Source organism: Synechocystis sp. PCC 6714, from assembly GCF_000478825.2.
Classification (GTDB): Bacteria; Cyanobacteriota; Cyanobacteriia; order Cyanobacteriales; family Microcystaceae; genus Synechocystis.
On record NZ_CP007542.1, the window covers coordinates 1,153,433 to 1,211,103 of the forward strand.

52 protein-coding genes, 1 tRNA gene and 3 rRNA genes (1 of these 56 cut by a window edge) are annotated in these 57,671 nt (G+C 48.1%); 21 read left to right on the plus strand and 35 right to left on the minus strand.

Annotation, left to right across the window (positions count from 1 at the left end):
• The first annotated feature begins 11 nt into the window (after positions 1–11).
• The 6 genes from rpoD (at position 12) to rpsU (ending at position 7,265) form a co-directional block, all read left to right on the plus strand.
• Positions 12–1,289 carry an RNA polymerase sigma factor RpoD gene (rpoD, locus tag D082_RS05160; RefSeq protein WP_028949146.1) on the plus strand — a complete coding sequence of 426 codons (1,278 nt, stop codon included), beginning with the start codon at positions 12–14 and terminating at the stop codon, positions 1,287–1,289.
• A 510-nt stretch (positions 1,290–1,799) separates the two neighbouring features.
• Positions 1,800–3,290, plus strand: a 16S ribosomal RNA gene (locus tag D082_RS05165).
• A 142-nt stretch (positions 3,291–3,432) separates the two neighbouring features.
• Positions 3,433–3,506: transfer RNA gene (locus tag D082_RS05170), tRNA-Ile, on the plus strand.
• Between the two features lie 249 nt (positions 3,507–3,755).
• Positions 3,756–6,637 (plus strand): 23S ribosomal RNA (locus tag D082_RS05175).
• Between the two features lie 72 nt (positions 6,638–6,709).
• Positions 6,710–6,827, plus strand: a 5S ribosomal RNA gene (gene rrf, locus D082_RS05180).
• The 16S, 23S and 5S rRNA genes sit together here with 1 tRNA gene alongside, the layout of an rRNA operon.
• A gap of 255 nt (positions 6,828–7,082) precedes the next feature.
• On the plus strand, positions 7,083–7,265 hold the full coding sequence (gene rpsU, locus D082_RS05185) for a 30S ribosomal protein S21 (RefSeq protein WP_010873397.1): 183 nt from the start codon (positions 7,083–7,085) through the stop codon (positions 7,263–7,265).
• A gap of 83 nt (positions 7,266–7,348) precedes the next feature.
• Here the strand turns inward: rpsU and D082_RS05190 are convergent, their stop codons facing one another.
• Positions 7,349–7,990, minus strand: coding sequence for an ABC transporter ATP-binding protein (locus D082_RS05190; RefSeq protein ID WP_028946463.1), 642 nt, complete (start codon positions 7,988–7,990; stop codon positions 7,349–7,351).
• 174 nt (positions 7,991–8,164) lie between these two features.
• On the opposite strand from D082_RS05190, the gene D082_RS05195 reads away from it, so the two are divergent.
• Complete coding sequence (locus D082_RS05195) at positions 8,165–9,109, plus strand: Sll0314/Alr1548 family TPR repeat-containing protein (RefSeq protein ID WP_028946462.1); 945 nt, start codon at positions 8,165–8,167, stop codon at positions 9,107–9,109.
• A gap of 129 nt (positions 9,110–9,238) precedes the next feature.
• Here D082_RS05195 and D082_RS05200 read toward each other — a convergent pair whose 3' ends face one another.
• The 8 genes from D082_RS05200 to D082_RS05235 form a co-directional block, all read right to left on the minus strand.
• A complete protein-coding gene (locus D082_RS05200; protein ID WP_028946461.1) occupies positions 9,239–10,459 on the minus strand; it encodes a histidinol dehydrogenase in 1,221 nt (406 codons plus the stop codon).
• A gap of 164 nt (positions 10,460–10,623) precedes the next feature.
• A complete protein-coding gene (locus D082_RS05205; protein WP_311134282.1) occupies positions 10,624–11,739 on the minus strand; it encodes a calcium/sodium antiporter in 1,116 nt (371 codons plus the stop codon).
• Positions 11,740–11,771: 32 nt separating this feature from the next.
• Entirely contained in the window at positions 11,772–12,194 is a 423-nt protein-coding gene (locus tag D082_RS05210; RefSeq protein ID WP_028946459.1) for a TerB family tellurite resistance protein, read from the minus strand.
• Positions 12,195–12,353: 159 nt separating this feature from the next.
• Entirely contained in the window at positions 12,354–13,697 is a 1,344-nt protein-coding gene (locus D082_RS05215) for a 16S rRNA (cytosine(967)-C(5))-methyltransferase (protein WP_028946458.1), read from the minus strand.
• Positions 13,698–13,715: 18 nt separating this feature from the next.
• On the minus strand, positions 13,716–14,531 hold the full coding sequence (locus tag D082_RS05220; RefSeq protein ID WP_028946457.1) for a biopolymer transporter ExbD: 816 nt from the start codon (positions 14,529–14,531) through the stop codon (positions 13,716–13,718).
• Between the two features lie 107 nt (positions 14,532–14,638).
• Positions 14,639–15,322, minus strand: a complete 684-nt coding sequence (locus D082_RS05225) for a MotA/TolQ/ExbB proton channel family protein (RefSeq protein WP_028946456.1) — start codon at positions 15,320–15,322, stop codon at positions 14,639–14,641.
• A 187-nt stretch (positions 15,323–15,509) separates the two neighbouring features.
• Complete coding sequence (cysC, locus tag D082_RS05230) at positions 15,510–16,043, minus strand: adenylyl-sulfate kinase (RefSeq protein ID WP_028946455.1); 534 nt, start codon at positions 16,041–16,043, stop codon at positions 15,510–15,512.
• On the minus strand, positions 16,025–16,378 hold the full coding sequence (locus D082_RS05235) for a hypothetical protein (protein ID WP_028946454.1): 354 nt from the start codon (positions 16,376–16,378) through the stop codon (positions 16,025–16,027). The genes cysC and D082_RS05235 overlap by 19 nt, the downstream gene beginning before the upstream one ends.
• Between D082_RS05235 and D082_RS05240 the strand changes: the two genes are divergently transcribed.
• On the plus strand, positions 16,371–20,582 hold the full coding sequence (locus tag D082_RS05240; RefSeq protein ID WP_028946453.1) for a choice-of-anchor I family protein: 4,212 nt from the start codon (positions 16,371–16,373) through the stop codon (positions 20,580–20,582). The two genes, D082_RS05235 and D082_RS05240, sit on opposite strands and share 8 nt — an antisense overlap.
• 116 nt (positions 20,583–20,698) lie before the next feature.
• Here the strand turns inward: D082_RS05240 and D082_RS05245 are convergent, their stop codons facing one another.
• Together D082_RS05245 and D082_RS05250 are read right to left on the minus strand one after the other, a co-directional pair.
• Positions 20,699–21,574 (minus strand): universal stress protein, encoded by an 876-nt coding sequence (locus tag D082_RS05245; RefSeq protein ID WP_028946452.1) that lies wholly within the window; start codon positions 21,572–21,574, stop codon positions 20,699–20,701.
• A gap of 72 nt (positions 21,575–21,646) precedes the next feature.
• On the minus strand, positions 21,647–22,840 hold the full coding sequence (locus D082_RS05250) for a hybrid sensor histidine kinase/response regulator (RefSeq protein ID WP_081857689.1): 1,194 nt from the start codon (positions 22,838–22,840) through the stop codon (positions 21,647–21,649).
• Positions 22,841–23,081: 241 nt separating this feature from the next.
• On the opposite strand from D082_RS05250, the gene D082_RS05255 reads away from it, so the two are divergent.
• The 3 genes from D082_RS05255 (at position 23,082) to gloB (ending at position 26,697) form a co-directional block, all read left to right on the plus strand.
• Positions 23,082–24,410, plus strand: a complete 1,329-nt coding sequence (locus tag D082_RS05255; protein ID WP_028946451.1) for an ammonium transporter — start codon at positions 23,082–23,084, stop codon at positions 24,408–24,410.
• Positions 24,411–24,556: 146 nt separating this feature from the next.
• Positions 24,557–25,864, plus strand: coding sequence for a dihydroorotase (locus D082_RS05260; RefSeq protein ID WP_028946450.1), 1,308 nt, complete (start codon positions 24,557–24,559; stop codon positions 25,862–25,864).
• 59 nt (positions 25,865–25,923) lie between these two features.
• Positions 25,924–26,697, plus strand: a complete 774-nt coding sequence (gene gloB, locus D082_RS05265; protein ID WP_028946449.1) for a hydroxyacylglutathione hydrolase — start codon at positions 25,924–25,926, stop codon at positions 26,695–26,697.
• A gap of 80 nt (positions 26,698–26,777) precedes the next feature.
• Here gloB and D082_RS18265 read toward each other — a convergent pair whose 3' ends face one another.
• From D082_RS18265 to D082_RS05285, 4 genes are all read right to left on the minus strand, one after another.
• A complete protein-coding gene (locus tag D082_RS18265; RefSeq protein WP_010871578.1) occupies positions 26,778–26,951 on the minus strand; it encodes a chlorophyll a/b-binding protein in 174 nt (57 codons plus the stop codon).
• 52 nt (positions 26,952–27,003) lie between these two features.
• On the minus strand, positions 27,004–28,101 hold the full coding sequence (gene obgE / locus D082_RS05275; protein ID WP_028946448.1) for a GTPase ObgE: 1,098 nt from the start codon (positions 28,099–28,101) through the stop codon (positions 27,004–27,006).
• 121 nt (positions 28,102–28,222) lie between these two features.
• A complete protein-coding gene (locus D082_RS05280) occupies positions 28,223–28,945 on the minus strand; it encodes an OB-fold-containig protein (RefSeq protein WP_028946447.1) in 723 nt (240 codons plus the stop codon).
• Between the two features lie 21 nt (positions 28,946–28,966).
• A complete protein-coding gene (locus D082_RS05285; RefSeq protein ID WP_081857616.1) occupies positions 28,967–30,064 on the minus strand; it encodes a TrkA family potassium uptake protein in 1,098 nt (365 codons plus the stop codon).
• Positions 30,065–30,191: 127 nt separating this feature from the next.
• Here D082_RS05285 and D082_RS05290 point away from each other — a divergent pair, with 127 nt between their 5' ends.
• From D082_RS05290 to D082_RS05300, 3 genes are read left to right on the plus strand one after another with little or no spacing between them, the layout of a single operon-like run.
• The gene (locus D082_RS05290; RefSeq protein WP_028946445.1) at positions 30,192–31,475 is read left to right on the plus strand and encodes an aspartate aminotransferase family protein; all 1,284 of its coding nucleotides are present in this window, start codon (positions 30,192–30,194) and stop codon (positions 31,473–31,475) included.
• Between the two features lie 18 nt (positions 31,476–31,493).
• Positions 31,494–31,808, plus strand: coding sequence for a cupin domain-containing protein (locus D082_RS05295; protein WP_028946444.1), 315 nt, complete (start codon positions 31,494–31,496; stop codon positions 31,806–31,808).
• A 6-nt stretch (positions 31,809–31,814) separates the two neighbouring features.
• Positions 31,815–32,453: a PAP/fibrillin family protein gene (locus D082_RS05300; RefSeq protein ID WP_028946443.1), complete on the plus strand. Its 639-nt coding sequence runs from the start codon at positions 31,815–31,817 to the stop codon at positions 32,451–32,453.
• A gap of 400 nt (positions 32,454–32,853) precedes the next feature.
• Here the strand turns inward: D082_RS05300 and D082_RS05305 are convergent, their stop codons facing one another.
• The 3 genes from D082_RS05305 to D082_RS05315 all read right to left on the minus strand — a co-directional run bounded on the left by D082_RS05305 (position 32,854) and on the right by D082_RS05315 (position 36,799).
• Positions 32,854–33,855: a CHAD domain-containing protein gene (locus D082_RS05305; protein ID WP_038530281.1), complete on the minus strand. Its 1,002-nt coding sequence runs from the start codon at positions 33,853–33,855 to the stop codon at positions 32,854–32,856.
• Positions 33,856–34,049: 194 nt separating this feature from the next.
• Entirely contained in the window at positions 34,050–35,897 is a 1,848-nt protein-coding gene (locus D082_RS05310) for a protein kinase family protein (RefSeq protein WP_038530285.1), read from the minus strand.
• A gap of 44 nt (positions 35,898–35,941) precedes the next feature.
• On the minus strand, positions 35,942–36,799 hold the full coding sequence (locus D082_RS05315; RefSeq protein ID WP_038530288.1) for a Na+-translocating NADH-quinone reductase subunit B: 858 nt from the start codon (positions 36,797–36,799) through the stop codon (positions 35,942–35,944).
• A 98-nt stretch (positions 36,800–36,897) separates the two neighbouring features.
• On the opposite strand from D082_RS05315, the gene D082_RS05320 reads away from it, so the two are divergent.
• From D082_RS05320 to D082_RS05330, 3 genes are all read left to right on the plus strand, one after another.
• A complete protein-coding gene (locus D082_RS05320) occupies positions 36,898–37,164 on the plus strand; it encodes a DUF4160 domain-containing protein (protein ID WP_202963100.1) in 267 nt (88 codons plus the stop codon).
• A complete protein-coding gene (locus D082_RS05325) occupies positions 37,148–37,393 on the plus strand; it encodes a DUF2442 domain-containing protein (RefSeq protein ID WP_038530295.1) in 246 nt (81 codons plus the stop codon). The genes D082_RS05320 and D082_RS05325 overlap by 17 nt, the downstream gene beginning before the upstream one ends.
• A gap of 147 nt (positions 37,394–37,540) precedes the next feature.
• The gene (locus D082_RS05330) at positions 37,541–38,086 is read left to right on the plus strand and encodes a Uma2 family endonuclease (RefSeq protein WP_081857617.1); all 546 of its coding nucleotides are present in this window, start codon (positions 37,541–37,543) and stop codon (positions 38,084–38,086) included.
• A gap of 19 nt (positions 38,087–38,105) precedes the next feature.
• Here D082_RS05330 and D082_RS05335 read toward each other — a convergent pair whose 3' ends face one another.
• The 10 genes from D082_RS05335 to D082_RS18990 all read right to left on the minus strand — a co-directional run bounded on the left by D082_RS05335 (position 38,106) and on the right by D082_RS18990 (position 46,960).
• On the minus strand, positions 38,106–38,372 hold the full coding sequence (locus D082_RS05335) for a hypothetical protein (protein ID WP_238546854.1): 267 nt from the start codon (positions 38,370–38,372) through the stop codon (positions 38,106–38,108).
• Positions 38,373–38,442: 70 nt separating this feature from the next.
• Complete coding sequence (locus D082_RS18980; RefSeq protein ID WP_238546855.1) at positions 38,443–38,853, minus strand: transposase; 411 nt, start codon at positions 38,851–38,853, stop codon at positions 38,443–38,445.
• A 77-nt stretch (positions 38,854–38,930) separates the two neighbouring features.
• Complete coding sequence (locus D082_RS18985; RefSeq protein WP_038530303.1) at positions 38,931–39,290, minus strand: IS630 transposase-related protein; 360 nt, start codon at positions 39,288–39,290, stop codon at positions 38,931–38,933.
• Positions 39,291–39,572: 282 nt separating this feature from the next.
• Complete coding sequence (gene acsF / locus D082_RS05350) at positions 39,573–40,649, minus strand: magnesium-protoporphyrin IX monomethyl ester (oxidative) cyclase (protein WP_028948690.1); 1,077 nt, start codon at positions 40,647–40,649, stop codon at positions 39,573–39,575.
• Between the two features lie 187 nt (positions 40,650–40,836).
• Positions 40,837–41,775, minus strand: coding sequence for a GDP-L-fucose synthase (locus D082_RS05355; RefSeq protein WP_028948691.1), 939 nt, complete (start codon positions 41,773–41,775; stop codon positions 40,837–40,839).
• A gap of 43 nt (positions 41,776–41,818) precedes the next feature.
• Entirely contained in the window at positions 41,819–42,907 is a 1,089-nt protein-coding gene (gmd, locus tag D082_RS05360) for a GDP-mannose 4,6-dehydratase (protein WP_028948692.1), read from the minus strand.
• A gap of 177 nt (positions 42,908–43,084) precedes the next feature.
• Positions 43,085–43,681 (minus strand): cytochrome c oxidase subunit 3, encoded by a 597-nt coding sequence (locus D082_RS05365; protein ID WP_028948693.1) that lies wholly within the window; start codon positions 43,679–43,681, stop codon positions 43,085–43,087.
• A 66-nt stretch (positions 43,682–43,747) separates the two neighbouring features.
• Positions 43,748–45,382 (minus strand): cbb3-type cytochrome c oxidase subunit I, encoded by a 1,635-nt coding sequence (locus D082_RS05370; RefSeq protein WP_028948694.1) that lies wholly within the window; start codon positions 45,380–45,382, stop codon positions 43,748–43,750.
• 303 nt (positions 45,383–45,685) lie between these two features.
• Positions 45,686–46,525, minus strand: a complete 840-nt coding sequence (locus D082_RS05375) for a prephenate/arogenate dehydrogenase (RefSeq protein ID WP_028948695.1) — start codon at positions 46,523–46,525, stop codon at positions 45,686–45,688.
• A gap of 117 nt (positions 46,526–46,642) precedes the next feature.
• On the minus strand, positions 46,643–46,960 hold the full coding sequence (locus D082_RS18990) for a mechanosensitive ion channel domain-containing protein (protein WP_028948696.1): 318 nt from the start codon (positions 46,958–46,960) through the stop codon (positions 46,643–46,645).
• 364 nt (positions 46,961–47,324) lie between these two features.
• Here D082_RS18990 and folK point away from each other — a divergent pair, with 364 nt between their 5' ends.
• The gene (gene folK / locus D082_RS05385) at positions 47,325–47,906 is read left to right on the plus strand and encodes a 2-amino-4-hydroxy-6-hydroxymethyldihydropteridine diphosphokinase (protein ID WP_028948697.1); all 582 of its coding nucleotides are present in this window, start codon (positions 47,325–47,327) and stop codon (positions 47,904–47,906) included.
• Positions 47,907–47,908: 2 nt separating this feature from the next.
• Here the strand turns inward: folK and D082_RS05390 are convergent, their stop codons facing one another.
• From D082_RS05390 to D082_RS05400, 3 genes are all read right to left on the minus strand, one after another.
• Positions 47,909–48,184, minus strand: coding sequence for a hypothetical protein (locus D082_RS05390; RefSeq protein WP_071880778.1), 276 nt, complete (start codon positions 48,182–48,184; stop codon positions 47,909–47,911).
• Between the two features lie 66 nt (positions 48,185–48,250).
• Positions 48,251–49,033: a molecular chaperone gene (locus D082_RS05395; RefSeq protein ID WP_144428714.1), complete on the minus strand. Its 783-nt coding sequence runs from the start codon at positions 49,031–49,033 to the stop codon at positions 48,251–48,253.
• A gap of 115 nt (positions 49,034–49,148) precedes the next feature.
• A complete protein-coding gene (locus tag D082_RS05400; RefSeq protein WP_028948698.1) occupies positions 49,149–49,706 on the minus strand; it encodes a hypothetical protein in 558 nt (185 codons plus the stop codon).
• Positions 49,707–50,534: 828 nt separating this feature from the next.
• Here D082_RS05400 and D082_RS05405 point away from each other — a divergent pair.
• Complete coding sequence (locus D082_RS05405; RefSeq protein ID WP_238546856.1) at positions 50,535–53,012, plus strand: hypothetical protein; 2,478 nt, start codon at positions 50,535–50,537, stop codon at positions 53,010–53,012.
• 26 nt (positions 53,013–53,038) lie between these two features.
• Here D082_RS05405 and D082_RS05410 read toward each other — a convergent pair whose 3' ends face one another.
• Positions 53,039–53,464 carry an EVE domain-containing protein gene (locus D082_RS05410; RefSeq protein ID WP_028948700.1) on the minus strand — a complete coding sequence of 142 codons (426 nt, stop codon included), beginning with the start codon at positions 53,462–53,464 and terminating at the stop codon, positions 53,039–53,041.
• A gap of 95 nt (positions 53,465–53,559) precedes the next feature.
• On the opposite strand from D082_RS05410, the gene hisF reads away from it, so the two are divergent.
• The gene (gene hisF / locus D082_RS05415; RefSeq protein ID WP_028948701.1) at positions 53,560–54,357 is read left to right on the plus strand and encodes an imidazole glycerol phosphate synthase subunit HisF; all 798 of its coding nucleotides are present in this window, start codon (positions 53,560–53,562) and stop codon (positions 54,355–54,357) included.
• A 20-nt stretch (positions 54,358–54,377) separates the two neighbouring features.
• Here hisF and D082_RS05420 read toward each other — a convergent pair whose 3' ends face one another.
• Positions 54,378–55,112 carry a glycoside hydrolase family protein gene (locus D082_RS05420; protein ID WP_028948702.1) on the minus strand — a complete coding sequence of 245 codons (735 nt, stop codon included), beginning with the start codon at positions 55,110–55,112 and terminating at the stop codon, positions 54,378–54,380.
• 270 nt (positions 55,113–55,382) lie between these two features.
• Here D082_RS05420 and ribBA point away from each other — a divergent pair, with 270 nt between their 5' ends.
• Positions 55,383–57,038, plus strand: coding sequence for a bifunctional 3,4-dihydroxy-2-butanone-4-phosphate synthase/GTP cyclohydrolase II (gene ribBA / locus D082_RS05425; protein ID WP_028948703.1), 1,656 nt, complete (start codon positions 55,383–55,385; stop codon positions 57,036–57,038).
• A 36-nt stretch (positions 57,039–57,074) separates the two neighbouring features.
• On the opposite strand, the gene D082_RS05430 is transcribed toward ribBA, so the two are convergent.
• Complete coding sequence (locus D082_RS05430; RefSeq protein ID WP_038530309.1) at positions 57,075–57,404, minus strand: fluorescence recovery protein; 330 nt, start codon at positions 57,402–57,404, stop codon at positions 57,075–57,077.
• Positions 57,405–57,571: 167 nt separating this feature from the next.
• Positions 57,572–57,671, minus strand: the end of a protein-coding gene (locus D082_RS05435) for an orange carotenoid-binding protein (protein WP_028948705.1). The gene runs 854 nt beyond the window's last position; only the last 100 of its 954 coding nucleotides appear in the window; its start codon lies beyond the right edge, outside the window; it ends in the stop codon at positions 57,572–57,574.

Sequence of the window (57,671 nt, forward strand, 5' to 3'; positions counted from 1 at the left end):
AGGAAAACGGCATGACCCAGACGAAAGAGCCACTCACCAAAGCTGAATCCCCCGAACTAGACCAAGAAATAGAACTAAGCCAATATATCAACACCGATGATATTGACGACGATGATATTGACGTAGAGGATTTGGAACAGGAAGTTGCCGCCACGGAAGGGAAAGAAAAAAAAGTCCGCAAAATCCGTAAAGATGCGGTCAAAAAGAAACCCTACACCGAAGACTCGATTCGCATCTACCTCCAGGAAATTGGCCGGATTCGTCTGCTCAGAGCCGAAGAAGAAATTGAACTAGCCCGCCAAATTGCCGACCTCCTTGAGCTCGAATTAATTCGAGACAACCTCACTCTACAACTGGAGCGCCAGCCCTCAGAGTTGGAATGGGGCAAACAGGTCTGGAAACTGGAAACCGCCAAGCAACGGTTAGCCGCTGACAAAAAAAAGGAACCGAAAAAGAAGGATATCGAAAGTTATCTCGCCAATCCAGACAATGAACTGAGTTTGGAAAACGAGTGGAGTCAACAACCCAACAAAAATTTTGCCGCTTTCCGTCGCCGTCTTTTTCTCGATCGCCGAGCTAAAGACAAAATGGTTCAATCCAACCTGCGCCTAGTGGTGTCCATTGCCAAAAAATATATGAACCGGGGTCTCTCTTTCCAAGACCTGATCCAAGAAGGTTCCCTTGGCCTAATTCGGGCCGCCGAAAAGTTTGACCACGAAAAAGGCTACAAATTCTCCACCTATGCCACCTGGTGGATCCGGCAAGCCATTACCCGGGCGATCGCCGATCAGTCCCGCACCATCCGTCTTCCCGTCCATCTTTACGAAACCATTTCTCGCATCAAAAAGACTACGAAACTTCTTTCCCAGGAAATGCGGCGCAAACCCACCGAGGAAGAAATCGCCGAAAAAATGGAGATGACCATCGAAAAACTGCGTTTCATCGCCAAATCAGCCCAACTTCCCATCTCCCTCGAAACCCCCATTGGTAAAGAAGAAGACTCTCGCCTAGGGGACTTCATTGAAGCCGACGGCGAAACCCCCGAAGACGAAGTCTCCAAAAATCTCCTACGGGAAGACTTAGAGAACGTCCTGGATACCCTCAGTCCCCGGGAACGAGATGTACTACGCTTACGCTACGGCCTAGATGACGGTCGTATGAAAACCCTAGAAGAAATCGGACAAATTTTTAACGTCACCCGGGAGCGTATCCGCCAGATCGAAGCCAAAGCTCTACGAAAACTGCGTCATCCCAACCGCAACAGCATCCTCAAGGAATATATCCGTTAATACTCATCTATCTGATATGAGCCCCCAGCGTTGTCTTGACCCCATCAGGACAACGCTTTTTACTTTATCTAATGAGAATCTCAACCTCTACCGGACACATTGCATTGACTCATAATTCACGCACCCCGCAGAAGCCACCACAAACTCCAAGCACAAGCAAACGAAAAATCCCAAAGCTTAAAATCTGCCCTTCTTAGTATCTGCCGAAAATGAGTTTGTTGAGGGAAAGGTGTGTGTGGTATGGGTTTGAGTGGACTGTGAGAATTTTTTTCGAGAAAGGTGTTGACTTTTCTTGTGGAGGTGAGTATATTGATAAATGCGCGGTTGAGAGCGAAAGCGACTCGAAGCGCTCCGAACCTAGACAAAGAAATAGTTTGAGAGACAGAAACCAGACCCTTGTTAATTCAATTAACAAACTAAAGTCTGTTTCTACTTGACAAAGAGTGTAACTCAAGTCGGAAGAAATAGCAATAGAAAAGAGCCGAAACTTATAAATTGGTTATTTTTAACACAATGGAGAGTTTGATCCTGGCTCAGGATGAACGCTGGCGGTATGCCTAACACATGCAAGTCGAACGGAGTTCCTTCGGGGACTTAGTGGCGGACGGGTGAGTAACACGTGAGAACCTACCTTCAGAATGGGGACAACAGTTGGAAACGACTGCTAATACCCAATGTGCCGAGAGGTGAAAGATTTATCGTCTGAAGATGGGCTCGCGTCTGATTAGCTAGATGGTGGGGTAAGAGCCTACCATGGCAACGATCAGTAGCTGGTCTGAGAGGATGAGCAGCCACACTGGGACTGAGACACGGCCCAGACTCCTACGGGAGGCAGCAGTGGGGAATTTTCCGCAATGGGCGAAAGCCTGACGGAGCAATACCGCGTGAGGGAGGAAGGTCCTTGGATTGTAAACCTCTTTTATCAGGGAAGAAGTTCTGACGGTACCTGATGAATAAGCATCGGCTAACTCCGTGCCAGCAGCCGCGGTAATACGGAGGATGCAAGCGTTATCCGGAATTATTGGGCGTAAAGCGTCCGTAGGTGGTTATGCAAGTCTGCCGTTAAAGAATGGAGCTTAACTCCATAGGAGCGGTGGAAACTGCAAGACTAGAGTACAGTAGGGGTAGCAGGAATTCCCAGTGTAGCGGTGAAATGCGTAGATATTGGGAAGAACATCGGTGGCGAAAGCGTGCTACTGGGCTGAAACTGACACTGAGGGACGAAAGCTAGGGTAGCGAAAGGGATTAGATACCCCTGTAGTCCTAGCCGTAAACGATGGATACTAGGCGTGGCTTGTATCGACCCGAGCCGTGCCGAAGCTAACGCGTTAAGTATCCCGCCTGGGGAGTACGCACGCAAGTGTGAAACTCAAAGGAATTGACGGGGGCCCGCACAAGCGGTGGAGTATGTGGTTTAATTCGATGCAACGCGAAGAACCTTACCAAGGCTTGACATCCCTGGAATCCTGCGGAAACGTGGGAGTGCCTTAGGGAGCCAGGAGACAGGTGGTGCATGGCTGTCGTCAGCTCGTGTCGTGAGATGTTGGGTTAAGTCCCGCAACGAGCGCAACCCTCGTTTTTAGTTGCCATCATTAAGTTGGGCACTCTAGAGAGACTGCCGGTGACAAACCGGAGGAAGGTGGGGATGACGTCAAGTCATCATGCCCCTTACGCCTTGGGCTACACACGTACTACAATGGTCGGGACAACGGGCAGCGAGCTCGCGAGAGTAAGCGAATCCCATCAAACCCGGCCTCAGTTCAGATTGCAGGCTGCAACTCGCCTGCATGAAGGAGGAATCGCTAGTAATCGCAGGTCAGAATACTGCGGTGAATTCGTTCCCGGGCCTTGTACACACCGCCCGTCACACCATGGGAGCTGGTCACGCCCGAAGTCGTTACTCTAACCGCAAGGGGGAGGGCGCCGAAGGCAGGGCTAGTGACTGGGGTGAAGTCGTAACAAGGTAGCCGTACCGGAAGGTGTGGCTGGATCACCTCCTTTAAGGGAGACCTTTACCCCTTCATCTTGAAAGCAAAGTGCAAATAGAGAGAAGTTGGTCAACCAAAAGGTCGAGCAAGGGATTAGCCGAGAGGTTAAAGAGTGGAAGTCTTTCAAACTATTGCCTAGGCGAGGTAAAAGGCAAGGGCTATTAGCTCAGCTGGTTAGAGCGCACCCCTGATAAGGGTGAGGTCTCTGGTTCAAGTCCAGAATGGCCCACCTAACCAAAAAAAGCCGAAAAGAAGGATAAACCCTTCAGCATCCTGTCTGATGAGAGTCAGAGGGAATGCTGGATGTAAGTCCAGTAAGAACCTTGAAAACTGCATAAAGAAAAGAGAAAGCAGGGAAAATCTTAATCCCCCTAGCCGTTTTCAGATTAACCGTAAGGCGTTTAGCTGAGTGGATAGCCGAGAAATGGTAAAGGGAAGATGAAAGATAATCCTAGTTAGCAAAAAGAAGATCTTAAAAGGTCAAGCTACAAAGGGCTAACGGTGGATACCTTGGCACACAGAGGCGAAGAAGGACGTGGTTACCGACGAAACGCTTCGGGGAGCTGGAAACAAGCATTGATCCGGAGGTGTCCGAATGGGGCAACCCAAGTGAACTACCCGCTGAATAAAATAGGCGGGAGAGAGCAAACCTAGTGAACTGAAACATCTTAGTAGCTAGAGGAAAAGAAAACAAAAGTGATTCTCCAAGTAGCGGCGAGCGAACGGGGAACAGCCTAAACCAATCTTTTCGGAGATTGGGGTCGTGGGACAGCAACGTGGACTGAGTAAATTAGACGAAGCAGCTGAAAACTGCACCAGAGGAGGTGAAAGTCCTGTAGTCGAAAATTGAATCAGCCTAGCTGTATCCCGAGTAGGTCGGAGCTCGTGGAATTCCGATTGAATCCGCCAGGACCACCTGGTAAGGCTAAATACTACTGTGTGACCGATAGCGTAAAGTACCGCGAGGGAAAGGTGAAAAGAACCCCGTTGAGGGGAGTGAAATAGAACATGAAACCGTTAGCCTACAAGCAATGGGAGCTCGATTAAACGAGTGACCGTGTGCCTGTTGAAGAATGAGCCGGCGACTTACAGGTTGTGGCAGGTTAAGGTGTGTTGCACCGAAGCCAAAGTGAAAGCGAGCCTGAATAGGGCGTTAGTCACAATTTGTAGACCCGAACCCGGGTGATCTAACCATGGCCAGGATGAAGCTTAGGTAACACTAAGTGGAGGTCCGAACCGACTAATGTTGAAAAATTAGCGGATGAGCTGTGGTTAGGGGTGAAATGCCAATCGAACCCGGAGCTAGCTGGTTCTCCCCGAAATGTGTTTAGGCGCAGCGGTTGTAAAGTCAACTTGGGGGGTAAAGCACTGTTTCGCTGCGGGCGGCGAGAGCTGTACCAAAGTGAGGCAAACTCAGAATACCCAAGAAGAAACGACCAGTAAGACGGTGGGGGATAAGCTTCATCGTCGAAAGGGAAACAGCCCAGACCACCAGCTAAGGTCCCCAAATCATCACTAAGTGATAAAGGAGGTGGGAGTGCATTGACAACCAGGAGGTTTGCCTAGAAGCAGCAATCCTTAAAAGAGTGCGTAATAGCTCACTGGTCAAGCGCTCCTGCGCCGAAAATGAACGGGGCTAAGTGATGTACCGAAGCTGTGGACTCAGATATGAGTGGTAGGGGAGCGTTCTGTATAGGGTGAAGCACTAGCGGCAAGCAGGTGTGGACAGTACAGAAGTGAGAATGTCGGCTTGAGTAGCGAAAATATGGGTGAGAATCCCATACCCCGAAATCCTAAGGGTTCCTCCGGAAGGCTCGTCCGCGGAGGGTTAGTCAGGACCTAAGGCGAGGCTGAGAAGCGTAGTCGATGGACAACCGGTCAATATTCCGGTACTGATTATAAATTGTGGCGGGGGACGGAGAAGGCTAGTGCAGCTGGAAGTTGGTTACCAGTCCAAGCATTCGAGGCAATGAGAGACGGCGAAAACGTCTTGAGCGGAGGTGTGATGGGGAGTCTCTACGGAGACGAAGTGTATGATGTCAAGCTTCCAAGAAAAGCCCGAACCACGTTAATTTGTAATCACCTGTACCCGAAACCGACACAGGTAGGAAGGTAGAGAATACTAAGGGGCGCGAGGTAACTCTCTCTAAGGAACTCGGCAAAATTACCCCGTAACTTCGGGAGAAGGGGTGCCTCCAGCAATGGAGGTCGCAGTGAATAGGCCCAGGCGACTGTTTACCAAAAACACAGGTCTCCGCAAAGTCGTAAGACGCAGTATGGGGGCTGACGCCTGCCCAGTGCCGGAAGGTTAAGGAAGTTGGTTAGGAGTAATCCGAAGCTAGCGACTGAAGCCCCGGTGAACGGCGGCCGTAACTATAACGGTCCTAAGGTAGCGAAATTCCTTGTCGGGTAAGTTCCGACCCGCACGAAAGGCGTAACGATCTGGGCACTGTCTCGGAGAGAGGCTCGGCGAAATAGGATTGTCTGTGAAGATACGGACTCCCTGCACCTGGACAGAAAGACCCTATGAAGCTTTACTGTAGCTTGGAATTGGGTTCGGGCTTTGCTTGCGCAGGATAGGTGGGAGACTATGAAGTTGCTCTTGTGGGAGTAATGGAGTCAACGGTGAGATACCACTCTGGTGAGGCTAGAATTCTAACTTGTTCCCGTTATCCGGGAGAAGGACAATTTCAGGTGGGCAGTTTGACTGGGGCGGTCGCCTCCTAAAAGGTAACGGAGGCGCGCAAAGGTTTCCTCAGGCTGGTTGGAAATCAGCCGAAGAGTGTAAAAGCAGAAGGAAGCTTGACTGTGAGACTGACAAGTCAAACAGGGACGAAAGTCGGCTTTAGTGATCCGACGGCACTGAGTGGAAGGGCCGTCGCTCAACGGATAAAAGTTACTCTAGGGATAACAGGCTGATCTCCGCCAAGAGTTCACATCGACGCGGAGGTTTGGCACCTCGATGTCGGCTCATCGCAACCTGGGGCGGTAGTACGTCCCAAGGGTTGGGCTGTTCGCCCATTAAAGCGGTACGTGAGCTGGGTTCAGAACGTCGTGAGACAGTTCGGTCCATATCCGGTGTAGGCGTAAGAGTATTGAGAGGAGACTTCCTTAGTACGAGAGGACCGGGAAGTACGCACCTCTGGTGTACCTGTTATCGTGCCAACGGTAAACGCAGGGTAGCCAAGTGCGGAGTGGATAACCGCTGAAAGCATCTAAGTGGGAAGCCCACCTCAAGATGAGTACTCTCATGGTGTTAAGCCAGTAAGGTCACGGGAAGACTACCCGTTGATAGGCTCTAGATGGAAGTTCAGTAATGGATGAAGTCGAGGAGTACTAATAGACCGAGGGCTTGACCTTTATTCTTCTTTTTCTTTCTCTTTTCCTGTGCAGTCTTCTGGGTCTCTTCTCATATCAGACCCGACAGTTTTTCTTGGTGTCTTTAGCGTCATGGAACCACTCCGATCCCATCCCGCACTCGGTTGTGAAATGTGACAGCGGCGACGATACTTTGGGGGTTGCCCCTCGGCACAATAGTCCGATGCCAAGTTCCTCTTTCTTTGAACCCTCCACCCTCTGGTTGGAGGGTTTCTTCGTCGTCACCATTTTCTCAAAAGTCAATTCGAGAGTTCCTTTTTTAGAATGGAGATAATCTATCTTTCGATTTTGCTCAGGTCGGCTGTCAACAAGTAGAATGATAGAATTATTGAAAGTCTAGTTTTGGCTTTTGAGAAATTTTTAGTTGGTTATTTCCATATTCCTTAGTTCCCTTTTGTTGTTAACCCAGGAGGTTTTAAACTCTCAGATGACTCAAGTTGTTGTAGGTCAGAACGAACCGATTGAATCCGCGCTACGCCGCTTTAAGCGTCAGGTTGCTAAGGCTGGCATTTATACAGACTTTAAAAAGCACCAATTCTTTGAGACACCACAGGAAAAGCATAAGCGCAAGGAAGCTACCCGCAGAAGACAGCGTTCGCGTCGTCGTTAATTTTCAGTGTTGAGATTAGAAACACAATTTCACATCCCAAGAACTTCCTCGGTTTTAATACAGCTGGGGGAGTTTTTGTTTTTTTATTTGTTTGAGAAGGTTTGGGGGCTTAAAATTCCATGATCTAAACGCCAACATTGATCGGCGATCGCCATTAATTCTCCTGGATCATGGGTGACAACCAAGAGTCCCCAATGGGATTTTAACTTAGTGAGTAGACCAGTTAATTGCCGGCGCATGGACCAATCTAGGCCGGCGGTAGGTTCATCTAAAAGCAGAATATTGGGTTGGCGAATTAACTGTACAGCGAGGGACAATCGTCTTTGCTGACCTCCACTGAGGGCTTGGGGGGATAAATTCCAGGGACAATGCCCTAGACCAACTTCTTCGAGGGTTTCTGAAATACGGCTACGGGGAACCTCCGGATGGCCCAAACGTAATTCTTCTAGCAACGTGCTGCCACAGAAATGACGCTCCGGGAATTGGAACACCAAACCACATAGTTGCTGTAGATGAAGAGGGGTTAATTCCTGGGTTTGCCAACGGATATGGCCACTACTAGGTTCCGCCAAACCAGAAAGGATTTCCAACAGAGTAGTCTTACCTGAGCCGCTGGGGCCAATTATTAAACCGAGTTGCTGGGGAGCTAATTCGAAATTGATATCTTTTAGAATGGGATGCAAGGCGGCGGGCGGATGGTAGCAAACGTCGTTTAAACACAGCATATTGATAAAGTTGAAACGCTATCTTCCCGACAAGTCATACTTATTTGTCATGCCAGTTCCGTTAAAAGCTAGATATTATGGCAATCACAATTTCCTAAGATTTTAGCCTGATTTCCCTAACTTTCTAGGTTTTAACATTGTCCTTCAGTGTTCCCTCCGTAGATAAATTCAACTATGTTGGCTTCCCTCACCCGTGTTACTCCGATGACTGTAATCCGTAATCGTTGGACAAGAATCCTTGCCCAATCCATTTTAGGCGTCTTGACTGTTACTAGTAGTGCTTGGGCCGGAGACCCTTTTCGCCCCAACAATCCCCATAATATCGGCGACCAGACGGAGGCGGCCTTTGAGGCCATTTTCCGTGATGGTGATTATCGAGGGGCAGAGGAAATTTTAGCTGTGGCAATTCAAACGGAGCCCAATGAGCCCCTAGTTTATGCAATGAAGGCTTCCTTTGCTTACGATGCCAATGATATGGAGGGAATGAGAAATTATGCTAGACAAACCCTGGAGTCGGCCCAACGCTTGGCCCCTAGCGATCCCCTGCGGGGTAATTTATATATTGCTGTGGGACATTTTTTGGAAGGTAGTTATCTGCTCAAGAAAGGTAGTTATCTCCAGGCGGTGGGAAAAACGGGCACAGTTTTTGAGCACTTAGATAAAGCTTCTGCCATTAACCCGAATGATCCAGAGGTTAATCTTTTACGGGGTTATCTGGACTTGTTTCTGTCCCGCTATACTCCTTTTAGCCAGTCGGAAAAGGTGATTGGTCGCTTTGAAGAGTATGCGGCTCCGGACTATCTCCGTTACCGTGCTCTAGCTACCACCTATCGTGATTTGGAGAAGTATGACTTAGCAATGGCTAACATTGATCGGGCCTTGGCGATCACCCCTAATAACCCAGAACTGCAGTATTTAAAGGGACAATTTTTACGTAATCAAGGTCGGCGGACTATGGATTTGAGTAAGCTTCAGCAGGCACAACAATATTACGCATTGGCTCTGCAGAAACAGGATCAGTTATCCCGGGCTTTGATTGTCCAACTTAACCATGAAAATAATGCCGTGGTGGACGAAATTCAGAAGTTAGCCCAAAACCCATCTCTGAAGGGTTTTTAAAAAGTCCTACTCGAAAAAATATCAAGGAGACTCAATTTTGTGGCTGGGTTGATACGGTATTAAAAACAGTTTTATGGAGGGAAAGCTCGTTCCTTTGTTTAACGTGTTTAACAGTCCGGCTTGGGTGGCTTAATCCTCATTGAGTTGCCTCAGCCGTTCCTCGATCGCCGTTAGGCCCTGCCAATTGACCAAATCCTTTAACCACGGGGGTGGTGGGGTGGTGCCATAGTCCAGCAGGTAACTGGAACGAAGAAAACAATGGAGAGCTAATTCACTAACGGTTGCTGCGGCGCCATCCTGGGTTTGCAGACGGGTGGCTCCACTGAGGTAATGGCCTAAAATACTCGGACTGTTTTTGCCAATGTAAATTTCCCTTGCTCGTCGAACCTTTTCCACCATGGCCCAGGGGTCAGCCATGGCCAACAGTAGAGTGTGGGGCTCAAACTCGTTGACCCAATTGCCGCAGGCTTCTAAGTTGTCAACGATCCCCACCAAACCGTAATGGGCTAGGGCCTTTTCCGTATGCACTGAATGTTCCTGCTCCCGGCAATAGCGATTGACCCATTGAATTACTTCTTCTCCCAACTCCAGGCGATCGGTCAATAACACAGCGCTGGCATTGGGATGTTGTTCTGCGTGGGCTAGTAAATCCAGAGCTAACCATTGCCCGTTGGCATTCCTATCAGCTAATACCATTAAATCTGTCCTCGGCAGGGCTTGATCAATGGTAACTATAGTACCAAGTAATTGTTTGGCTACCATGACTTGGGGGGACCCCACCCCTGTAATCGACTCCACCGGGGCGATGTTTTTTGTCCCCCAGGCCAACATGGCGATCGCCATCAGTCCTTCGGCCAGATAAATTTCCTCAATGCCCATTTCCTGGGCTGCCACTAAAATGGTCGGGCTAATGGTTTCCGTCACTAAAACCCGCTCTGCCACCCCGACTGTCTTGGCCAGCATACCTTGGCGGAGTAAATTCCCCAGGGCGTCACCTTTTTTGGAGTCTAGATAAAAACCAGCCCTTCTGATTGGGTAAAATCTTTGGCCCTGTACCATGCCATCCTCGGGAAAGCTTACTTGGGTTGTTGGCAACTGGGGACGATAAACTCGTTCGAGGGCAGCACAGGTTTGGTGGATCACAGATAGCTTTTCCTGGTCAATGCGCTGATAAGCCGCATCCAACTCAGCTCCGCTAACCCGAGGGGGGGAATCCTGCCCAGGGCTGCCCCAATGCTCCATTGCTTTCATCACTTCCGCCATCATCGGCCATGGGAAAGGTAAGGGGCGATGATGTAAACGTCGCAACTCCTGAATAATGTCACCGGACTGGGTGATGAGACGTAACATGGCAACTAACTCGCTCCCAAACAGCCAACCCCAGGCAGATCGCCTAGTTCTGTTTTAGCTTAACGTTTTTGCCAATGAAGTTCTCCATCCCCCATCCTTGGGATGGTTGGTTGAGCTATGGCAGTGCCGGTGAATTTTTTCCATCATCCCAGGGACAAATAGGATCAACCCGAATCAGATTCCGAGGTCGTTTTTTTGCCCTTCAGTAAATTGGGAGCAATGGACAGTACCAGGGCGATCACCGTGGCCGGGATCACAACAAATGAAATGATGTCAGTAAACAGAGATAAATTTTGATTGCTGGTGGCATTCAAAATTAAGTAGATAGCATAGGAAAAGTAATAGCCCAGAAAGAGAAGGCCTTCCCAGCGAGAAATTAGTTGCCCAGTGATAAATACTGGTAAACAAATTATCGCCACTGCCAACATCACAGGCAAATCAAATCTAATCAGGGCTGGGGCGATCGCCACCCCGGTGGGGGAAAGACTGGCCGCAAAGCCCAGCACCGCTAAAATGTTGAAAATATTACTGCCGACCACATTACCCACAGCAATATCCCGTTCTCCCCGATAGCTCGCCACCACCGAAGTGGCCAGTTCTGGCAGGGATGTGCCCATGGAAACCAGTGTTAGGCCGATAACTAACTCACTGATGCCTAGAGTCCGGGCAATGTCCACAGAGCTTTGCACTAACCAGCGGGAGCCCAGCACTAATAGTCCAATGCCCACCACAATATAGGCAACTTGTTTGATAATTTGTTGCCCTGTTTTCGACACCGGCTCGCCAAATTCCTGGGCATATTCTTCGGCAATTTCCGGGTTCTTTTCCCGCCGACTTTGGAAGATAAGAAAAGTGGTGTATAGAATTGCCCCCAGAACAAAAATTGAGCCATCCGTACGATTAATCCGACCATCTTGGGCAAAAAACATCAGTAGCGCCGAAACACCGATTAAGATGGGCACATCCAAGCGGATTAGTTGTTGGGCCACCACCAGGGGGGTAATGGTGGCGCAGATACCGAGGATGAGCAGAATATTGAAAATGTTACTACCCACTACATTACCGATGGAGATGTCTGCTTGGCCCGCAAATACCGCCTGCAGGCTAACCACTAACTCTGGAGCACTGGTGCCATAAGCCACTATGGTTAAGCCAATAATTAAAGGGGAAATGCCGAACATCAAGGCAATGCGGGAAGCTCCTTTAACTAAAATTTCCGCTCCTATCACCAAAATTGCCAGACCCGCCACCAACATCGGGACAGTTATCCAAGTCATCATTTTTTCTCCCAGTAATCCCAGAGTTGCCAAACCTAACCAGCTTTTTGTAGGGCACGACGGTAAAGTCGTTGGACTTTGCTCAGAAATCTATCAAGGGATGATTTTGGCGGCTCATGGCTGGGATCAGATTCCTGTAGGGAAGCTAATAGTTGGGCCTCTTGGGTTTGGATGTCCCCATCACTGTAGAGCAAGCCACTCAAGGCTTCTAAGAGTTCGGAATATTCTTGGTCACCGGGATAATCTCCTAGATACTCATTTACCCAGGCATAACACTGGGGGGCTTCTACGGATTTGAGTTCCGATAAAAGAATTTGCAATTCTGGGTCATTTTCAAGTTCGTATTCCGTTGCTAAGCGTCGCAAATATTGCCTCTCTTCCACTTGGATCACCCCATCCAACCAGGCGGCTCCGATGAGAATTTTTAGTAATTGTTTAGTTTTGGTAGTTTTACTCATGGCACATTAACTCTGTGATGGGATAGTGCGGTTAATTCAGCTAAAGGTTCTGGCCAGATAATCAAACTTCAGTATTGTTCCTCTGGCGTTGTCCCCCCAACCAGAATTTTCACCCACTATTCCCATTGTGGGGGGAAGGGTCGATCGCCGTCGGCATTGTTAAGCTTTCTTTAAATTTGCGATGAAAAAGCCGTCTTGGTGGTGTTGATGGGGCAAAATCGTCAGCATTCCCTGGTCAATTATCTCCCTAACCTCTTCCTGGGGATTAATCCACTGAAAAGGTGCCGATCGCCATTCGGGGTGACTTGCCAAAAACTGTTCAATTTGTGCCTCATTTTCTGCCCGGTTCAAGGTGCAGGTGGAGTAGACCAGAATGCCACCGGGTTTAACCATCGGGGCGATCGCCGTTAACAAAGCCTGTTGCAGAGGTAAAAGGGTGGCAATGGTAGCGGGGGTTTGGCGCCAACGGAGATCCGGATTGCGATGGAGAGTTCCCAAGCCAGAACAGGGTACATCCAGTAAAGCCCGGTCCACCCATTGGATGGGTGGCTTAGTTCCCGGCTTAGTCATATCCCCTTCCCAACTTTTAATACTGGTTAACCCTAACCGTTGCTGGGTAACGGCTAACTTTTGTAGCCGCCAACCATGGCGATCGCCCGCATAAATTTGTCCCTGATCCTGCATCAGTTCGGCCATATGGGTGGTTTTACCGCCGGGGGCTGCACAGACATCAAAAATAGTTTCTCCCCGTTGCGGGTCGAGAATTTGAGCTACCCATTGGGCACTGGCGTCCTGCACTGTCCACCAACCCTCCGCAAAACCCGGCAATTGGGTAATGGCTCCCGTTTTCCCCGTTACCCTTAATCCTTGGGATAGTCCGGCAATATTTTCCGTGGTTAAACCAATGGCCTCCAGAGCCTGGGCTACCTCCGCCCGATTGGTTTTCAAGGGATTAATGCGTAAATCCAAAGCAGGATTGTGGTTGAAACACTGACACAACGTCTCCGTTTCCCCCCGGCCCCATTGCCCTAAAAAAAGTTCTAGCAGCCAATCCGGCAAACTATATTTTTCCCCTAAGCTAATCTGGGGTGAATCCAACCAGTCTTTCCCTCCATCCCGTTCCCTTTGGTAACGGCGCAGAATGCCATTAACAACTTTGCTCAGACCCTTTAAGCCATTGGCTTTGGCCAAATCTACACTAGTATTGACCGCCGCCGAAACGGGAATCTGGTCTAAATACACCAATTGATATAAACCCAGTTGCAATATTCTTCTCAAATCCGGAGGTTGTTTCCCCGCAGGGCGATCGCCAAGGCAGGTCAATAAGTAATCCAGTGTTCTCTGTCGGCGCACTACCCCGTACACCAACTCCGTTAATAGTCGGCGATCCGCTGGGGCCAGGTCATATTTCTGCAACACCCGATCAACGGCCAAATCAACATAGCTATCCCGGCGATCGATGTCCCGTAAAGCCAAGAAAGCTAATTGCCGAGCCGAAATCATGGGTAATTTGATGGTCAATTACTGCTGGGGCATATTGGACCCAGTACTGTCCATCCCCGGTAAATTGGGAGACTGGGAATTGGGGGCCGGCGCAAAGTTGGAACCGCTGGGAAAACCAGGATTATCACCAGAATTGGGGGCCATATTGCCGTTAGTGCTGGGCATACCAGGCAGGGGAGTGTTGCTAAAATTGGGGGTGCCAGACTGTCCAGGATTCACATTGTTAGGATTGGGATTAAAATTAGGCATTCCCGGATTGGGACTATTGGGAAAAGTGGTGCCCGGAGTCATACCCGGAAGTCCCAAATTCGGATCATTGAAACCATTGGGGGTCATGCCTGGGGGAGTTTGGGCATCACCGGGTAAAGTTGCTAAAGCCACCCGATCGCCCCCCACCGTGCGGAGAATATCCAACAGTTGCACCACATCGTTATAACTAGCATTGCGGGAAGCATGGAGCACAATTAATCCAGTGGGATTGTACTGATGGTAGTTCTGCAGGGCACTGACCATCTGCTCCTGGCTCACCGGCTGTTTTTCCACATATAACTGTCCCAGGTCGTCCAGACTGACCATAAACATTTCTCGCATTTGGGGAGCCCCGGTGCTGGCCCTGGGTAAATCCAAACTAATGGCCTGTTGCCGGGACAAACCCACCGCCCCCAGGATGAAGAAGGTCAGAATACAAAAAACAACATCAATGAGAGGAATAATTTCAATACGGACTTCCCCCTGATCATGTTGGTTATCCTGCCAAAGGGAAAGGGGACGGGTGGGATGGTAAATGGACTGGAATTTGCGGTGGGGCTTGGGAGCTTTAGGGGAAGATGCCATGGCAATGGGAGGGGGAAAACCGGAGTCAATCTTGGGGAGAATATCAGCAATGGAGTCGATCAACCTCCCCAATCCTAGCAAGCCTGGAAAAGTTAATTCCAGCAAAACTACTGGGGCAAGCTTTCCGCTTCGGGGCTGGGGGATAAACCGTCATCGTAGGCCATTTCCTGTTCAAACCAGCGTTGGCGATAGAGCACTTCCAGCTCACTGCCTGCTTTACGGAAGACCCGCATTTGGTTGAACCATAGCCCCTGGAAAAGACGGTAAAAGGCCAAACTAACAATGGCCACAATCAAACCGGCCGCTGTGGAAATCAGCGCTTCCCCAATACCAAGGGTCACTCCAGCGGTGGAAGCGGTGCCTAAATCGCTAATTTGAATCGAACTAAGGGATTGGATCAAACCCAACACTGTGCCCAACAGTCCCAACAGGGGGGAGAGGGCAATAATTGCTTCCAGGATTTTGTCTCCCCGCCGCATGAGGGCCAACTGATCGTCCGCCGCCGACTCCAACGCCAGATGAAAAACCTCCGGGTCGGGGTGGGGCAACCGCAAGGGGGCCAACAGATATTTAGCAATGGGAAAACGACGATTATCCTGGGCTACCCGAATGGCCGTATCCCAATCCCGGGCCGCCGTGTCTAAAATTCGGGAAGCAGTTTGGGAGCTTTTGAGAATGACTTGGCCCCAAAACCACAACCTCTCGATGATGGTACTGACGGACAAAATCGATAAGAGAAGCAGGGGCCACATGGCCACGCCACCCTTTTGCATTAACTCAATGGGATTCACTGCTATTCATTGCCTCCATTGCAATATGTGCCACTGGGAAAGGACCTGAAGGATCTAATTGATCCAAACTTTAGACAAAACTGATTCGATCAACTAAGCCCAATCCTTTGGCGATCGAGCTTAAACACAGACAATCCTAACGCAAGGATTCCCCCACCTAGAGAGATTGACCGGTGCCAAGTTTGCCTTAGCCCTCGATATAGTTGAGATCCACTAGCTTTTGCCAAATTTTGCCTACGCTCTCATCTAGTTCCTCTAGATCTGTGCGGCACTCCACATCGGGGCTGGTGGGGGGTTCGTAGGGGTCATCAATGCCAGTGAAACCTTTAATTTCTCCACTGCGGGCTTTGGCGTATAGACCTTTGACATCCCGCTCTTCACAAACGGCCAGGGGCGCATTAACAAATACTTCCAGGAAATCCTCAATGGTCTGTTTAACTTCTTCCCGGATGGCTCGGTAGGGGGAAATGGCAGAAACTAAAACAATCACGCCATTGCGGGTAAGCAAATGGGATACAAAACCAATGCGCCGAATGTTGGTATCCCGGTCTTCCTTGCTAAAACCCAGTCCTTTGGTCAGGTTAGTGCGTACCACATCACCATCCAAAACTTCCAGACGGTGGCCGCTATCCCGTAATTTTTTTTCTAACGCATGAGTAATGGTGGTTTTCCCCGCTCCACTCAGTCCCGTTAACCAGATTGTTACACCACGTTGTTGCATAGATAGTCTAGGAATTTTTCAAAAATTGTCGATACTGCCGAGGAATTCCCGCAGGATTTGCAGAGTAATGCGCCGCCCTTGAGCTTAGCTTTTTCGTTACCCGTTGACAATGGCGGATTTTCTCCAATTTTTGCCCCGGGTAGGTGACTTTGCTTAACCTTTCCATAGCCTAACCATAAGTTTTTCTTAATTTGCCTGTGAAAAACTGTAGCAGGGACTAGAACGTGTACTTTGCCGATGGCAGATTTTAATATCTCCCGGCGATCGCCAGCACCGGTTGAAGATTTTGCCCCACTTTTTCCTGATTGACAAATTTTTGAAGCAATTATGACCATTAACAGCGGCGTTAGTTTGATTAGCAAAATTGGCGGCTTTGCCAGTAGCAATGGGGCAGAAATTCCCGCCTTTGACCCCGGTACTAAGCGCCTATTTGTGGTCGCCGGTGAATTAATCGAGATTCTAGATCTAGGTGACCCCACTAGCCCAATTAAGATCGGGGATTTAGGGATCAATTTCAATGACATTCCCTCCGGTTTTAGCCCCGTGCCCAATAGTGTGGCCGTGGGTAAGACTGGCACCCCCAGCGCAGGGATTGTGGCCGTATCTTTAGCAATTCGAGATGACTTGAATAACCAAGAAGCCGGTCAAGTGCAGTTCTTCGATGCGGCCACCGGCGAGTTCCTGGGCAAAGTTCTGGTGGGCTTTTTGCCCGATATGATCACCTTTAGCCCTGACGGGACGAAGGTTTTAACCGCCAACGAAGGGGAACCAAACGAAAGCTATACAGTGGATCCCGTTGGTTCGGTCAGCATTATTGATATTAACGGCGGATTTGCTAATCTCAGCTCCCAGACAGCGACTTTTGACAGTTTTAATGGTCAGAAAACTGAGTTGCAATCCTCTGGAGTAAGACTTTTCGGGCAAATTTTTGATAATAACGGCAACTTTGTGCGGAATAGTACCGTAGCTGAAGACGTGGAGCCGGAATATATTGCTTTTAGCGGTGATGGCACCAAAGCTTGGGTGACTTTACAGGAAAATAATGCCGTTGCAGTGATTGATATAGCTACCGCTACGGTGGAGGTAATTCTACCCCTTGGTTTTAAGGACCACAGCTTGCCAGGCAATGGATTGGACGCCAGTGACCGTGACGGCGGAATTAATATTCAAAATTGGCCTATTTTCGGGATGTATATGCCCGATAGCATTGCTTCTTTTACCGTTGGCGACCAAACTTACTATATAACTGCCAACGAAGGGGATGCTCGCAATCGTCCTTCCGGTGATGATATCTTACCCTCTCCCTTTGATGGTGAAGGGGATATTTTTGTTGAAGAAGCTCGGATTAAAGATTTAGTTCTGGATCCCATCGCTTTTCCCAATGCGGCAGAGTTACAAGCAGATGCTAACCTTGGCCGTTTGACGGTAACGACAAAATTTGGGGACATTGATGGGGATGGGGATTTTGACGAACTTTATGTCTATGGTTCCCGTTCTTTTTCCATTTGGAATCAAAATGGCAGTTTAGTTTATGACAGTGGCGAAGATTTCGAGCGGATCATTGCCGAAGCAGTGCCGGAGTTTTTCAGTGCTAGCAACGACAATAACAGTTTCGACAACCGTAGTGATAATAAAGGGCCTGAACCGGAAGGGGTGACAGTAGGCACCATCGATGGCCGCACCTACGCCTTTGTGGGGCTAGAGCGCATTGGTGGCGTAATGGTTTATGACGTAACCAACCCTGAAGCCCCTGAGTTTGTGCAGTACATTAACCCCCGGGATTTTACCGTCGATCCAGAGTCTAATTTGACCGATTCCGGCCCGGAGGGATTAATCTTCATCGATGCCGCCGACAGTCCCAACGGTAAGCCATTGCTGGTGGTGAGCAATGAGGTGAGTCAAACCACTGCCATTTTTGAGGTTAATGTACCCACTCCCCAACCTTTCACCCTGCAATTGTTCCATGCTTCTGACCAGGAGGGGGGAGTGCCGGCTTTGGATGATGCGCCCCGGTTTTCCGCTGTGCTCAATGCCCTACTGCAACAGGATATTGACAGTGATGGTGTGCCCGGTTTTGCTAATAATCTAATTTTGTCTTCCGGTGATGCCTACATCCCTGGATTATTTTTCGGTGCATCGGCAGACGTTTTCGGTGGTTTAGGCCGGGCGGATATTCTTATCCAAAATCAATTAGGATTCCAGGCGATCGCCTTTGGCAACCATGAATTTGACTTGGGCACAGGGTTGATCGCGGATTTGATTGGGGGCGATCCGGCGGATAATTTCCCTGGGGCAAACTTTCCCTACCTAAGTAGCAATCTAGACTTCACTACTGATGGCAATTTAAGCCCTTTGATCACAGCGGATGGCCAGGAAGCCAGCACCATTCCCGGCAAAATCGCTGCCAGCACCATCATCACCGTCAATGGAGAAAAAATTGGCATTGTCGGGGCCACTACACCCACCCTAAGGACAATTTCTAGCCCCGGTAATGTGGGTGTTTTCCCCAGTCCCTTTGGCGGAACTCCCAGTGCCGAAGAGTTGGACGCATTGGCCGCGATCATTCAAGCAGATGTGGATGCGTTGCTGTTGGCCAACCCCGGGCTCAACAAAGTAATACTTCTGTCTCATATGCAACAGATCAGCATTGAACAGGAATTGGCTTCCCGCCTCAGCCACGTTGATATTATTGTGGCCGGTGGTTCCAATACCCGTTTAGTGGATGAAGACGATCGCCTCCGGGCTGGGGACACAGCCCAGGGTATCTACCCCATTATCAAAACTGGGGCGGATGGTAAACCCGTAGCCGTGGTCAATACCGATGGTAACTATAAATATGTCGGTCGTCTGGTGATCGATTTTGACGGGGAAGGGGTAATCGTTCCTGAAAGCTATGATCCCAACATCAGTGGAGTCTATGCCACCGATGAGCAGGGGGTGGCGGATCTCAATGCCGCTGGACTGATTGACCCGGAAATCCAAGCCATTGTGAACCAACTACGGGAAGTCATTGTGGCCAAAGAAAGTAATGTATTTGGTATCAGTAATGTGTACCTCGAAGGTTCCCGCCCAGCCATTCGTCAGCAAGAAACTAATCTGGGGAACCTTACCGCCGATGCCAACTTGGCGATCGCTAAAACCATCGATTCCTCTGTAGTTATTTCCCTAAAAAATGGGGGCGGTATTCGGGATGACATCGGCCAAGTTTTAACTCCTCCTGGAGGAACTGGAGAACCAGAACGACTTCCCAACGAAGCCGTCACCGATGCAGAGGGCAATATTATTAAGCCCGAAGGGGGAATTTCTGAAACTGATATTGCCAATGCCCTCAGTTTTAACAATGGCCTGAGTTTAATCACTGTCACCGCTGCTGAATTACTGGCCCTAGTGGAACACGGGGTGGCCGCTAGTGATGGCACTAATCAACAGGGTCGTTTTCCCCAAGTCAGTGGCTTTGCCTTCAGTTTTGACCTTAACCGTGCCCCTGGCGATCAGGTTCTTTCCCTGGCGATCGAAGATGAAACAGGCAAAGACTTGGATGTTGTGGTGCGAAATGGCGAATTGGTTGGAGATCCTAGCCGCACCTTCCGCATGGTCACCCTGGGCTTTTTGGCCGATGGTGGTGATGGTTACCCCTTCCCCATGGGAGCATCAACTAACAGGGTGGATTTGAACGAATCTACCGATGCTCCCCGCACCGGCCTAGCCACCTTTGCCCCCGATGGTTCCGAACAAGATGTCCTGGCGGAATATTTAGCTGCTAACTTCAACAGCCCAGAAACCGCATTTAATCAGGCAGATACTTCCCCGGAATTTGATACCCGCATTCAAAATCTGGCTTTCCGCATTGATAGCGTGATTGATCCCATTGACCCGATCGCCAATGAAATTGGCGTAGTGGCCGAAAACGGCTTCTTCTTTGTTCTATTTCCCAATGGTGATGAAGTACAGCTTAAATTTAACAATCAACCCTTTGCCAGTAACACTTTTGGCAATTGGCAGATTTTGGAGGCAGAAACGGTAAACGGAATCAATCAGGTCCTTTGGCAAAATTCCGATCTTGGTCAAATTGGCGTTTGGAATGCTGACTCCAACTGGAACTGGATTTCCTCGGAAACTTGGCCCACCAATTCCTTCAATACCCTGCAAGCAGAGGTCACCTTCCAGATTGACATCAACAACGATGACCTCCTTGGCGATCGCCTGATGAATGTGGAAACCCAGGGCAATGTTAGTTTGCTAGAAGGAATCTTCGGCAATTACTACGTCGAAACCGGCGATGACTTAACAACCCCCATCAAATACCTAGGGGAAGCCTTTGACAACAACTTGGGCAATTGGCAAGCTCTGGCGGCGGAAACCGTACAAGGGATTAACCAGGTTCTGTGGCAAAATCTTGACACCAACCAAATCGGTGTTTGGAACACTAGCTCTAACTGGAACTGGATTTCCTCCAATGTATTTGATGCTGGTTCTCCCGAGGCGATCGCCCAAGCTGGTATTTTCGGCGTCAACATCGGTGGAACAATGGTTGCCTAACTAACCCTGCCATTATTGCCGGAACAAACTAACCCCCCACCGGAGTTTAATTAACCGAGCTGGGGGATTTTTTGTTGTGCTCTAATCTGGGCTTTCAAAGATTGGAAAAAACCTGTCTAGCCTTTGGGGGAGAAGAACAGGAGGGGAAACCAACTGCGGTTCAAAATATTGTCCGTTAAACTCGGCACAGTCCAATCTAGAAGAGTGGTGCGGCGGCTAGCCACGGCGATCGCCGTAATGTCATTGACAAAGGCGGTGTCGAGAATTTCTTGGACAGGGCTACCATGGCGCACTTCGGTGGTAATGTTCGGCACCAGAGGACTAAACTGCTGTTTGAGTTCAACTAATTTTGCTTCCGCTTCCTGAAGACGGATTGCCATCAACTCCGGGTGACGGACACCATCTTCCAAAACAGAGAGAAAGTAACAGGACTCAACCTGACCTTGGGGAGCCTTTGCCAACGCACCTTTTAATCTTTCTATCAAATAATTACCCGCAGAACTGGCATCGTAGGGCACTAGCAAATTACGCCAAAGATGCTGGCAACGTAATGCCATCTCCTCCACAGTGTAAGTACTAATTAATTGTGGGCGTAAAATCATCACTGGGACTTTAGTGGACTTAGCTAAGGAAAGGGTATGGCTACCGAAAAGCTTTGATTCCAAATTGCTCCGCACCGGCATTCCGTTAATGATCAGATCAATGGCTTCTTGTTCCACCAACTGATTAACTAAATCCAAATACCGCACTGAGGACACTTCTACTTTGACCTCCACCCCTGGAGGCACCTGACCCACGAGGGACTCTAGATAGGCTTTGGCTTCCCTCAGTTTGGTTTCGTCCACATTGGCCAAATGTTCATCTTCCCAGACAGAGACGGTGTGGAGAAAAATTAGTTTAGTGATGCCGGAGAGGGAAAGTTCTTCCACAAAACTCGCCAGTCGTTGCAGTCCGTCGGAAAAATCCGTACAAATGAGGCAATGCTTAAACATATAAAAATCCGCCCTCTGATGACATAATTGTACTGTTTGTCGAGTGTTTTTGGTTGAACTGTGAATTTACTCTCAACCCAATGCGCCTTGGTCCCTATCAACCTTGGCCATATTGAGGTATGGTTCTTGCCTTGCATCCGCCGGCATTCTGCCCCACTGGTCATAGGGAACCCAGCCGGTGGAAATGGGGGGATACTGAGGCAAAGTCAGGCAAAGAACAGCGCCCTTGGGCTGATTGTCTTCAACGGTGACGGCACCACCATGGGCTTCGCTCATCATTTTACAGAATGCCAGACCCAAACCAATTTGGGCAACATTGGGCATGATTGTACCTACTTCGTAGGGCTCGAAAATTTTCAGTTTAAGGTCATCCTCAATGCCAGGGCCGTGATCGGCAACACAAACAATAATTTGACCCTTTCCATCGGTTTTGATCCCTACCTGCACCGTTGCCCCCGTGGGGGAAAACTTGATGGCATTACTGAGCAAATTACTGAGTATGCGCTGGAAAATGGGGGGGTCTATCGTAGCCGATATGGGTTGCTCTCTGTAATCCTTAGTAAGAGCCAATTTTTTTTGGCTGGCGATCGCCTCGTAATCTTCCACCACCGCCTGGACCAACGCCACCAGTTCCACTTCTTGATAATCCAGACGGATTTTGCCATGTTCCTGTTTGGACACGACTAACATATCATCCACCAAATGCTGAATTTGCTGGGTAGCATGGAGGAGGCGATCAAGCTTTTGCCCGGAGCTCGGGGAATCACAATTGGCCCTCTGCAAAATTTGTATGCCCAAAGTCAAGTTGGTAAGGGGATTGCGTAGATCGTGAACAATCATGTGTACCATTGACTCCCGCTGTTGGAGCAAACCATTGAGGGCATCGTATTGGTACTTCAAGCGGAGCATAGCCTGGATGCGGGCTTGTAACTCCAGGCGATTTAAGGGTTTGGAAATAAAATCATCAGCTCCAGCCTGCAAACAATTGGCCAGGCTCAGCTTACTGTCTAGGGCAGTCACCATAATAATTGGCAGGGTACGCCACCGGGGTAAAGCTCGGATTACCCGGCACACTTCAATCCCATTCAGCCCCGGCATCATTACATCGAGTAACAACAGGTCCGGCTGGAAAGTATCTAGACTGTCGATGGCTTGCTGGCCGCTGTCAGCATAGTTGAGTTCATAATCCCGGTCGGTCAGGAGGGCATCAATAACATCAAAATTATCTGGATCGTCGTCTACTACTAAAAGGGAAGCTGGGGCCATGTATTGTTCCTGCCAGTGCAAGCCTTGAGGAGGAATATAGATTCCCACACCCACCAGTTTAACGTTTACCCCCGCTGGTCACACCAAATTCTCGTCAAAATATGCTTGGTGTACTGCTTTTCCCACTGGATAAATTTCGGACAAAGGGTAATAAAAGTTGCTAGTGAACAATTAATTGCCTTCCAAGATGCAATCTTGAGAAAAATCTCACTTTTTCCAGGGAGTTGATTTAGTACAGGCGATGAAACCGAAAATTTTTCCCCTTGCCCGCTACGCCCTGGGCGCCATACTAGCATTTTTGTTTGTCGGTGTAGCCCAGGCCCAAACTGAAACTATTTCCGTTACAGAACTTACCTATGCAATCAATAACTTATTTTTACTAGCGGCGACGGTGCTGGTGCTGTTCATGCAGGCTGGCTTTGCCATGTTGGAAGCGGGGCTCTCTTCCCATAAAAACACGGTTAACGTGCTGTTCAAAAACACCTTTGATGTGTGCGTGGGGGTTTTGCTTTATTTCCTCTTTGGCTACAGCCTGATGTATGGCGAAACCCCGGTCTTGGGAGGCTTTTTTGGTTGGAGCGGATTTGGCATTACTAACGCTCCCAACAACATTGAAGGGCTCAGTCCCCAGGCGGATTGGCTTTTCCAAGCAGCGTTTGCCGCCACAGCGGCCACCATTGTGTCCGGGGCAGTAATGGGGAGGATGTATTTCAAAGCTTACTTAATTTATTCCGCTGTGATTACGGGGTTGGTTTATCCCATCAGTGGCCATTGGAAATGGGGCGGTGGTTGGCTTGACCAATTGGGTTTCCACGATTTTGCTGGCTCCATTCTCGTGCACGCAGTGGGGGGATTTGCCTCTTTGGCTGCGGTGGTGGTAATGGGGCCCCGCATTGGTCGTTTTGAAGGTAAAAAAGTTAACAGTTTAGGTTACCAAGGGATTACGTTTAGTTCTCTGGGGGTATTTATTCTCTGGGTGGGCTGGTATGGCTTTAACCCTGGTAGCCAATTGGCCTTCGTCGGAGCTGTGAATACCAACACCACCATGTTAATTGCGGTGAACACAACCCTTTCCGCGGCGGCGGGGGGATTGGCAGCCCTAGCCTTTGACTGGATTACCGAAAGTAAGCGCAAGCCGAATCTACTAGTAACCCTGAATGGTATTTTGGGGGGTCTGGTGGGCATTACCGCCAGTTGCGACACGGTGAATAATTGGTCGGCGATCGCCATTGGGGTGGTGGCCGGAATTTTATCGGTGTTAGGGACGAAGTTATTGGATCGTCTGCGTATTGACGATGGGGTTGGGGCCTGGCCCGTCCACGGTTTATGCGGCATTTGGGGCGGCATTGCGGTGGGTATTTTCAGCAACAACATTGAACATAAACTCAGTGCCCAGATTGTTGGTTCTGTGGTGGTGCCATTTTGGGCTTTCATCACCATGTTTTTCCTGTTTTATGTATTGGATCTTTGGGGCATGTTGCGGGTGAAACCATCCCAGGAGAAGGTGGGTCTGGACATTGTCGAACATGGCCAAACCGAAAAAGGGGTGGAAATTGCCTTTGAGGACTAGGCTTGGGCCCTGATCAATTCATATAACCCTCAAACCAGCCCACACCCAACCATGGTTAACCCCCCAGAATCCGGAAAGGTTGCCCAACTTTGCTAGGATTTTAGGGGGATTTTTGTGGCGTCGTTCCCCAGAGGTTGAGAAATTAAATGGAAACGCAGTGTCGGCCCCGGGTTCGTTACCTAGATCCCCTTCAAGGGAGAGAAACAAGGGTAACAGTAATAGTACGGGGAAATTCCGTTGTGGCCGTTGAGGACGATGCCTACTCCATACCCCCAGAGGCGGTGGTGCTCCCCGGAGAAAATTTGCTGTTAGCCCCCAGTTTGGCTGATCTGTACAGCTATAGCGGAGAGCCTGGCCACGAAGACCGGGAAACCCTGGGCCAATTGATCAAAACGGCGATCGCCGGCGGGTTTGGGGATATTGCTATTTTGCCCAACACCGATCCCCCGTTGGATCGACCCCAAACATTGCAGTGGTTGGAACAAAGGTTAAACCAGATCGGCCATGGGGATTTCCATCATCAGCCCCAGTCTCTCGAAAATTCAGGGCAATTCCAATGTCATTGGTGGGGCAGTGTCACCCAAAGTAACCAGGGTAAACAATTAACGGAATGGGGAGAGTTAGACCAAGCAGGGGTAATTGGTTTTAGCGATGGGGGTGCCATTCAAGATTGGCGGCTTTTACAGAGGGCATTGGAGTATGGTGCCATGGCCGGCAAACCGTTAGCTCTGGTTCCCCTCAACAGTTCCCTGCGGGGTAATGGAGTAATGCGGGAGGGGCCTTTAGCGATTCAGTTGGGATTGTCCCCAGACCCGGTGATGTCGGAAACGGCGGCGATCGCCAGTGTGTTGGAATTGTTACCCCACTACTCAATCCCTGTGCATTTGATGCGAATTTCCACCGCCCGGGGTGTAGAACTGATTGCCCAAGCCAAAAGTCAGGGCTTAAACTGCACCGCCAGCGTCAACTGGCACCATCTCCTGCTCAGCAATGGGGCGATCGCCAAGGGTTTACCGCCCCACACTCCCCACTATGACCCCAATTTACGCTTTGATCCTCCCCTGGGTAATGAAGGCGATCGTTTAGCATTAATAGAGGGGGTAAAAAACGGGGTAATTGATGCCATTGCGGTGGATCACCAAGCTTTCACCTACGAAGAAAAAACCCAAACCTTTGCGGAAACTCCCCCCGGGGCGATCGGCTACGAGTTGATTTTGCCCTGTCTCTGGCAACAGTTAGTGGCAACCCAACTATTAACCCCGATACAATTGTGGCGGGCTTTAAGTGTCAATCCCCGACGATGCTTAGGTTTACCGGCAGTTACTAATTCCCGTATTTTGTTTGATCCCGATCTGCCTTGGACCGTTGAGCGGGGGACTTTGCAAACTTCTGCCTATAACAGTCCTTGGTGGGGCCACAGCTTAAAAGGTCGAGTGGTGGCGTGGGAAGGTTGATTTAGTCAGCTTTTTAAAATATTTTCGGGCAAACACTGAGATTAATCAGAATCCAGATTATGGATATTCACCGCTTACCAGCCCTGGCCGATAACTATATTTTTCTCCTCCACGATCGCCAAACTAATCAGGCCGCGGTGGTAGATCCGGCAGAATCGGCACCAGTTTTAGACTGTTTACAAAAATTAGGAGCTGATTTAGTTGCCATTTATAACACCCATCACCACGGGGATCATGTGGGGGCCAATCGGGAATTATTAGCCCAATATCCCCGATTAACAATCTATGGGGGAGCGGAAGATAAAGGTCGTATCCCCGGCCAAATGGTATTCCTCCAAGACGGCGATCGCCTGAGCTTTGCCGGCAGAGAAGCAACGATCTATTTTGTCCCCGGCCACACCAGGGGTCACATTGCCTATTATTTTGCTCCGGCAGAGGGGGAAACCACGGGGGACTTATTCTGCGGTGACACAATTTTTGCGGGGGGCTGTGGCCGCTTATTTGAAGGCACTCCCGCCCAAATGGTGCAATCCATCGCCAAATTACGACAATTGCCCGACCAGACCCTCATGTGGTGCGCCCACGAATACACCCTAGGTAATCTCAAATTTGCCCTCGCCGTTGACCCGGATAATCAAGCTTTACAGGCACGTTTCCAGACGGTAAGGAAAGCCAGAGAGCAGGGGGACGCCACCGTTCCCTCCTGGCTAGGGGAAGAAAAATTGACTAACCCCTTTCTCCGGTGGGATGACCCCACTATTCAGTCCAAAATGGGCAACAAAGAGCAGGCCCGGGTGTTTGGCAAGCTCCGGGGAATGAAGGATAACTTCTAGCTTTTGGCCGGGAAATGAACTGATTCAGTCCTGGGTATTGACTAGATTTACCGTAGATATTCCGACATTCCCCCAACCCATTACCGGAGTCCCAGCCAGGCTAATACCCCTTGGTTGGTGAAATATTCGATGACCAAAATAAGCAAAAAGCCCACCATGGCGGCCCGGCCATTAAGCTTTTCCGCGTAGTTGTTGAAGCCAAATTTAGGATCTTCTTGCACGGGGGTTTGGTTCGGTTGTAGTTCTTCACTCATGGCGTTTTTAAGATAATTAGCTCAGTTTACATTTCTTTACCTTTTAGCCTGACTAAGTTCCTCCGTCAATGGGTACGCCGCTGGTGAAAGGGTTATTCATTGCCGCTTGGGCTTGTAATTCCAACTCCAGCAATCTTTGGGCTTCTGCGTCTACTTCGGCCATTTCATCCAGCCATTGCCATACCAATTGCATCAAATTATCCAAGCCCCTCCGGGTTGCCGCTGAAATATGTAAACAGGGGGCGCCACTAAATCGTTTTAATTCCGCTTCAATCTCCCCAATCATTTCCTCATCCAGCGCATCAACCTTGTTCAGGGCAATGATCTGGGGCTTTTCCATTAGTCCCCGGCCATAGGCTCCCAACTCCTGCTGGATGATCCGAAAATTGGCGATCGGGTCCCCGGCCGTCACATCCAACACATGGAGCAGTAAACGGGTGCGTTCAATGTGGCGCAAAAATTCATGGCCCAAACCGATGCCCGCCGCCGCTCCTTCAATTAACCCGGGAATATCAGCAAAGACGGTGCCATCTCCAGTAGGCTTGCGTACTACTCCCAAATTGGGCACCAAAGTAGTGAACGGATAATCAGCAATTTTAGGCCGAGCCGCCGACAAAGCCGCAATTAGAGTAGATTTACCGGCATTGGGTAGACCAATGATGCCCACTTCCGCCAACAGTTTTAGCTCTAACCTTAACCGCCGTTGTTCCCCCTCCAGTCCTGGTAGGGCGTATTCCGGAGCCCGATTGCGATTGCTGAGGAAATGTTGATTGCCCAGGCCTCCTTTGCCCCCCGCCGCCACACAAAGTCTTTGTCCCGGACTGACTAAATCCCCCAATAGGCATTCTTGATCGAGGTCGTAAACCATGGTGCCACAGGGAACCTGCACCACCACATCTTTGCCGTTGGCTCCAGTGCAATTGTTAGAGCCGCCTTTTTTGCCATCTTCGGCCTTAAAAATTCTGGCATAGCGAAAATCCAACAGGGTTTGTAGATTAGAATCCGCTTCAAAAATTACCGAGCCGCCCCAGCCTCCATTGCCCCCGGATGGGCCCCCCGCCGGCACATATTTTTCCCGCCGAAAGGACACGATGCCGTCACCACCTTTCCCCCCCAATACTTCAATCTCCGCCTGGTCAATAAATTGCATTCTCTGAAAACTAATCCCCGGTAATTCCTGCTGACAATGGGCTTCAATGGCACCAACAGTCCCACTGAGAATAATATAGCTCTTGGGGCGTTGCCGTTGTTTTCTGTCAATCTGCTTCCAATCAAGGCTTTAGCCATTTATCTTCGTCGGAGCTGTCCTTGGCGATCGCCAAATAGCCGTAACCCTTGGGGGACTGGTCAATGATCAAAATTTCTTGGTTATGGTGGGGAATTACCGTGGCCCAATCCGGCAGGCTAACGCTGACGGTGAGTAAATTGCCCGCATTGTCATAAACATGGGCTTGGCCGATGGTGCCGTTGGCTAGATAGGGCAACTTTTTAGACGTGACAGTACCGGTGCAACCAATAACCCGTTCCGCACTCACATCCTGACTAAAGCTTTTAAACAAATGGGCGATCGGCCGGGAGGCAAGGCGACCTAACCACAAACTAATGACCAGGGAAACCAGAAAAATTAATCCGGCCCAGCCTAGCAACTGGTTAGGCATAGCCCCAGTCATGGTGCCGACGGTCACATTTAGCATCCAGCCCATTACCCCCCAAAGGCTGAAATCTATGCCCAATAGGATCATCAGAGGAACTTTACCGAGGCCAAAAAAGGAGAGGGCTTGGAGAGCGATGGGCATTGTCTCCCCTTCCTCCATTTCCCCTCCGTGATCAAGCTCCACATCCAAATGGGTAATATCCACATCGGAGCCGGTTTCTAGAGCTATTTCCACATCTAGATTCTCGTCCCCGTCACCGGAAATAATCATTAATCCCAGACAGAGCAAACCCACCGTTAGCAGTAACCAGTAGGGCAAATTGGCTAAATGGAAAAGCATGGTGACGGCATTCCTGGGATGCTAGCGACGGTTTTTGGGTAGACGTATGGGGGCCGGATTGAGGGGACAAAGGATTTGATTGAGGGTGCGGAGTTGCTCCACAGTGCCCAGACAAATGAGGGAATCGGCATCCAGCAAATGGGTATCCCCCATGGGACCGACAATTAATTTACGATCTTCACGGCGAATGGCCAGGATGAGAGCCCCTGATTGGGAACGGAGTTGAGCTTCCCGCAACGTTTGGCCAATGTAGGGACAGTCCTCCATCTTGATGCGGAATTCTTCCATATAAAAGGAACGGTCGGCCCCGGTGAGAATGCCGTCGACGAAACTGACCACCTGGGGTCGTAATGCCGCTGCTGCTAACCGTTTACCCCCAGTAATGTAGGGAGAAACCACTTCATCCGCCCCGGCCCGTTTGAGTTTTTGCACTGCTTCTTCGGAACTGGCCCTGGCGATCGCCCGAATTTGGGGATTGAGGGTTTTGGCGGAAAGCACTGTGTACAAATTTTCGGCATCGGAGGAGAGGGCAGAAACAATGCAGACAGCCCTTTCAATGTGGGCAGAGAGTAAGGTTTCGTCTAGGGTGGCATCTCCTTGGATGACCGCATAGTCCCGCATTTTAGCCTGGGCAATAATTTCTGGGGAAGAATCAATGATGACAAAGGGAATTGTTTCAGCGTCGAACTCAAGGGCGATCTGTTGCCCTGTACGACCGTAACCACACAAAATATAGTGGTTTTCCAACCTTTCCATTACCTGTTGCTCCTGTCGTCGGCGTAGGCTTTCTTGAAAATATCCTTGGATGAAGGCCTCGGTGAAACGGTTTACCATGTAACCGATCGTGATCAGCCCCATCAAAATCAGCAAAATCGTGAACAGGCGGGATGCCGGACTGAGGGGATGGGTTTCGCCAAAACCAACGGTGGCCAAGGTAATGGTGGTCATATAGGCCGCATCCAGCCAAGTCCAATCCTCCACGTATTTATACCAGGCGGTGCCGACCCCAAATAAACCTCCCAGGATCACCATTCCAGCAGTCAACTCCTGCCTTAGTCGCCTTCCCTGGCGATCAATGACATTTGACAGGTTTTCCTGACTTGGTGATCCCAATCCCACCCCAAAACCTCACTTAAAATAGGTTAGTCGATTTAAGATCAGGAAACGATTATTTTCAGTGCCCTTACCCGGGGGATCTGAAGCCCATCTTCCAAATTTGGCCAGTCTAGCGCGTTAGGAGCCCACCGTGAGTTATTCCCCCGTCGTCGAACCCCAAGCCTTTCCTTCCCAGCCAGCATCCCATGGAGACAAAGCTTTTAACCCAGACGATTTCGATGCCTATGTGATGAAAACCTACGGCCGTTTTCCCATTGCGATCGCCAGGGGACAGGGAAGTACACTCTGGGACACCGAGGGAAAAAGTTATCTTGATTTTGTCGCGGGTATTGCCACCTGTACTCTGGGCCATGCCCATCCAGCTTTGGTGGAGGCGGTATCTGAACAGATCCAAAAACTGCACCACGTTTCTAATTTGTACTATATTCCTGAGCAGGGGGAACTAGCCAAATGGATTGTGGACCATTCCTGTGCGGATCGGGTTTTCTTTTGCAACTCCGGAGCAGAAGCCAACGAAGCAGCCATTAAATTAGTGCGAAAATATGCCCACACCGTCCTAGATTTCCTTGAACAGCCGGTTATTCTCACAGCTAAAGCCAGTTTCCACGGTCGTACCCTAGCCACCATCACCGCCACCGGCCAGCCTAAATATCAGCAATATTTCGATCCTTTGGTACCGGGTTTCGATTATGTGCCCTATAACGATATTCGTTCTTTGGAAAATAAAGTGGCGGATTTAGATGAAGGCAACAGTCGGGTGGCGGCAATTTTCCTAGAACCGTTACAGGGGGAAGGGGGAGTCCGTCCGGGAGATTTGGATTATTTCAAACGGGTACGGGAGATTTGTGACCAAAACGATATTTTGCTGGTCTTTGACGAAGTACAGGTGGGAGTAGGACGTACCGGCAAACTGTGGGGTTATGAGCATTTGGGCGTAGAGCCGGATATTTTCACCAGTGCTAAGGGTCTAGCTGGGGGCATTCCCATCGGGGCGATGATGTGCAAAAAATTCTGCGACGTGTTTGAGCCGGGGAACCATGCCAGCACTTTTGGCGGTAATCCCTTTGCCTGTGCCGCTGGGCTAGCAGTGTTAAAAACCATCGAAGGCGATCGCCTCTTGGATAATGTCCAAGCCCGGGGAGAACAACTCCGCAGCGGTTTGGAAGTCATCAAAAGTCAATATCCCACCATTTTTACGGAAGTCCGGGGTTGGGGCTTAATTAACGGTTTGGAAATTAGTGCCGAAAATTCCCTTACTTCCATCGACATTGTCAAAACCGCCATGGAAGAAGGTTTGCTCCTAGCTCCCGCTGGCCCGAAAGTGTTACGCTTTGTGCCGCCCCTGGTGGTAACGGAAGCGGAAATTGACCAAGCCGTGTCAATTCTCCATCGGACGATCGCCAAATTGCTGTGATTTTCAGCAATTCAGTAAATGGGTAACCTTTGGCAATTACCCGATCCTCTGCCGGATCAAGAACAGTTTGACCTTCTCCTGCAAAACTCCAACATTACCCTGGAGCGCATTGTTTCCAGTGGGCAAATCACCCCGGCAGGGGAATGGTATGACCAAGACCGCGCAGAATGGGTAGTTTTACTGCAAGGCAAGGCAGAAATCACCTATGACACGGGGGAATTAATCAGCCTAAATCAGGGTGATTATCTACTCATTCCCGCCCGAAAAAAGCATCGGGTAACATTTACTAGCCAACAACCCCCTTGCATTTGGCTAGCTTTACATTTTAGTTAAATTACCATGTCCCTAGAGCGTCAAACTTTAAAGCAAAAACTATCAACCTTAATCCAACCACTACAAAAAGCAAAGCGGGGCGCTCCCCTCACCAACCGCACTTTACCTGCCACCACCTGCGAACAGATTGAATCCCTGGTAACGGCGATCGAAGCCTTAAATCCCAACTTGTCACCGTTGTTATACTCGCCACAATTGTTAGATGGTAATTGGTGGTTAAATTACTCCACCGCCAGGGAAATTAGGTCACTGGATAAGTTACCCCTAGGGCTGAAAGTTGGCCGTATTTATCAAATTATTGATGTTCCTAACCAATCGTTTCTTAATCAAGCCTTTGTTTACCATCCCCTAGGTTTAGCAAAAGGTTATGTCAAAGTAACAGCCAAATTTGAAATTGCTAAACCGGCCGGAGCTGTGTTGCCGGATAAACGCATCAATGTGGAATTTTTAGAAAGAATAATCTCTGTGCAAAAAGTGATGGGCATTGCCACGGCTAAACTAGATCCCGCAAAAGTGGTACCAGCCCGATCGCCAGAAGGTCGGATTCCCTTTTTGGAAATTACTTATATTGATGAAGATTTCAGAATTGGCCGGGGTGGAGAAGGGAGCCTTTTTGTTCTATCAAAAGTGTGCCAAATACTTTGATGACATTGATAATATCCCTCTTCCGTCGATCTCGGAAACAAATTTATAGTCATTTCAAATAATTGCGAGACTGCTTAAGTCTTTATTGACAAGCTTTTCGGTGAATTTGAATGTCTCAGTCTTACTAAAAACGACTATAAACTTGAATCGCTGAGGTTCTTACCAGATATGTCTCTCAGGATTATTTGAAGAGAAAAAATAGGAGATGGAATTTTTATTGGGTACGATCCCTAAAACCTATGCTATCAAAGGGTTTTGGTGATTTGGTCTGAAATTTCCTGCTCAGACTGACGAAAGAGGGATAGTTCCAGGTGCATAACACTAAATTTCCCGATCCAGGGGGGGTGATCGATAACTTCCCCAATTTTTTCTTCAGTTTGGCAACTATCAGGCACAAACTTCAAAGGTTGCTAGGGGTTGACTGGTCACTGTTTACAAGGGGATTTTGTAGGAGTTGGCGGCATTGGTGACGATAATCAGGGTCAATAAGCTGGCTTTGTAAAGGTTGCCATTGGGCCCAATATCCCAGGCGATCGCCATGGAAAATAGCATTCCACTGGGGGCAGATTTGTTTTAAGTCCACATCAAGGTATTGCTCCACCATGGCCCTCAAAACGAAGCTATCTTGCAAATTGCCGAGGATTTCTTGGGTCATTTTTACCTGGGCCAATAATTGTTGATATTCTTCCCCGTAGTAATCACTAAATAACTCCATTTGGTAACGGGTGCGTTTTGCTTCTTTGCGTAAATCGTGCAAAATTAATTCTTCCCCGTCCAGCAAAGTTGCAATGGCAGATGGACTGAGGTCAATGCAGTGACGTTGTCGCGTTGAACTATTAGTGTCGCGGTCAATCTCTGTGCCTACTAACCAACCGGGATGAAGAAAAAACTGGCTAAGTTGGGGCAACAATAAATCTGGCAATACATCGGCGATCGCCAAACCACTGAGGGTGGTAAGTTGGGGATATTCTAGCCATACTTCCCAACTCCGTTGAAACCGAGTAAATCTGTCGTGGGTTAATAGTTTATAAGTGGCTTTAAACGTCTGTTTCCGTTCCTTTTGTAAACGTTTTAAAACTTTTTCCAAACAAGCTTGTTCTGATGTTGGCAAATGGGGTAAATATTTATGGACTAAAATTTCCTGCAAAACATCATTGTCCCGTTGTATTCCCAATTTTTGACCCATTTTCCCCACTTTTTTCTCTGTAACGCCTTGGGGTAATTCTACTGCCGACCTAAAACCAATGATCGCCGTTCTTAACCGTCGTACCCCCACCCGCAACTGATGCAGATCTTCTGGGTCGTGGTCTTTTAGCACCCTAGGGACGTATTTAAAGATTTTTCCAATGTGCTTGCCGAAAGCGAGAACTGCTCGATCACCAAAACTATGTGTTGTTTCCATGTCAGACAAATCACCCAAATGCTCCGTTATCTCCATCCTAGGATAGGAATTTGAGCCTTTGACAAGATTATGATTGGGTTAAGAAGTCTGGTTTGGCAGGCAAGTTCTGGGGAAAAATTGACCCTATTCGCCATTGGCTCTTTTGGCGATATTTTTTCTTCATCCAAGGAAAACATTGATGGTTCTACATCGCCTCAAAATGGGTCAACACTGGCGGGAATGATGCTTAGTTCCAGTTCAAAGGCGATCGGCTCCTCTGCTGTCGATGTGATTACCAACTCGTAATAACCGGTTTGATCTGTGGGACCAGACCAGCGGTGAATGGCGGAATTTTGCAAAATCACTTCCGGCCCAGTGGGGGGATAGAAGGAAATACGAGCGGTGGGAGGGGCGGTTAATTGTAGGCTAAATTCCTCCGTGGGGGGAATGGTAATGGCATAGGCGTAGCCTTCTCCCGGCTCTAGGGTGCCATTGAGGTTGAGCTGATCGGCGTCGTCAAAACTCAGTCTTTGGTAATGGCTTTCATCCTCTAGGCTAGCCAAGCTATCAAAGGCCATGGCATTCCATATCTGGGCTAGGGGCCGTTGCTCAAATTCCGGTTCCCCCAATAAAGCAGGGCTGACCATGGGTAAATGGTTACGGAAACGGGCATTGACCAAATCGTAAAAGCTACGGCTGCTAAGACGCAATTGATTTACCCTCGGAATCCAGCGGCGGCGATCGCCGGAATTGTTTTGGGCAAAATCCCTCGTGGCTTCCCGACTCAAACCTTCCAAGGCATCCAACACAGTGATGGTCATGGCCATCTGTTGCTCCGGAGAGCCGAGGTTAGGGGGTGTACCATTGGTATTGGGGCTATTTTCCAACCTTTGCTGGGGGTCAATGGCCAACTGAAAAGCTAAACCATCGTCCACCAAGGTCTGAAATCGTTGGGGAGAAATGCCTAAATTTAGTCGGCGGGCCCGAATTTCATTTTTAATCTCTAAATCGGTTTTTTCCGGCGCATCATTCCCTGGTTCTTCCCGTTCCAATTTCTCCAACGCCGCCCTTTGTTGATTATGTAGCCATAACTGCCCTGCTCCCCAGCCTAGGGCCATGGCGATCGCCATCAACCCCAGCAGGATAAGCAATTTTTGCACAAACCCTTTAAACTCCTGGACTTGGACCATAGTTTTTACTGTTGGGGAAGAAGACGAAGATTCAGGAGACCGATGGATTATGGGGAGAAGGGGTTCCCCAGGGCTACATTTACCAACGCCATTATCAGTTTGCTCTGGCATGGTGAACATTGGATTAAAATCAGCCACTGTAGGCAAAAAATGCTGGGGCGAGTTGTTCAGATTGTCCCCCAAAGTAGGCAAATCCACCAGGGGAGGCCAAGCTAGTAATTGCAGTAATAACTGGCGAAATTCCTGACTTAGGACAACGGAGGACAAAAGGTTTTCCCAGGGTGGATTAGGGTTAACTTCCCCCGTCAGCAAGGCGATCGCCCCCAGGCCTAAACCCCTTAAATCCCGTTGGTCTTCCCCTGGAGTATCGCAATAATGTTGACTATGGCTAAAATCCACCAACACTGGCAGCCCATCCACTGTACGGCGCACTATGTTACTGAGGCCAATCTGGCCGTAGCAAATTTTTTGGCTGTGGAGATAGTACAAAACCGGTAGCATTTGACCCCACCATTGGCGCACCTCCAACTCCGTAAAAACCCGATCCTGACGGCGGCGGTCTTTGAGCAAATCGAAATATGATTGTCCTTCAACAAAATCTTGGACGAGGTAAAGCTCTGACCCCAGAGCAAAAAATTCCCGAAAATTGGCAATTTGGGGATGGTCGAGGCAGTAGAGTATTTCCGCCTGTTGCTTAAACAAATTTCCGGCTTTATCCCCGGGGGGCGCAGTCAAAACTTTGATGGTGCAGGGTTCATCAAAGCGGTGGGTGTCGTGGGCCAGATATTGCTGACCAAGGGAATTTTGTCCTAAATGGAGTTCAATCAGGTAACGGTCATCGAGGCGTTGGCCCAGGGAGAGGGATTGGGGCATCGAGGGAAAAGGAAAAAGTTATCCAGCCGATGGCACATCCTAGCCTAATTTGATGGCACGGGGTCGTTCTTCTGCCACCACTGAAAACGGGGGGCGGGAAATTTCCGGTCCAGCAATACCGTCAGGGGCGAAAGACAAAACAAGGCCCAGAACAAAGCGGTGGGCAGGTAGAAGTAATATTGCAAAATTAGGCTAAAAATGGCGATCGCCGTGGCCCAGAGTAAACGACCGGGACGGCCATTGGGAATGGAGCGGGGATCGGTGAGCATAAACAGGGCAAACACCAGCAAACTGCCATTTTCCAGATGATGGAAACTAACTTCTGGGGGCCAACCTAACCAAGCATTGCGGGCTAAATCCAACCCAGCATAGACCGTCAAAAACATTATCGATGTGTCCCAACGTCCCACTTTGCCCAACACTAAACCCCCAGCAGCCAGAAAAATTGCCCCTAGCCAAAGGGTCGTGCCCCATTGCCCCGGAGAAACCCAAGCATCCCCCGTTAAAGTCAGGGCGGCAATAATGCCAAAGTTGGCCGGATTAAACCAATGTTTACCCCAGGCTTGCAACAAAAATTTGCTGGCGATCGCCAGGGCCGCTGCTAACACTAGGGTGGATAGATGGTTAGCTCGCAGCAGTAAACAAAGCCCTAACCCAGTAATCAGAGCACTTTTCCAACCCCGATGTCCCCCAAGACTTTGCCAGGTATCCAAGGAAAACCAACGGCCAAAATTTCCCTGTTGATTGATGGTGAATAAAGATTGCACCGCCAGGGTAGTGGTCAAAACAACGGCGATCGCCAAGGGGTCCAAACTCCAATCCCTGGCCAGAATACCCAAACTCAGAAAGCTACAGAGAAAAATAATCTGGTAATCCCGGGCATCACGATCAGTAATTAGCATGGGTTTTTTGGGCAAAAAGTATTTCCATCTTAGAAGATATTTCGGAGCCTTGAAACCTACCAGGAACAGCGTAAAATGAGGAATGAGGTCAGTGAGTGATGCCTGGAAACGCCTCTCCGACAAGTTCAATGCCAGAAATCTTCAGAGCAGAGGGATATGTCTTCTTTTTTTATGCTAACGAAGGCCAGGAGCCAATGCATGTTCATGTTAGGCACGGGGGCGGGTATGCCAAGTTTTGGATTGAACCCGTTGAGCTGGATTATGCTAAAAGCCTAAAAACAAAACAAATTGTTAGAGCAGAAAAATTAATTGTTGATAATCTAGATTTGATCAGGAGCAAGTGGCACAATGTTTTTGGCATCTGAACAAACCATTCAAGCCGAGAGGGTATGGATTGAGAGTCGATGGATTTGTATTCGCCTACAGGATGAGCGGGAGATTCGTTTCCCTGCCCACAAAAATAAACGATTAGCAAAAGCAAGCTCGGAACAGTTAGCAGAAGTTGAATTGATTTGTGGGGGAACAGGACTCCATTGGGCAAGCTTGGACGAAGATTTATCCGTTGTTGGCATTTTAGAAGGAAGATTAGGATAGGAAGAACTGACCTAGGACTGTGGTGGAAGAAAAAACGCAATCAAACCAAACTTCCTGAATTTATTGCTAAGCAGAAAAAGTCTGTCTAGGCATTCTTTTGGGGGGAGACTATACTAAGTTTATTTGGAGTACCTATTCCCTTGGGCTGTGCAGATAATGCAGTTACCTCTGCTCACTGACAATCTGGATCTGTTTCTACAACGCACAGAAATTGAGGCTTCCCCAGCCTGGGAATTTATCCGGGGGCAGGCCCAACAGAAACCCATGCCGACGTTGTTTCATTCCCGCTTACAGCGTAATCTGGTCAACGCCATCAATGTGCAAACCAGGGATTATGAAGCCATCCAGGAATTGCGCTGTATTGTGCCCCCATTTTCCCCCGTACCTGACATTGCTGTTGTAAAAAGCGATCTCCTGGCGGATGAAGATGGGCCATTGAAGAGAGCGCCGGACTGGTTAATCGAAATTCTGTCCCCCGATCAAAATATTCTTAGCCTGCAAACCAAAATTCTGCATTGTTTGACTAATGGGACAAAACTCGCTTGGCTCATTGATATTTATCGTCAACAAATCTGGGTTTGGAATCAGGAATCGTTACCTTTAATCTATCAGGGACTGGAAAATCCACCCACGTTAGACAATCTTTTGACTTTGACTGTTGATGACGTAATGGCCATGACCCGACAACGCTAACGATGAAAATTTGGATGTTTTACCAAGCCTGGGGTTTAAACTTCCCATCATTGAGAATGACTAAATCTTCCCCCGATTGGGCAATCACAAATAATCCTTTTCTATAGGCATAGCGGGCCACATCCCCAGGAATAACCATGGCCGCCACTGCACCAAGAAGATTAAAACTTTGATAACGGGGCAACAGTCGCTTGAATTTACCCAATCTTTCCAGGTGTTCATCCACATCATCTTGACTTAATTTACTTTTCACCTCAATGGCGATCGCCTCTTTTCCGTTGACCACCAAAATGTCAATCTCAATTCCATCCTGACCAGTTTGAAGAGATATAGCTAGTTAAATTAACTATGGGACACTACGCTACACAGTAGTTACGAATAATTTCATCTATGCTTACACCTGGAGAGGCGTATGTTCTTGCTCTTTTCAATGCACTAAAATCATGCTCTATGTCATTAAGATCTGGCGAGTAGGTAGGTAAAAACAAAACTGTATGTCCTGCCTCTTCTACTATTTTTTTAATCCTAGTCTTTCTATGAATAGGCGCATTATCCATAATTAATACCGATGGAATTGTTAATGCAGGTATCAGGTATAATTCAAGCCATCCTTCAAAACCTTCGGCATTTAAACTTCCACTAAATAGCATCGGTGCTATCAGCTCTTTTTTGTTTTTTCTTCTACCTGCCACAAGGTTTTCTTTCTTTCCTCTTTTTCCTTGCCTTTCCCCATATACTCTCTCTCCTCTTTTTGACCATCCGTACACTGAAGAGACAAATTCCTCAAAACCAGCCTCATCTATGAATACAAGGCTTGCAACCCCATAAATTAGAATTAGCTCTTTCAGGATTTTTTGATATTCTGCTCTTTTTTTTTCATCTCTTTCTTTATATAGTAACTGTTTTTTTTTCTCGTAATTCCCATTTCTTTAAATCTATATGACAGTGCGCTAGCAGTTACACCGAATTTCTTTGCTCTCTCTTTCATCGGCATATCCGGATTTTCCATCACATCTTTCTCCAGCTCTTTTATATCTATCTTCCGACGCCGGTTCTTTACCTTCGTTGGTTCCAGATTTTCCCGGCTTAACCATCTATAAATTGTCTCTCTACCTACCCTAAATATTTTTGATGCCTTCGTTACACCATTCCCTTCTTCTAGAAAACTTATTACTCTTAGTCGTAAATCTAGATCGTATGCCATAAGTTGCTTATTAGTTTAGTCATTATTTATAATATAGCATTATACATACCGTCCGCCCCACTCTTATTTCAGTTAGCCATAGTCGTTTCTAGTAAGACTGAGGCAGTCAAATTCACTCAAAAGCTTGTCAATAAAGACTTAAGCAGTTTCGAAATTATTTGAAATGACTATAACTAAACTAATGCAATAGCGATACTTTTCCATCAAACAAAAATGCCCCAGAGAGTTCTCCTATGGGGAAAATCTGAGGCATATTTCAGCGGAATTTATTAATCTAGTGGCCTAGCGCACGGCTCCAGCCAATTGATCCACTGCAATGGGTTTCATCAAATAGAGTTTGACGAAATGCCAAGCGTTGGAAGCAAAGATGGGTAACTTCCGCACGGCTTTAACAAAACCAGGGGCACCGGAAGCATCGATCGCCCGTAACTGTTCGTTATTGCTAACACAGGTTTCTAGGCGGTCATAAAATTCCGGATTATTAACATCGAGAATAATGGGGAATACCCGCCCAGCGGTTTCGTTGGTTTTCTCAATTACCTCCTTGTCGTAGCTCCGGGCTTCCAAACCTAAACAGGCATAGAAATCTGCCCGTTGGGTATCGTTGAGATACATGGTGGCAAAGACAGAGAGTAGGAAGAAACGACACCAGAGCTTAGCTTTCCAATCGTTGAGGGTGTGGGGTTGAGCCCGCATAATCGCATCAAAGAAATCTCCGTGGCGATTTTCATCCTGACACCAGTTTTCAAAGAACTCGAAAATGGGATAGATGCAATCGTTGGGATTTTTCTCCAAATGGCGATAAATGGTGATGTAACGCCAGTAGCCAATTTTTTCGGAAAGGTAGGTGGCGTAGAAAATAAACTTTGGTTTGAAGAAGGTATATTTACGACTCTTGGTCAAAAAGCCCAAATCCAAAGACAGGTTAAAGTCGGACATGGCTTTATTGAGGAAACCAGCATGGCGGGCTTCATCCCGAGACATGAGGTTAAAGCACTCCGCCAACAGGGGATTTTTGTTTTTGAGACGGCGGCCCAATTCCTTGTAGAGTAAGAAGCCGGAAAATTCGGCGGTGCAGGAACGCTCTAGGAATTCGACAAATAACTTGCGTTTTTCGCCGTCAATGTGATCCCAGGATTTGTTAAAGGATTCATTGCGGACAAAGTGATGGCGGTTGTAATCCACCCGAAACTCTTCCAGGATGGCCCGCAACTCGTCTTCGTTGGGGGAAATATCCATTGCGGCCACCTCATCGAAGTCGGTGGTGTAAAACCGGGGGGTGAGGATAGTTTCCTTGGCGGGAGTCTTCACACCGGGGCGGATTTCATCAAATCCAGGCTTTTCGAGGGTATTAACCATAGAGTTGTTTAAAATAGTTTCCTTAACAGGTTTCCAATCAATTCAATAGCAGAGTCTGCTCGCCATCAAAGCAACGGGCAAAAGGTAATGCCTAGTGTAACAAGGGTTGAAACGGGGTTTCTAGGAAGGAGGGACAACTGTTACAAACTGTTACGTGTTTTGTCTCAAACGGAACTTTGTGCGGTATTTACCCCCGTTGTTGCCTATACCAGTCAATGGTGTTTTTTAATCCTTCCCGCAGGCTCATCTGGGCCGCAAAACCAAATTCCGCTTTAGCTTTGGTGGTGTCCAAACAGCGGCGGGGTTGGCCGTTGGGTTGATCCGTTTGCCACAGAATTTCCCCATCAAACTCCATCAGTTCACAGATTAATTCGGTTAGATCCTTGATGGAAATTTCAAAATTAGTGCCTAGGTTAACTGGATCCGCTTTGTCGTAGGCTTGGGTGCCCATAACAATACCCCGGGCCGCATCGGTGGAGTAGAGAAATTCTCTGGTGGGACTACCGTCGCCCCAAACGGGTAATTGTTTTTCTCCAGCTTTTTGGGCTTCGTAAACTTTGTGGATTAAGGCGGGAATAACGTGGGAACTACGGGGATCGAAGTTGTCCTCCGGGCCGTAGAGGTTCACCGGCAAAAGGTAAATGCCATTGAAACCGTACTGTAAACGGTAGGATTCCAACTGCACCAGCAGGGCTTTTTTCGCTACACCGTAGGGGGCGTTGGTTTCTTCGGGGTAGCCGTTCCATAAGTCCTCTTCCCTAAAGGGTACCGGGGTAAATTTGGGATAGGCGCAGATGGTCCCTACACACACAAATTTTTTCACCCCCGCCTGGTGGGCCGCATGGATTAATTGTGCTCCCATCATCAGATTGTCGTAGAACAATTCCGCCGGTTTTTCCCGGTTGAGACCAATGCCCCCCACATGGGCCGCCAGGTGAATGACTATATCCTGGTTAGCCACCGCCCGTTCACAGGCTTCTGCTTGTCGTAAATCACAATCTTTGGAGCGGGGAATGGTAATTTTTTGGCGATCGCCACCGGCCGCGATCAATTGGGCAACAACTTGTTTACCGAGGAAACCGGCCCCGCCAGTGACTAAAATACGTTGATTTTCTAGGGAAAGCATGGTTGGTTAGGGAAAGATTTAGTTAGGAAAGGGGGTGGGTTGATTAATCGACCGCATGGCCATTCTGGCCCCGAATGAAAGCCATATCCTGGGCCATCAGCTCCTGAATCCTTCCACTCTGGTTGGGGGAAGTTAAACCAAGGACAGCCAAATCCGCTTCCACCATCAAATGAACTAATTCCGTAAAGGTGACCGAGGGTTCCCAACCCAATTGGGTTTTAGTTTTGGCCGGATCGCCAATTAATAAATCCACTTCGGCGGGACGCAAATAGCGTTCATCAAAGGCTACGTAATCTTGCCAATTGAGATTGACGTAACCAAAGGCAATTTCTAAGAATTCCTTCACTTCGTGGGTCTCCCCGGTGGCCACCACATAATCATCGGGTTGTTCCTGTTGCAACATGGCCCACATGGCCCGCACATAATCCTTGGCATAGCCCCAATCCCGCTTGGAATCAATATTGCCCAGATAAAGTTTCTGCTGGGTACCGGCCACAATTCTGGCGATCGCCCTAGTAATTTTTCGAGTTACAAAGGTTTCTCCACGGCGGGGAGATTCATGGTTGAACAAAATGCCATTACAGGCGAATAAGTCATCGGATTCCCGATAGTTCACCGTTTGCCAATGACCATAAACCTTGGCACAGGCGTAGGGACTGCGGGGATAAAAGGGTGTAGTTTCTTTCTGGGGAATTTCCTGTACTTTACCGAACATTTCCGAGGAGCCAGCTTGGTAAAAACGCACCTGAATGCCCGTTCTTTGTTGATAGTCCCGAATAGCTTCTAATAATCGTAAAGTGCCCATGGCCACGGAGTCCACTGTGTATTCCGGCGCATCAAAACTGACCCTCACATGGGATTGGGCTCCCAGATTATAAATTTCCGTCGGCTTCACCTCTTCCAAAATCCGCCGGAGAGTGGTGCCGTCGGTCAGGTCCCCGTAATGGAGTCTGAGTTTCGCCTCAGCATTGTGGGGATCAACGTAAAGATGGTCAATACGATCGGTGTTGAAGGTGGAAGTGCGGCGAATGATGCCATGAACTCGGTAACCCTTTTCCAGCAGTAGTTCACTTAGATAAGAGCCATCCTGCCCTGTGATACCCGTGAGCAAAGCAACCTTAGACTGTGACATTAATTTAAACTTTCCCCGTGACCCAAAAAACGTTCTCTCCAAAATATCAGAGTCTTTGCCGAGATGGGGACTGTTGACTGTTCTGGGACTTTCTTTGTCTTCAAGCGGCCAGTCGTTCAATTGATTGGTAGTAGGCTCTTTTCCATTGCTGCCTAGTCTTTACCCTAAAAACCTCCCCTAATTTACTGGCCAGAGGTAAAGCAAAATAAACAGAATAATCCAAATTACATCAACAAAATGCCAAAACAAGGCGATCGCCGTCACCCCTTCATGGCCCCGATCAAAATTGTGGGGCTGTAGGGAGCGCCAATACATATAAAGCAAAAGACAGACGCCGGTAAAAACGTGCAGTCCGTGAAAACCGGTTAGTAAAAAGAAAGTTCCCCCGACGGATCCCGCATCCAGGCCAAAGGGCATGCCGGCCCACTCCGCCGCCTGGCCAAACAGGAAAACAATACCGAGACTGATGGTGGCTAACCAGAGTAGGCGAAACAGTCTGATCTGACCCCGGTGCAAAGCCCTTTCCGCTAAGATAATTGCTCCACTGCTGGTGACCAAAACCACGGTGTTAATGGCTCCCCTGGTCACATCCAAACCGTCTACTCCGGGAGGAAACCAGGGCTTATGGGTGAGCCGCAGGATAGTGTAGGTGATGAAAAAACTGAGAAATACGACACTTTCCGACAGTAAAAAGACGGGAAAGCCAAAGCCCAAATTATCAGGTTCTTGCTCTTCAACGGGGGACGGACTGGGGAGATGATTACCTGATTCCATGGGATTGCCTCAAATAGTTGCTCATAGTTGCTCAGTTAACAAAGTCAACAGGGGAGAAATCTGATATTAGGTAGTTACTTCGGCCGTTAAATCCGTCGGGCGATCGTAGCCATAGGGTTCTTTAGTAATAGTCGGTATCACCACAAAATTTTCCTCAGGCGGCGGTGAAGGTATGGTCCACTCCAAGCCCAAAGAATTCCAAGGATTATTGCCCACCCTTTGGCCCTGGAAGGCGGAGGCTACCAGATTGGCAATGAAAGGCAAAGTAGACATGCCCAGCAGAAATGCCCCCAAGCTAGCCACTACGTTCCAGTTGGTATATTGCGGATCATAGGAAGAAATGCGCCGTAACATGCCCTGTAAACCAATGGGATGCATGGGGAAAAAGTTTAAATTAGCGCCAATAAAGGTCAACACAAAATGGAGTTTACCCCAGGCTTCGTTATACATACGCCCAGTCATTTTCGGAAACCAAAAATAGATCGCTCCGTAAATGGCCATAGTCACGGTGCCAAAGACCACATAATGGAAATGCCCCACCACAAAATAGGTGTTATTGACGTGCAAATCAAAGGGAGCAGAAGCTAGCATAATGCCCGTAATACCGGCAAAGAGAAACATGATAATTCCCCCTAAGCAAAACAGCATGGGGGTTTTAAGTCGCAAACTGCCCCGCCACACCGTTGCTGTCCAGGCTAAAACTTTTATGCCCGTGGGTACAGCGATGAGCATGGTGCTGGCCATGAAAAACATCCGCATCCAGTTGGGGGTGGCACTGGTAAACATGTGGTGTACCCAAACGAAAGTCCCTTGGATAGCAATGAGAAAAGAAGAAATAGCGACGGTTTTGTAACCAAAGAGAGGTTTACGGGCAAAAACGGGTAATATTTCCGAAAATACCCCAAAGGCGGGTAGTGCCATGACGTAAACGGCTGGGTGGGAATAGAACCAAAATAAATGCTGATAAATAATTGGGTTGCCCTGGTTAAAGGGATCAAAAAAGGTGGTGCCAAAGGAGAGGTCAAACAATAGCATCACTGCCCCGCCGGTCAATGCTGGTAGGCAAAAGAGTTGCAAAATCTGGGCGCTCAAAATTGTCCAGACGTAAACGGGCATTTTTAACAGGGTTAAACCTGGGGCTCGCAATTTCCAGATGGTGGTGACAAAGTTAACCCCCCCCATAATCGAGGAAACACCAGAAATAGCCACCGCCAACAACCAGAGAAATTCACCATTAATGAAATTGCCCGACGGATTTTGGATGCTCACCGGGGGATAGGACCACCAGCCCGCCTGGGCTGTCCCTGTGGGCAGAAAAAAGCTACCAATCAATAACACTCCCACCACTGGCATTAACCAAAAGGCGATCGCATTTAATATCGGAAAGGCCACATCCCTAGCGCCGATCATCAGGGGAATCAAATAATTTGCTAACCCCACATTGGCCGGAAAAATCCAGAGGAAAATCATGATGGTGCCGTGGAGGGTAAATAGACCGTTGTAGAGGCTACGGTCCACCACATCCAATTGGGGAGTAAGTAATTCCGCCCGGATAATCATGGCTAACAGTCCTGCTACAAGGAAAAAGCAGAAGGACATGAGCAGATATTGAATGCCAATAACTTTGTGATCAGTGCTGAATTTGAGGTAGTCGTGCCAGGGGCGGTGGAAGGGGGCTGGTGTGGTTATATGGTTCGTCATGCCGTCTGAGCAAGAAAGGGCAGTGCTTGTTTATTTGTAACAGAAAGCTATGCAGGGGGCCCCAATGTTCCTAAATTTGTTCTAGCTCTCAGACCCAATTCTCTCTGGCGATCGCCGTTCCAAATCTATCTATCCCTATCTTTCATAGGCTAATACTTGTCTTGCGTTTAAATTCAAGCCGGAAAATTGGGAAGGGACAATGGGGCCATCTCCTCGCAACAGTTTCATTTGATAATCGCCGTCAACCAATTGGCAGATTGTGAAGATTAGTTGCTTGGAACGGCTCTGGCGATCGCCGTTGGTTTATTGAATGTAATTAGTCCGATCGCCGTTGGTTTGTTGTAAAAGACGATGGAGTTCCGACCATTGTTGGTCATTAATCAGGCTAATGAGGTTGTCCAACTGTTGACGATAATCTTGCAAACTTTTTAGCAAAGCCCTTTGGTTATAGGTGGCCATCATGGTGCCCAACTCCGGGTTGCCGCCCCCCACTCGGCTGGTATCCCGAAAACCTGAACTGGCCAAGTTTTGGGCTAAATTAAGGATATTTGCATCTTTTTCCCCAGCACAGGCTTGGATTAAAGCGGCACTGATCATCACTGGCAAATGGGAAATCCAGGCCACCGCTTGGTCGTGGTCCGCCGGAGTACAAAGGTAAATTTTTACCCCCAGGGGTTCCAACACTGAACGCAAACAAGCCAGTTGATCCGGGTCAGTATATTCTGTGGGAGTAAGCACATAGGGAGCATTGATAAACAAATTTTCCTCTGCCCCGTCAATGCCCTGGGCCGCAGTACCCGCCATGGGATGACCGCCAATAAATCCCGGCCAAAGTTTACTAGCCGGTGCGGCGATCGCCATTTTTACGGAGGCCACATCAGTGACAATGGCCGTGGGTGCTAGGTGGGGAATTAACCTTTCCAGGGTAGGCAAAATTAGCTGAATAGGAGTACAAAGAAAAATAATTTCCGCTGTTTGCAAAAGACTTAGATCTTGCCCTGCTTCATCCACCAATTGTCTCTCCACCGCTTTTTCACAGGTACTTTGTTGCCGAGAAACTCCCATTAGATAATGGCCCCGACGACGCAAATCCCCTGCCAGGGAGGCACCAATTAAACCCAAACCAACAACGCCAATTTTCATCTGATTTTAATTAGTTTTTGACTAAAAATGCCCTAAAGTTCCTCAACAATGCCAGAGAAGTTGTTAAACCGCCATTGCCACACTAGTACGGTAGTTAGATTTTGCACTACGGAAATTTTACCGTTGGCAATAGTACTTAAACGACCTTCTGGCCCCCGCAGTTGGGTAATCGTAGATATTCATATTTTCCACCAAACCAAACACGTTGCCAATTTGCACCACATTAGCGATGGCATAACGATCTGTCCAAAGAATGAGGGGGCCGTTGAGCATATCTTCCACTACATTTCTGCCCAAAAAAGCCAGCACAAACGCCACTCCACCCAAGCTGCCCAAAACCAGAGGATTAATACCAAATAGCCAAATAGTCCCCAGAATGCCGACCATGGTTAGCAACATCGCAATTCCCCTTTTGATGGCGAGAGAATAGGTCATTACCCTGAGGATGTAACGGTTAGATTGTTCGTCGTAGAATTGCTATTCCTTGGCCCAATTATTGGGGAAGCTACGGACAAAAATACCACACACTTTGCCCATTCAAGTTACTCCAATCCAGAGCAGGGGGAAATACATGGCTTGGCCGATGAAAAGCATGGTAGAAGAACGGGAAGTTTTGTCACTTTTTGGCAATAACTCACCGCCATCTTAACAGCCAGTGCAATATCAAATAAGTCAAAAAATACTACTAATAACCTCGGTGCAAGTTCAGTGCAAGTACTGTAAAGAAGTTGACACCGGTTTAGGAACTTGGGGTCGAAAGTTTTTGATAGGATGAGATGGATTGTTTGTCCCCATTTCTATGGCCCCCATTTCCCCTACAGATTTTCAACAAGGATGCCATAGGGCAGTGGTAGGCCTGGGGGGCAACGTCGGCCCAGTGGTGGAAAATCTCCAAGGGGCGATCGCCGAGTTGAGTTTGGTACAGGGCATTGAAGTGGAGCGCTGTTCTAGTTGGTACCGGAGCCATGCCTTTGGTCCACCCCAACCGGACTATATCAATGGTTGTGTAACTCTACGGGTGTGTTTGTCCCCCCAGCAGTTGTTGCAGGTATTACTGACCATTGAGCAAAAATTTGGCCGCATCCGTCTGGAGAAGTGGGGCCCCCGTACCTTGGATCTGGATTTAATTTTCTATGGCGATCGCCAATTGAAACAGGCCAACCTGGAAATTCCCCATCCCCAAATGCGTTTCCGTCCCTTCGTCTTGGTGCCCCTAAGGGAAATTGCCCCGGACTGGATTGATCCCCGGTCAGGTAAAACCATCACCCAACTAGCTGAACTGGTAGATTGCACTACCGTGTGGCCCATATCTTCAGATCTCCAGTCAAAAGGGGAAATTAAAGCGGAGCAAATTCTTTCCCCAGGGGTGCTTACGGTTTAGCACTAATTTTTCAAAAAGGCTTCCGAAGGAGGGGCCCAATCGTTACCTTTCCCTCGAAAGTTGATCGCTGGAGGCGAAACTTGGTCAACCTTTAGTCCTGGAGCGGTAGGGGCCCTGGGTTCCCGCATGGTCTGGGCGTAACCTTCTGTGGCGTTGGGCTTAAGCACCAGACTCCTGACTGGCTTGGGGATAACTACGGCGGTATTAACCGTTTCGGCCATGGCCAAGCTAGGACTCAATGTAATTGCCAGACTAAGGGGAAAAATAAATAAGCGCACGGGAACACCTCCGAGCCGAAGCTAGGGATGCCCCATACGCAATCTTTCCCGGCGATCGGCTAGTAATTAGTTGGTGGTAAAAGTGGCAGTAACGGGGCCAACGGGCAATTCTTTGGGCCAGGGCAGAACAAAGCGGCGTTTATTTCCTGGAAGAATCACAGTGCCTCGTTCGTCTTGTATCTTCTCACCGGGGATAACCACATGTTTTTCAGGAGAGTCTACAGAAACTAACTTCAAAGACTGTCGAACATTCCCGACATAATCACGTGCATTCCCTTGATTTTGAAAGGTTAATACAAGTTGTGTTTGTCCGTTATTGTCTTTATTGGAAGTTGCACCCTCAAGAATGAGATTTCCTTTGGCTCCAGTTGGCGCTATGTAAACAGAAGCGATATATGTGGAAGTCAGGGTAATAGATATGGGGATGCCGTCAACTTCTTGAACCTGCTGGGGTGCTAAATTTACAGGAACCTGTTCCACAACGGCTCTGTAAGCCAATTCTTCAGTCAAGTCAGTTTCTCCAAGCCAAGTAACTCGGACTACTTGTTGCTGGCCAGGAGCAACGATCATTTGAGGTGGATAAACTAAAAAATTTTCATCGTCCTCAACATTGGTTTCTGTTCCATCCTGGTCAATTTCTCGTTTAACCATCCTAATCTGGACGGCCACGGGCTCATCCCCCGTACTGGCCACAAAAAGGCTTTCGACTGCCCCCTGTCCTGATGGTGCTAAAACAACCACGTTAGGAGAGAGTTGAAAGTTTCCTCCAGCAATTGATGGGGTAGGAAAACTCAAAAGCGAGCCCATAAGAAGTGATAAACAAAAACCAAGCTTATTCAAATTGGTCACAAAGTTAATCCTCCTTACACTTTCTTATATTCTAACTTCAAACTTAGTAGGGGTAACTCCCTTTTCCTTTTGTTAGCAGGAATCACCCCCTCTTCATTGAAGTTTGACAAACAATTTATTGACCAGAAGTGAATACAAGAGTTACAGTTTCACTGTAGGCTGAGCCAGCTCCCGTTGCAGTTGGAACTTTGGTGTCAGCGGCAAGGATTTTAATTTGCAGTTGAGCACCGGTAACATCAAGGACACCCGTGTCACTTGCTAGAATCTCTCCGCTAATCAGTGGTGTTGCTCCGGCCAAATCAGCCGAGGCTACCGGGGTGACATAACTCCCTGAACCTATCCGAACTTGGTAGGGAATGGTAGCCGTCAAACCAGATGCAACCAATTCTCCTTCCTGACCTGTATTTCCGCCTTGGGCTTTGATATTCCAATCTCCAATAACATTAGTTGAATAAGCAACGGTAGCTATTGTTTGGTCAGTAATTGCGGTGTTGTAAGTCACAGGAAAACTATTGCCGGAGCCGGTCACATTGATTGCAGCAAAAGCGGCAGGTGTACCTGTTGTAACAACTCCACTGTTTGCAGTTTCAGCAAAAGCGGCGGGACTTAACATTACAGCGGAACTAATAACCAAACCAGAAGCTAGAAGAACTTGATTGAATTTAGTGAACATAATCTGTCGCCTCCTTCCCGTGACCTTGGTCTTGGGAAATGAATGTTGTTTTTTTCTTTACTCCTTTATTGTAGGGAAGTGGCAATGTGTTCGTACTGGCACTAACACTGGAATTTGGCTAAATTTAGCTTATCTGCCACTCCGTATAAATACGATTTTTTGTAACTAAATCTACATAAATAGAGAAATTTATTGTCCCTAGTCACTCATTAATTGTGATTTAGATCACATTTTCTTGATATCTGGATCAAGTCGGGGTTTTCCTGAAAAATAGAGCTTTTTATATCAATTCTTAATGGTTTTTCAAGGATAAAATTATAAAGTTGTGTTAACCGAGTCAATTTATCAAGGCTAGAGAAATAAAACCATCCGCAAACCTTCATCTGCCTGCTCCATCAATATTTAGGCAAAGAATCAGCCAGTTCTATCAGAAAAACTTTATCCACCATTAAGATTAGGAAAACATCAACTGGCGATCGCCGGGATAGGACCGATTCCCCGTGGGATGAAAGAAGGGGCTCGGAACTTCCACTAACCTAGTCCTGGCAGTAATGATGGCGACAACAATAATATCGATACTGCCTGGGGTAAAAACTTCGTATAAAGCCCACTACGGGACAAGTCAATTGCCAAACTAGGGCTTCTGCTTTTTGAAAAACAGAGTCTGGGAGCAAAATTGCTTTTGTAGCCTGGGCTTGTGGAAAAATGCTGTTTTAGCACTTTGCTGGGGGTGATAAGCGTTTATGCTCTACTCAGTCAGTCGCCTAGGGAATTGAAGTTACCTTGTCGCTAATATGGTTGATATAGGTACGTTTACTTTTAAATGCAATGATAGAACGGACTGATTCCTTTTTCGTAGTTGATTCTGAAGGCTCCCAAACACTTAGGGAAATTTGCATTGTTGACCATAATGGCCAAGTAGTATACGAAGCCCTAATCGACGAAGCCTTAGCGGATAGGGCCCGAGGACTCAAAATTTCTCCCCTCAAAGAGGTTTTGCAAAATTTTTGGCGTATTACCCAAGGGTATTTAGTGATTTTCCATTATGCTGAGCACGATTGCCGAGTGTTGCGAAATAGTTGCCTGCAGGTAGGAATTCCTTGGCGGCCAATAAAAAGCCAATGTACAGTTGAGTTGGCCAAAAAAAAATATCCTGGATTGAACAGTTATTCACTTGAGTTCTTAAGTAAAAAATTTTTTTTGAAAATTGGAGACAAGTACTTTAATCAGGGAGAAGCTCACCGTGCCCGCTACGACACTCTTTTTACTTATCAGCTATACAATTTTTTACAGAATCATAACCCCTTATTGAAATCAATGAATTGTATCATCAATCCTTTTTCCTCTAGTCGCGTTGACACGCCTTTTCAAGAACACGTAGACGAGAAAGCCATTTATCATCAGGAATTTGAACAACTAAAGACAATTATTCAGCAGGTGAAGCAAGATAAAAATCGACAATCGAAGGGAGTTGTAGTTACAGGGATTCCTGGTTCAGGAAAAACCCATTTGATGATGCGTTTGACCAAGGAAATTCTAGAGGTAAATCGGGTTTTGTTCATAAGACATCCCAATAACCAAGATTCGGTAATCTATCACATCTATAGTCGTATTTTAGAATCATTTATATATCAAATCCCTGGCACTAGCTATAGTCAGCTAGAGTTTTTACTGGCCCATAGCTTTACCAAACTCATTAGCCAGATGAAAAATATTCGCCTAACCCAAAAAGATCAGCATATAGTTGATATTATTAATGAGAATCCATTAAATCTTTATGAGTTATTGGGAGCAGAGGGAACAGATAAAAAACGAGATTACTGGGACCATATTGAAAAAAGAGCTACTGAATGGTGGATAGAGCACTATGGTATTGGGGGCAATAGCCCTGAAATTATCAAGGGTATTATCAAATTTTGTCGTTATACTGAACGCTACCGTCAACAGACCACTGCCCGCTGGTTAGCAGGACAAGAATTAAGTGAAGAAGATCTTCAACTGTTGAATTTGAGCAATTGGCAAGAAAATTTAGGAAAAGAGGGTTTTTCCCTGGAGGCAATTTCAGTTTTCAGTAAATTATCTTTGTTAGATGAACCGTTGGTAATGGTATTCGATCAATTGGAAGTATTGGGTCTACCACAAAACCAGAACTTATTACTTACTTTTGGCGAGGCATTGAAAGAAATTTTTACCCATGTGCCAAACTGCTTGATTATTCTAAATCTTTTTCCAGATCGCTGGCAATATTTCCAGTCCCAATGGGATTCTTCGGTGGTGGAAAGAGTAGGGCAATATCAGATCAATCTTACCCGTCCTAGCAATCAACTCATGGGCCAGATTTTAATGGCTAAGGCCAATGCCATGGGGATCAAGCTTGGAGACTTATTTAATGAGCAAGAAATTAATACTCTTTCCCAGTCAGCATCAATTCGTCACTTGATTAATAATGCATCTAAAATTTATTCTGCTAAAATCAACGGTTTTGGCATGTCCCATACTTTGACAGAAGGCAATGAAATTAATAATAAAAGTCTTGATTTTGAAAAAAGACTTAGTTTAGTAGAAACTAGCTTAGTTGATTTAAAGACAAAGATCTACGACATTGGCATCAGTTTAGCAAATTTTTTTGCCCCCGAACAAAACAATCCAATCACATCAGTGTTTGCAGAAAATGTAAGCAAATCCGATGATGTCTCTAGTTTCAACTCGCTTATCGCTGATAATGATTCCCAAAAATCGTTCGAAACGCAAATTAAAGATTTTTTTCAACAAAACCGTCAAATCCTCAGGGAAGATTACCAAAAGTTACAAATAATCACTGAATCTGATGATATTGGTAAATTGAAAATTATTTTAGAGGCTGTTAGTTCAGTTGAGATTTTCAAAACTGATTTTCTTAATTTAGGCAGAAAAAGACTGCCAGAACATATTTTGATCCGCACTGCTCAAGCTTCAACAGTGATTGCATTTTTGCATCGGAGTGGTGGCCAGTTCACTACCTACATCAAGAATTTTAACGAGTTAGTCATCTTGGAAAGAAGGCATAAATTTCACCTCTGGCGAGATCAGCGCCAAAAAGCTATTACAGGGAAAGTTGGCCGGGAAGAAATTGAAAAACTTAATAACTCCGCCAATGGCCAGTTTCAACTGATGGAAGAATTAGATCGAATAGATTTTGAACTTTTGTATTTGTTGACAACGGCAATTTACAACCAAGATTTGGAGATGACAATGGGTCAAGCCTGGCCGATCGCCTGTGGAGAACTGAAGCATAATTGGTTAGTTAAATTACTAAACCATGGCTGAGTCATAGGAAATAATCCTGGTGTTCCCTAGCCTTTAAGGCCATAAACCCGTTGCCATTGCTCCTCTGTAACTCGAAAGTTTGTACTATTGGGTGCTCGAATGACAGACAAATCCCGAAGAATCTGATCCTGTTTGAGCTCGTGGCGGCGCAGAGGTTGTCCCAGCAACTTACGTAAAAATGTGAGTTGCACCCTTGGCTTATCTAACTTTGCTTGGTCAGGGACTAACCAATATTGTTTGTCCAGTAGTTCCCCATGGATTTCCGGCGGCTTGGTTACTTCGGCAATGGCATAAATTCCCGCCTCTGGCCCGGCCATCCACACCAACGCCCGATCGCCAACTTTAATCTCTTTGCCATAACGGGTTACCAACCAGGGCAATTGCTCTTGCTCTTCAATGGCTTGGAGAATGCGATAGTACTTGGGATTACCTTGAAATAACCAATGGGCCATGGTTTAGCCGAGAATATAAGATCTTGGCAAAGACAGTGTTTTGTCTACTGCGCTTTCCCTATCCAATGCTCGATATTATCATCTCAAATAAACCTATGACCTTAGCGAAACGGATTCTGCCTTGTTTGGATGTCAATGCAGGGCGGGTGGTTAAAGGCATAAACTTTGTTGATCTCCAGGATGCCGGGGATCCGGTGGAACTAGCCCGGGCCTATAACCAAGCGGGGGCGGACGAGTTGGTCTTTTTAGACATCACCGCCACCCATGAGCAAAGGGATACCATTATCGATGTGGTCTATCGCACTGCCGAAGAGGTGTTTATTCCCCTAACGGTGGGAGGGGGGATTTCTACGCTGGAACATATTAAAAATTTACTCCGGGCCGGGGCAGATAAGGTGAGTGTTAATTCCTCCGCTGTGCGGGACCCGGACTTTATTAGTCGGGCCAGTGACCGTTTTGGGCGGCAATGCATTGTAGTGGCGATCGATGCCCGGCGGCGCTTAGATGCCCATAACCCGGGTTGGGATGTGTATGTACGGGGTGGCCGGGAAAATACCGGACTAGATGCGATCGCCTGGGCGGAGGAAGTGGCCCAACGGGGGGCAGGGGAATTGCTGGTCACCAGTATGGACGGAGATGGCACCCAAGCCGGTTACGATTTAGCCTTGACAGCGGCGATCGCCGAGCGGGTGGAAATTCCGGTTATCGCTTCCGGGGGAGCTGGTAATTGTCAGCATGTTTATGAAGCGTTTACCGAGGGTAAAGCCCAAGCGGCCCTGCTAGCATCCCTGTTGCACTATGGTCAGTTAACCATTAGTGAATTGAAAGACTTTTTACAGGCAAGACAAATCCCCGTCAGGGAAACTGGTTTAGGTGGTCAAAGGAAAAACTGAGAATAGATGCCTAAATCCCTTCAATCGTGGTGATGGTGGTGGGCTAAAAGCAATTCCTCCTGCAACAACTGTTGGTAAAGTTCCGGTAGCCGACTCGTCATCACATTATCCTCAATGCCGTAGCCCAAACTGGTCCAGGTGGGGGAAAGGTGTTCCAACACCTGATTTAATCGTCCTGCCCGCAACTGTTGGGCAATGTCCATGCCCCAAGCATTATTATCCGCCAGCCAACGGTAAAGCACCTGGTCTTGATATTCTGGCTCAAAACTATAATTTTTCCAGAGCAAAAACTTTTGGGGCTGGGGGTGGTATTTACTGGCTTTTTCTGCCCAGGTGGTGTTCAAAAACTGATAGCGACCGGAGGCCGTACTACAATTGCCCCGATTAGGCCCCATAAAAATCTTGACGCAACGGTTGGGATGTTCGCTCAAATCCCGCACATGTTGCCCTCCATAGATGACGTTATAAGGTTGGGGTGTATTGGCTTCACTAGCACTGATCGTCCGCATTAAGGCCCGTAGATAGGGATCTCCCCCTTCCATCACCAGGGGCGCAATCTCCACTTGACCAGAAAAGGTGGGTAGTTTCAGCTTTGACCAAGGGGACTGCCACAGGGCTACGCCGCCCCAGCCCAGCAAAATGGCGATCGCCAGGGTCCAGGGCCAGGGGGAAGCCAACCAAGGCCGATTTTTAGCCAAGGAAATATCTGATGGGGAGTGGGGATTGGGGTCAACTAAAAATTTGTGGTCAATCATGGATGGGGCCAGCGGAACCAGGGCGCTTTCCATCATAGGACTCTAGCAATGCCAGAATAAGTTTCCCCTTTTTACAGAAATTCATCCCCTACGGCGAAGAAGCCAAAGCCTTCTCAGAAAAGCTTTAAAATATTTAACAGAGGCAAATTGTTGCAACAGTCATTCTTCTGCGACCATCGTTGTCAACTTTCCCCCAGCTTCCGAAGTTTCACTTTTCCCTTATTCTGCACCTTGAACGTTTCTGTCCCCCATGTCCCGTCCGACTCGCCCATGTTTGATTCCATTGATTCGGCCCTAGCTGATATTAAAGCGGGCAAGGCCGTGGTGGTGGTGGACGACGAAAATCGGGAAAATGAAGGGGATTTGATCTGTGCAGCCCAATTTGCCACTCCCCCTTTGATCAACTTTATGGCGGTGGAAGCCCGGGGCTTGATTTGCCTAGCCATGACTGGCGATCGCCTGGATGAATTGGATTTGCCCTTGATGGTGAGCAAAAATACTGACAGCAATCAAACCGCTTTCACCGTCAGCATTGATGCCGCGCCCCATTTGGGGGTAAGCACTGGTATTTCCGCCGAGGATCGGGCCCGCACCATCCAAATTGCCATCAACCCTGTTACGAAACCGGAAGACCTTTCCCGCCCCGGCCACATTTTTCCCTTGCGGGCCAAAACTGGGGGAGTACTGAAACGGGCTGGCCACACGGAAGCGGCCGTGGATTTATCTCGCCTAGCGGGGCTGTATCCAGCGGGGGTAATTTGCGAAATTCAAAATGCCGATGGTTCCATGGCTCGGCTACCAGAACTAGTGGAGTATGCCCGCAAATATGGCCTCAAGCTGATCAGCATTGCCGATTTAATCAGTTACCGACTCCAGCACGACCGCTTTGTGCAAAGGGAGACCATTTGCCAATTTCCCAGTCAGTTTGGCGAATTTAAACTCTATGCTTACCGCAATTTATTAGATCAAACGGAACACATTGCCATCGTTAAGGGCGACCCGGCCCAGTTTGGCCAACAACCGGTAATGGTGCGAATGCACTCAGAATGTTTAACTGGCGATGCCCTCGGTTCCCTGCGCTGTGACTGTCGTATGCAACTCCAGGCGGCCCTAAAAATGCTGGAAAACCATGGCCTGGGGGTGGTGGTTTACCTGCGCCAGGAAGGTCGGGGTATCGGTTTGGTGAATAAACTCAAGGCCTATTCCCTGCAAGATTTGGGCTATGACACGGTGGAAGCCAATGAAAGACTCGGTTTTCCGGCGGATCTGCGGGACTACGGCATGGGAGCACAAATGCTCAATGATTTAGGGGTCAAACAAATCCGCTTGATCACCAACAATCCCCGTAAAATTGCTGGGCTGAAAGGCTATGGGCTAGAAATTGTTGAGCGGGTACCCCTGTTAATTGAAGCCAATGATTACAATTCCCATTACCTGACTACCAAGGCGGAAAAGCTCGGCCATTGGTTAGTCAAAACCTATCTGTTGGCGATCGCCGTTAAGTTTTCCCCCAACGTAGCTTCGTCTCAACAACGGTACGAAAAACTAGAAAAAATCCGTGCCTTGTTACAGGGCACCCCCCTAATGGTCCACGAAGATAATCGGCCCGTGGCGATCGCCTTGTTTGGCAAAAACGGCCTAATTTTCCATGTGGGGCTGGACCAGAATTTATCGCCGGGGCAACCTTGGCAAAAAGATCACAACGCTCCCTACCCTGCTTTAGTGAAGAACTTTCTCGGACAACTAAAAAGTTGGCCAGATTTGCAGTCCCTGTCTTTTCTGGTAGCCCAAGGAGAAGATCCCATGGGCACATTACAGGTCAGTTTGGAACGGGAAAGCCTACCTTTTGACCATTTCAGCGCCGACGCTCTGGACCAATGGCAATGCCAAACAGTTTACACCTACGGCAAAACCATGGAGGAATAGTTACAGATAACAGTGACGGGATTGGGTTGACCCGGTTCAGAGACGGGCCAGGGCCTTGATTTTAGATTGCTTATCAGGAGCTAGAAACGCTAACTCTTCCGCCTCCACCAGGCCTTCCTTGAGCAATTGGGCAAAGACAAAAACAATCACCGACTGGCGATCGTCGTACTTACCGTCTATTTCGTGGCGTTTTGCACTCAAAAAGTCGTGGAGTTTCCAAAGATCATCAATTTTTGTAATCTGGGAAGCTTGGGCCTGCACCGTTGCCAACAGTCCATCCAACTCCCTTTCATAGGCCTTGCGAAATAGAGCGTGGGCAGACTGGGTTTCAGCTTGGGACCAGGGGGCTTCGGCGGTTTGTAACATTAACTTATGATATAGATTTGTAATTATCATTACCATGATAAAAAAAGTGAGCTTACTCTGCAACGAGAAGCCCACAGTTAAGGGTATTTTTGCTAATTATCTTCCTAGTCAATGTCCTCCCTTCCCTAGTGGATTGGGACAGGACTGGGTTCCAATGGTTTATTATTTTAGCGGGCGAAGTTAAGCAATTCTTTGGGGGAAGCAAGCAGATCGATCGCCACGAAGAAGATTTTTCCTTCGGGGTTGAGGAGGAAGCGCCAGGCGATG

Coding starts and splice junctions, on each gene's coding strand:
- rpoD (WP_028949146.1), top strand. CDS start 12: ATGACCCAGACGAAAGAGCCACTCACCAAAGCTGAATCCCCCGAACTA.
- rpsU (WP_010873397.1), top strand. CDS start 7,083: ATGACTCAAGTTGTTGTAGGTCAGAACGAACCGATTGAATCCGCGCTA.
- D082_RS05190 (WP_028946463.1), bottom strand. CDS start 7,990: ATGCTGTGTTTAAACGACGTTTGCTACCATCCGCCCGCCGCCTTGCAT.
- D082_RS05195 (WP_028946462.1), top strand. CDS start 8,165: ATGTTGGCTTCCCTCACCCGTGTTACTCCGATGACTGTAATCCGTAAT.
- D082_RS05200 (WP_028946461.1), bottom strand. CDS start 10,459: ATGTTACGTCTCATCACCCAGTCCGGTGACATTATTCAGGAGTTGCGA.
- D082_RS05205 (WP_311134282.1), bottom strand. CDS start 11,739: ATGATGACTTGGATAACTGTCCCGATGTTGGTGGCGGGTCTGGCAATT.
- D082_RS05210 (WP_028946459.1), bottom strand. CDS start 12,194: ATGAGTAAAACTACCAAAACTAAACAATTACTAAAAATTCTCATCGGA.
- D082_RS05215 (WP_028946458.1), bottom strand. CDS start 13,697: ATGATTTCGGCTCGGCAATTAGCTTTCTTGGCTTTACGGGACATCGAT.
- D082_RS05220 (WP_028946457.1), bottom strand. CDS start 14,531: ATGGCATCTTCCCCTAAAGCTCCCAAGCCCCACCGCAAATTCCAGTCC.
- cysC (WP_028946455.1), bottom strand. CDS start 16,043: ATGCAACAACGTGGTGTAACAATCTGGTTAACGGGACTGAGTGGAGCG.
- D082_RS05240 (WP_028946453.1), top strand. CDS start 16,371: ATGACCATTAACAGCGGCGTTAGTTTGATTAGCAAAATTGGCGGCTTT.
- D082_RS05235 (WP_028946454.1), bottom strand. CDS start 16,378: ATGGTCATAATTGCTTCAAAAATTTGTCAATCAGGAAAAAGTGGGGCA.
- D082_RS05245 (WP_028946452.1), bottom strand. CDS start 21,574: ATGTTTAAGCATTGCCTCATTTGTACGGATTTTTCCGACGGACTGCAA.
- D082_RS05250 (WP_081857689.1), bottom strand. CDS start 22,840: ATGGCCCCAGCTTCCCTTTTAGTAGTAGACGACGATCCAGATAATTTT.
- D082_RS05255 (WP_028946451.1), top strand. CDS start 23,082: ATGAAACCGAAAATTTTTCCCCTTGCCCGCTACGCCCTGGGCGCCATA.
- D082_RS05260 (WP_028946450.1), top strand. CDS start 24,557: ATGGAAACGCAGTGTCGGCCCCGGGTTCGTTACCTAGATCCCCTTCAA.
- gloB (WP_028946449.1), top strand. CDS start 25,924: ATGGATATTCACCGCTTACCAGCCCTGGCCGATAACTATATTTTTCTC.
- D082_RS18265 (WP_010871578.1), bottom strand. CDS start 26,951: ATGAGTGAAGAACTACAACCGAACCAAACCCCCGTGCAAGAAGATCCT.
- obgE (WP_028946448.1), bottom strand. CDS start 28,101: ATGCAATTTATTGACCAGGCGGAGATTGAAGTATTGGGGGGGAAAGGT.
- D082_RS05280 (WP_028946447.1), bottom strand. CDS start 28,945: ATGCTTTTCCATTTAGCCAATTTGCCCTACTGGTTACTGCTAACGGTG.
- D082_RS05295 (WP_028946444.1), top strand. CDS start 31,494: ATGGGTAACCTTTGGCAATTACCCGATCCTCTGCCGGATCAAGAACAG.
- D082_RS05300 (WP_028946443.1), top strand. CDS start 31,815: ATGTCCCTAGAGCGTCAAACTTTAAAGCAAAAACTATCAACCTTAATC.
- D082_RS05305 (WP_038530281.1), bottom strand. CDS start 33,855: ATGGAAACAACACATAGTTTTGGTGATCGAGCAGTTCTCGCTTTCGGC.
- D082_RS05310 (WP_038530285.1), bottom strand. CDS start 35,897: ATGCCCCAATCCCTCTCCCTGGGCCAACGCCTCGATGACCGTTACCTG.
- D082_RS05315 (WP_038530288.1), bottom strand. CDS start 36,799: ATGCTAATTACTGATCGTGATGCCCGGGATTACCAGATTATTTTTCTC.
- D082_RS05320 (WP_202963100.1), top strand. CDS start 36,898: ATGCCTGGAAACGCCTCTCCGACAAGTTCAATGCCAGAAATCTTCAGA.
- D082_RS05325 (WP_038530295.1), top strand. CDS start 37,148: ATGTTTTTGGCATCTGAACAAACCATTCAAGCCGAGAGGGTATGGATT.
- D082_RS18985 (WP_038530303.1), bottom strand. CDS start 39,290: ATGGCATACGATCTAGATTTACGACTAAGAGTAATAAGTTTTCTAGAA.
- acsF (WP_028948690.1), bottom strand. CDS start 40,649: ATGGTTAATACCCTCGAAAAGCCTGGATTTGATGAAATCCGCCCCGGT.
- D082_RS05355 (WP_028948691.1), bottom strand. CDS start 41,775: ATGCTTTCCCTAGAAAATCAACGTATTTTAGTCACTGGCGGGGCCGGT.
- gmd (WP_028948692.1), bottom strand. CDS start 42,907: ATGTCACAGTCTAAGGTTGCTTTGCTCACGGGTATCACAGGGCAGGAT.
- D082_RS05365 (WP_028948693.1), bottom strand. CDS start 43,681: ATGGAATCAGGTAATCATCTCCCCAGTCCGTCCCCCGTTGAAGAGCAA.
- D082_RS05370 (WP_028948694.1), bottom strand. CDS start 45,382: ATGACGAACCATATAACCACACCAGCCCCCTTCCACCGCCCCTGGCAC.
- D082_RS05375 (WP_028948695.1), bottom strand. CDS start 46,525: ATGAAAATTGGCGTTGTTGGTTTGGGTTTAATTGGTGCCTCCCTGGCA.
- D082_RS18990 (WP_028948696.1), bottom strand. CDS start 46,960: ATGACCTATTCTCTCGCCATCAAAAGGGGAATTGCGATGTTGCTAACC.
- folK (WP_028948697.1), top strand. CDS start 47,325: ATGGCCCCCATTTCCCCTACAGATTTTCAACAAGGATGCCATAGGGCA.
- D082_RS05400 (WP_028948698.1), bottom strand. CDS start 49,706: ATGTTCACTAAATTCAATCAAGTTCTTCTAGCTTCTGGTTTGGTTATT.
- D082_RS05405 (WP_238546856.1), top strand. CDS start 50,535: ATGATAGAACGGACTGATTCCTTTTTCGTAGTTGATTCTGAAGGCTCC.
- D082_RS05410 (WP_028948700.1), bottom strand. CDS start 53,464: ATGGCCCATTGGTTATTTCAAGGTAATCCCAAGTACTATCGCATTCTC.
- hisF (WP_028948701.1), top strand. CDS start 53,560: ATGACCTTAGCGAAACGGATTCTGCCTTGTTTGGATGTCAATGCAGGG.
- D082_RS05420 (WP_028948702.1), bottom strand. CDS start 55,112: ATGATTGACCACAAATTTTTAGTTGACCCCAATCCCCACTCCCCATCA.
- ribBA (WP_028948703.1), top strand. CDS start 55,383: ATGTTTGATTCCATTGATTCGGCCCTAGCTGATATTAAAGCGGGCAAG.
- D082_RS05430 (WP_038530309.1), bottom strand. CDS start 57,404: ATGTTACAAACCGCCGAAGCCCCCTGGTCCCAAGCTGAAACCCAGTCT.